The following is a 57671-nucleotide window of genomic DNA, read 5'->3' as shown; positions in this document are numbered from 1 at the left end:
TCCACGCCCATCTGCAGGCTGGCCACGTTCTTGTCCTTCTCGGCTTCAATCACCACCTCGCGTAAACTCGTTACGTCTTCCTCCGTTTCTATATCCAGCTTACCGTCGCCGCGCAATTGCACCAGCCGGTGCGTATTTTTAAAGCCTATTCCCCGGATCTTCACATCGTGCCGGCCCACGGGCAGCGTTAGGGTATAGGAGCCAAACTGGTCGGTGCTGGTGCCAATGTTCGGCGACTCGATATACACGGTTGCCCCTACCACGGGCTCCCCGGTTTTTGCCTCCCGGATACGGCCGCTCAGGGTAGCTTTGCCCGTTGCCGAGCCCGTTCCAATGTCGTACAGCTTACTGGCCGCCGCGCTTACCGAGCGGATGCGGGTGCTGCCGGGTTCCTGGTCGTTGGGGTCGGCTTGGGTGATGAGGGCATTATTCTGCTCCGGCTGAAAAAAGCTTTCTGCCAGTTCCGGCGTAATTGTCACTCCCCGGGTCACGAATACCCGGTTCTGCGCATCGAGGGCGAAGCGCAGGGGCGTGTTCTGCAAAGCCTGTTGCAGCACTTCTCGCACGGGCTTCTGCTGAGCCTGTACCGTTATAGCCACACTATCGACGGCGGCGGGGTTGAAATAAAATCGGAGGCGCGTCTGGGCTTCAACTGCCTTGGCAAACTCCTCGAAGGGGACCTGCTGTAAGCTTAGGCTGATGGGTTGCTGCGCGGACTCCTGGGCCTGAGCCGTGTTGCCCGCACTGAATAGCATGAGCAGCAGAAATACAGTAAAGACGTGTTTCATAGATTAATTCTGCTGCTTATTTGCTGGCGTTGGCCTGTGGTGCCGCCGGTAAGCTGGTGTAATAATCGGCCAAGCGAATGATATCCTGTTCCCGCGTTTCTTTGGTGAATGCCAGTCGGTTATCATGGGCATACCGCTGCAATTCCTTGCGCCGCTCCGGAAACAGAGAAATAACTGAACCTTTGCTTTTCACGGAGTGAAGCGCGTTGTTGACCTGAATCAAGTATTGGGTGAAAGCATAAAACTCAGCCTTCGTTACATTCTGGCTGGGTTGCGTCTGCATTTGCTTGGTCCGCCGGGCAAATACTTTCACCTGTTTGTCCAGCAACAAGTCATAAAACCCGGAGCGGATTCCCTGGGCATTGGCGCTGTCGGCCTCCAGGCGCACAAACTGGTGCCCGTGCACCGAGAACCGCTTCACTCGCTCCGGCACCAGCTGCACATAAAAGGAGCTGGTGGGCTGCTTCACAATTACCTGGTCCGTGCGTAAGTCGTAGCGCAGCGGGATATTGCCATACAAGCGTCCATCGTACTCTATTTCTCCCACGGCCTCATCCGGCGACACGAAGAACTGGTTGCCCACGCTGGCCTGGTAGTAGCGGGCGTAATTCACATATTCAGTACCATTGTACAGCCTGGACTGGTCCTGAATAGCCTGGGTGTACCGCTGCTCAGTTAGCGTACGGGCTGCCGTTAGGCGCGAGGAATCAGGGGCAATTGTCTGGGCATTGACAGTATGCGCAAGCAATAGGCTCAGTACTGCTGAGCAGGGAATAGGGTGGTACCAAGACATAATGGAAAGGATAGAGCGGGGCAACAAACTGACAGCCATTCCGAATGAAAAGCTGCATGCATTCAAAAATAAGCGGATAAGCCAAGCTGGCTACTATTGCAATTACACTACAACCGGCTCAGGAACAAAGCAAAATCACGTTAAAACCGGAAATATTACATGCCTATTCTCCGGAACCCGGCTGTAACCGGCGCGTAGAGCCACTTCTATGCGCTATATCTCCCTCGACCTCGAAACCTCCGGCAGCAACCCCCAGCGCCACCAGATCCTGGAACTAGCCGCCGTGGTGGAGGATACCCGGCATCTGCTGCCGCTACCGGAGTTGCCCGCATTCCGGCGCGTTGTGCGGCACCCGGAGCTGGTAGGTACGGCCGGAGCTCTGGCCCTGAATGCCGGACTGTTGCGCGAACTGGCCCGCAAAGAGCCCAACCCAGAGCTATGTACTCCCGAAGAGTTGCTACCGCAGCTGCGGGAGTTTCTGCTGGCGCACGGCTTCAAACCTGATAAAAAGGACTGTGTACCCGTAACCATGGCCGGCAAGAACATTGCCGTCTTCGACCTGGGCTTTCTGCGTGAGCTCCCCGGCTATGGCTCATTAATACGGGCTGAACCCGCCATGCTGGATCCGGCAGCCTTCTACCTGAACTGGCGCAAGGATACCCGCCTGCCCACCATGCAGATCTGCAAGGCCCGCGCTGGCTTCGAAGATGATACCGTAGCTCACCAGGCCCTGGCCGATGCCCTGGACGTGGTGCAGCTGCTGCGCCCGTTCTATGAGCTGCCTGTCTATAAAGTAGTAAATGAGTAGTAACCTTATCCAAAGAGTAGCTGAGCAATAGAGCTATAAAGGAATAGCTGAGTAGTATTCTGGTGCCTATCAGGCAGGTACCAGAATACTACTCAGCTATTCAACTGCTTACTTACGCTCTACCAGTCGCCGGAGGCACCGCCGCCGCCGGAGCTGCCGCCGCCAAAACCGCCGAAGCCGCCACCGCCTCCTCCGCCGCCCCAGCTTCCGCCGCCCCCGAAGGTGCCACGGCCGCCGCTGAAGTCGCCGAAGATGATGGGTGGTATCATGCTGCCACCGAAGCCCCGGTTACGCCGGCCACCGCCGCCACCCCGGTTGCGGAGCAGAATAAACAGAATCAGCACGGCAATAATCACCCAGAAGCTGATGCCCGAGCCGCTGGAATCTTCGCGGCTGCGCTGCGCTTTGGGCTGGGTAGCCGGGTCGGCCTTATACTCGCCCTTGGCCAGGGCAATCAGCTGGTCGGTGGCACGGTCCAGGCCTTCATAGTACTTTTCTTCCTTAAAGGCCGGTACAATGGTGCTGGAGATGATACGCTTCGCCAGCACATCGGGAACCGCTCCTTCCAGCCCGTAGCCGGTATGAATGCGGGCCTTGTGCTCCTGCTGCGCCACCAGAATCAGAATGCCGTTGCTCTGGTCCTTCTGCCCGATACCCCAGTTGCGGTACAACTGCTGGGCATAGTCGAAAATGTCGTAGTCGCCCAGCGTGGGCACTATCACTACGGCAATCTGCGAGGAGGTGGAGTCGTTGTAGGCTACCAGCTTGCGTTCCAGCTGCTCCGCCTGTTGCGGCTGGAGCATGCCGGCCAGGTCGTTGACGAGGCGGGGCGGGTTGGGGCGCGGCGGTATGTTCTGGGCCTGCGCAGCTAGCTGCAGCAGCACCAGCCACAGCGCCAGCCACCACCCGCGTCGCAGCTGCCCGAAAGAAAGGAGCTGCCTCATGAGCGAAGCGGCGTGTCGCCAAAGGAGATGGAGTCGTCCAGCTCATTCTGGTCGGTGGCTGCATCGTAGGGGAAATACCGGCGCAGCTGTTCCCCTACCAGCCGGATGCCCTGCTCCAGCCCGTTCACGTATTTCTCGGCCCGAAAATGCTGCAGTACGTTCTCCTTGGCCGTTTCCCAGAAGTCGTCCGGCACCACGGAGTTAATGCCGGCGTCGCCGATAACGGCGAACTGCCGACTCTGCCAGGCTAGGTAAAAAAGTACGCCGTTGCGCTGGGCAGTGCGATGCATACCCAGTTCCGCAAACACCTGAGCGGCGCGGTCCAGCGGCTCGGGAGTAGGACAGGTATCTTCCAGGTGCACCCGGATTTCTCCGGAGGTGCGCAGCTCCGCCTGCCGAATGGCCGCCACCAGGGCCGCTTCCTGCTCAGGGGTAAGAGGGTTGGTCATAGCTAGTTGTCAGTAAGCAGTTGTCAGTTGTTGGTTGACAAGCCAGAAAATGCTCTGACAACCAACAACTGACAACTGACAACTAAAAGTTAGAACTGTACATCCGGAGCTTTCTGCGAAGCCGGATCGGCCTCAAAGTATGGCTTCTCCTTGAAACCGAACATGCCGGCAAACAGGTTATTGGGGAAGCTCTTAATGTAGCCGTTGTAGTCGTTGGTAGCGGCGTTAAAGTCGTTGCGGGCTACGTTGATGCGGTTTTCAGTGCCTTCAATCTGGGCTTGGAAGTCGCGGAAAGCGTTGGTGGATTTCAGCTCCGGGTAGTTTTCCTGCACGGCCAGCAGGCGGCCGATGCCTGATGAAATCTGGCTCTGGGACTCCTGAAACTTCTTCAGGTTTTCGGGCGTCAGCTGATCAGCCGAAAGGGTTACACTGGTAGCTGCCGCACGGGCCTGCACAACTTCCTTCAGCGTTGTCTGCTCGAATTTTGTGCTGCCTTTGATGGTATTTACCACGTTGTTGAACAGGTCGGTACGGCGCTGATAGGCACTCTGCACACTGGCCCATTTGTTCTTCACGTTCTGGTCTTTGGAGACCATGGAGTTGTAGCCGCACGAGGACTGGGTAAGCAGCAGCACCAAGCCGGCGAAGTAGAGCAAAAAGCGTTTCATAGGGTAGGGAGAATGAAAAATGGAAGAGAGTAGATGCTGATACGGTGGAAAGCAGGGCAGGGGTGAGAAGTCGGTGGTGGTGCCCGATATCCTGCATCCTTTGCGGCATGCGGCAGAAAAACCGCCGCGCTGCAAAGTACGAATTCGGAACAGAGCGGTTGTCTGTACGGTTGCTCCACCGGCATTGTGTATTTTGCGCTTCGGTGCTTCCCGATTTCCCCCTCGCATGAAAGCAGTTATTCCTGTAGCCGGTATCGGCTCCCGCCTACGCCCTCACACCCACACCCAGCCCAAAACGCTGGTGCCCGTGGCCGGTAATACTATTCTGGGCCATATCATCGACCGGCTGGTGGATGCCGGGGTGCAGGAATTCGTATTTATCATTGGCTACCTGGGTGAGAAGGTAGAAAGCTACGTGCGCAAGCAGTATCCGCAGCTCCAAAGCTCATTTGTGGTGCAGGAGCCGCGCGAAGGTATTGCCCATGCCCTCTGGCTGGCGCGGGAGCAGTTCCGCCATGAGCAGGATGGCATCCTGATTCTACTCGGCGACACCATTGTGGATATTGACCTGCCTGCCATGATGGCCACGCCCGGCAACGTGCTGGCCGTGAAGGAAGTGAAAACGCCTTCGTTGTTCGGGTTGGTGGAAACCGGAGCCGGCGGACGTGTAACCAAAGTGGTAGAGAAGCCTCGTATTCCGAAGTCGAACTACGCGCTGGTGGGGCTCTACAAAATTGCCAACCCCGACTGGCTGGCCTCGGCTCTGGAGCGCATCGTGGAGCAGGACCAGCGCACCCACGGCGAGTTTCAGCTCACGGATGCGCTCATGCTCATGATTCAGGACGGGGCCGAAATGGTGACGACAGCCGTGGATAACTGGTTTGACTGTGGCCGCAAGGAAAGCCTGCTGGAAGCTAATGCCCGCCTGCTCAACCGCCCAGAGTTCCTGAAGCGCCGCGAGTACCCCGAATTTCCGGATACCATCATCATCCCGCCCGTCAGCATCGGCCACGACTGCCAGATTTCGGGCTCCATCATCGGCCCCAATGTGGCCATCGGCGACCGGACCATCGTCAAGAACACCATCCTGAGCGAATCCATCATCGGCTCCTACAGTGAGTTACGCTCTGCCGTGATGCACGACTGCATCGTGGGTTCCGACGCCCTGTTCAAAGGCACCCGCCACAGCCTCAACATCGGCGACAATACGGAAATCGACTACAGCTAAGTGGTGAAATGGTGAGATAGTTAAATAGTGGGTTTGATGTTCTGGCGGCATTAGCTGCGCAAATGGAACGTCAGACTCACTATTTCACTATTTCGCCATTTCACCGTGCATGTATCCGCCGAGGGCAGATTGTCGTTACTTTAGCCCGATGCGCTACCTGACCTCCTTCCCCCGCCTGCTGCCCGCCTTGGGCCTGACGCTGCTCCTGTTGCCCGGCTGCTATTCCCGCTCCGATATGAAAGGAGAAGAGGCCGCCGCGGATACCAAAACGGAAACCCCGGCTGCTACGCCCACCCCCGATGCTCCCGCCGAAGCTGCTGAGGCAGCCAGCGGTGCCGCTGCCCAGCCGCTGCAGGCTGTGAATGTGTTCCTGGAAGTATCGGGCTCCATGGAAGGCTTCATGCCCAAAACCGGGGCCAGCGGCGAGAACACCAAGTTTCAGCAGCACGTGGCGCAACTGCTTTCGGAAATCAACCGGACGCCGGCCGCGCGGAAAAAGGCGTTTTTCCGCATCAAAGAGAAGCCCTACGCCGATACCTACCAGGGCATTTCCGGCACGGTACGCAGCGGCATTCAGCAGCCTGCCAAAAGCACCGAGCTGCCCGCCGTGCTCGATACGCTGATGACGCGCTATTACCAGCCCGGCACCGTAAGCGTGCTGATTTCGGACTTCATCTACTCCCCGAAAAACGCCGGGGCCATTCCCTACATCAAAACCGACATCACCGACGCCCTGCAGCGCAACGGCGCGCAGCCGGATCTGGCCGTGTCGGTGTACGGCTACACCTCCGATTTCCGCGGCACCTATTACCCGGCTTTGAAGGCGGCCGGTAAGAAAACAGCCTGCTGCGACACCGAAATACCCTACTACATCTGGGTGCTGGGCCCCGCCGATGCTGTACGCCGCTTCGATGCTGCCCTGCTGGAGCAGCAGTCCGGCAAGCAGGCCCATTTCGGCGTCACGTATCCGCGTCCGGCCTATTCAGTGCTCGATAAATTCCAGAACAAAGGCGCGTGGTACTACGGCGACGCCGGGGCCAGCAAGCGAGCCGCTGGGAGCTACCGGGTGGTAGCCGTGTCGGAAGCCTCGGCTCAGCAGCCGGTGGAGTTTGTGGTAGGCTTGAACCTGGGCCAATTGCCCGGCCAGTACAAGGACGTGGCGTATCTGAAGCAAAACCTGAAGTTGGAAGGCGTGGACACCGACGCCAGGCTGCTGGACGTAACGGCCGCCACCGACCAGACCAAGGCCAGCAGCGGACCCCAGAGCAAATACACCCATTTTGCCAAGGTGCGCCTGACCCGACAGCCCAAGGCCGCGCGCCCACTGGTTTTGCGCCTTCAGGACCAACGCCCGGTCTGGGTAGCCCAGTGGACCACCCGCAACGATGGTACGCCCGCCCCCAAAACTTTTGCGCTCAGCTCCCTGCTGGACGGGCTGGCTCCCGCCGACGCCGCGCGCCCGATTTTTGAGCTGCCACTCACCTTACAGCCAGCGAAATAGGCCGCCTGTGGCACCTGTTTCCGCCTGCGGCATAGCCTTGGTCAGACGGTTTGGAACGGTTTTCGTTCCTTGGGGTCGTCCGGCCGTACTGGGTTCGGCCTCACAATTTCGTTTCCTTCTCATCGTTCCACGGGTTGCCGGCCCGGAGCCCGGCCTCACCACTTTCCATGAAAGCATTCTTCCGCTTCCTCTACGAACTCATCGGCGCGCCCCAACCACCAGCCGACACCCCCGTGTACCGCGACGTTATCTTCCCCAACCTGGGGTTGCTGAATCTGGGCGTTTCGCTCGGGATGGTGGTAGTGTTCTACCTGCTCATCAACCGAGCCATGGGTGTGGCCACCTTCAACAAGGGCCGGCACTGGGCCATCTTCTTGGGCCTGAATGCGCTGATTGCCTTCGTCGTCACCATCTGGCAGACCAACGCCCAGCAGGTTACCGACCACAGCTACATCTACTGGTTGGCCACCTGGAACGCCATCCTGGGCATGTTCTGGTTTTTCCTGTTCTCCGTGCTGCTCAAGCGCGCCTCCACCAACGCCAGCACGACACCGTTCTAAATCACAGATGTTGCTGATGTAAGGATTACACAGATTGCGGCGGGGCTTGCTTGCGTTGTCGGCTGCCTGGGTAATCAATCAGCGAAATCAATCTTAATCTGCAAAATCTGCGATTCATGGCTAAACTCTTTTTATTCGGTATTGGCGGCACGGGTTCCCGTGTGATTCGCTCCCTGACCATGCTGCTGGCGGCGGGCGTGGAACTGCCCAACTGCGACCGGGTGGTGCCCATCATCATCGACCCCGACGCGCACAACGGCGACATGAACCGCACGGTGCAGCTGCTGCAGAGCTACCAGCAGATCTACAAGCGCCTCGGCCCCCGCGAAGAAGGCTTCTTCAAAACCGATATCAGCACGCTGAGCGGCATTTCGCAGGATGTGAACGGCTCGGTGAAGGATACCTTCATCTTCGACTTTGGCGGCATCAACCAGAGCTTCCGGCAGTACCTGAGCTACGACGGATTGAGTGTGGACTCGAAGGGATTGGTGGATCTGCTGTTTACGCAGGACAACCTGGAAAGCCCGCTGACGATTGGCTTCCGCGGCTCACCCAACGTGGGCAGCATTGTGCTGAACAAGCTGGTGGAAAGCCCCGAAATGCGGTTTTTCGCTGACAACTTCCAGGACGGCGACCGGGTGTTCTTCGTGTCGAGCATCTTCGGCGGTACGGGCGCGGCGGGCTTCCCGCTGATGCTCAAGAACCTGAAGGACTCGAACACCCGCCTCAGCAACGCCCGCTACCTGCGCGACGCGCCCACCGGGGCCGTGACGGTAATGCCCTACTTCGCCCTCCAGAGCGAGGATAACGCCGTCATCGACTCCAACAACTTCCTCACCAAAACCAAGGCGGCGCTCAGCTACTACGAGCATAACCTCCAGGGCCTCGACGCGCTGTACTACCTCGCCGACACGCCCGACACGCCCTACGAAAACCAGCCCGGCGGCACCCAGCAGAAGAACAAGGCCCACGTGATTGAGCTGCTGGCGGCCCTGAGTATCGTGGATTTCATGCGCTACTCGCCCGCCGAGCTGCGCACTGGCGGCCCGCACTTCCACGAGTACGGCCTGGGCACCGACGCCCCCGAAATCCAGTTCAGCCACCTGCCCGATGAGACGCGGGAAATCATGGCCAAGCAGCTCACGCAGTTCCTGTACTTCACGCGCTACCACAAGCAGCACCTGCCCACCGACAAAGCGCCCTACGCCGACAACCTGAAGCTGGACTACGCCATGCGCAACGAGCCCATCTTCCGGGAGCTGAACACCTTCCTGCACAGCCAAGACATGGGCGTGGATCAGTGGCTGCAAGAGATGGCCCAGAACCGCCGCGCCTTCCGCCCCTTCGACCTCCAAACCGACGACTTTAACGCCATGATCCTGGGCAAGCCGGTGGAAAAGAAGTGGAACGACTTCTTCAACAAGGGCCTCAGCCACAACTACCTGCTCGACAACCTCAACAAAACCGAGAAGTCCATCCAGGAACCCGACAACTTCCGCAAGCTGCTGGAGCTGTTCTATGATGTGACGGATAAGGCGTTTGAGGAGAAAGTGAAAGTGGTGTAGAACGAAAACCCCCCTCCTTGGAAAGGAGGGGACGCCGTGCCGAAGGCGCGGCTGGGGTGGTTTGCCCGCGCGCTGATGTTGTTTACCTGAACGACTCAATCGGCACCGTTCAACGCATCAACCACCCCTAGCCCCTCCTTTCCAAGGAGGGGAACTAGCTTTCTAGTAGTAGTCTCTAGCAGTAAAAAATCACCCCAAGCAACCTTCGTCAGGCTCCCCCTCTCCCGTAGGATTCTGCGGTTCGAGCAGAGTGGGGCCGGGGGGGGGGTCCCGATATGGCCAAAGTCCTTCGCTTACACAACAACGGCTCCCAGCAGGTGCAGGGCTGGCAGAAAACCGCCCCCGTTACCAGCACCGAAATCAACACCGTGACCGACCCCGCGGGGGGTAAGTCGCGCAACCTGGCCGTGAGCATCCCGACGCCGTTTGCGCGGATGCACCTGTTTGAAACGGCTTTTGATTTTCTGGCCCGGGAGGGGCAGCGCAACCCCGGCTCGGTGTACCACGAGCTGACCACGCACTTCTGGGATTTGCTGGAGCTGCTCTATAACTACCACCTCTACACCCAGGCCGGCCGCAAAATCACGCTGCGCCGCTGGAATGCCGAGGCCGAAATCCGCCGGATGCGGCAGGATGAGGGCACGCGCCTGCTGGGCGAAACCCTGCAGCTGTACATGCAGGACGAGCGGTTCCGCGACTTCTCCGACATGTACCTGGTGTACTATGAGTCGCCGGAACTGGCGGGCGGCACGCGCCTGCTGGGCGGCACCTCGCCGCTGACCATCCTGTTCACCGGCCCCGCCGTGACGCCCCTGGACCTGGAGCGGCCCCAGGCCCGCGGCCACTACTTCGACCAGCAGACCGTGCTGCTCGAAGACCGGGACCCGCAGTTCCGGGAGTTCGTGTACGAGCTGTTTCTGGCCTATCCGCAGCTGCAGCGCCGCGAATTTGCCGGCAGCGTGTATGCGGGCCTCGACCGCTCGAAAATCAACCAGCTCCAGATGCAGGGCGACCGGAGCGCCCAGCAGTTTGCCGCCCGCTACCCGGCCCTGGCCGACGTGCAAGGGAACCTGGTGAGCGTGAAAGGCGTGCCCCTGCCCAGCCGCGCCGACCAGTCGGCCGTGACCAGTTCCGACCTGTTCATCCAGCCCACCCGCGAATCGACGACGGGCCGGCCGCGCCCTTTGGTGCTGCGCCCGAACCTGACGATGCCCGGCGCCAACTACCTCAACGGCCAGCCCTGGGACGACCGCACGCCGGTTCCCTACTACGACGAGGTGGCGCTGGAAAGCCGCGTGCTGCCCGGCAAAGGCTTCAAGTACCCCTATCTCACGGTGGGCGACCTGCTGGAAGACTCGTTGGTGGAGCTGCCCTACGAACTGAACACCCAGCGTTTCCATACCGGCAAAGTCACGTTCCAGTACGGGGCCGACGGCCAGGGCCGGGCGCGGTTCCCTTATCTGCTGCCGCTGAAACAGGCGTTTTTCGAGTATTTCACCGAGAACGAGCTGGCCGAGCTGCTCACCTTCACCATCGACCTGAGCCACGTGCGCGTACAGCTGCGGGTGCCGGTGCAGGCGGGCCGCTTCATCACTTTCGAGCGCAGCTACTACCACAATCCGCAGAACCCCAAGGATGCTCAGGGCCGCGAGATTCTGGAGAAGGGCCGCATTGTGAAAGCCGCCGTGGGCGTGGGCGTGTTCCCGTTCTATAAGGTGCGCTACCAGCCCGAGTACAACGACCTCTACAAGGTGATGCTGGTGGATGCCGACAACGCGCCCACCATGCTCAACCGCCGCTACGACCTCACGTTCTTCGTGAACGGGGAGCGAATCACGGAGCAGGGAGCCGCCCGCCGCGCCACCCGCTACGAGCGCACCCAGAAAAGCATGGCCACCGCCGGCAGCACCTACTACGAAGTCACCGGCACCCACTTCGATCTGGCCGAGCTGACCTGCCCGCCCGCCACTATTGGCGCGGAACCGGCTCGGGGCCTGCTGGTGCCGCGCTGGCGCGAGCTGGACCGCGGCACCCGCCGCTTCACGTTTGCCGTCGACTTCGGCACCACCAACACCCACATTGCCTACGCCGATTCGCCGAGCGCCCACCCGCGCCCCCTCACTATCGGCGAGGCCGATGTGCAGGTGGAGTGGCTGCATGCGCCGGTAGCTGACCAAGGCCTTTCGGCCGCCCAGCGCTACCGCACTGGCGCCGGCCAGATCTGGGACAACATTGCCACGCTGCAGAACCGGGAGTTCGTGCCCTCGTTCGTGGGCGAAGGTGGCTCGGTGTATGAGTTTCCGATTCGGACGGCGGTGTGCGAAACCACGTCGTTTGCCAACGAGCCGGCCAAGGTGCTCAGCAACATCAACATCGGCTTTAGCATCAACACCGAAAATACAGCCGAGCTGCCCCAGAACCGGTTCGTGACCAACCTGAAATGGTCGGCCGAGCTGGACCCGCAGGGTGTGGCCCGCATAGAGGCGTTTTTCCGGGAAATTCTGCTGCTGCTGCGCCACAAGGCGGCGTTGCACGGCGGTATTCTGGAGGATACCCGCGTGGTATGGTTTGCGCCGCTTAGCTTCGACGGGTTCCTGCGCAACCAGTTCCAGCAGGTGTGGGATGAGTCGTTCCAGCAGGTGTTCAAGACGCGCCGCGCTACTATCTGCCTCACCGAGTCGGTGGCCCCGTACTACTACCTCACCGCCACCAATCAAGTGGTGCCCAACCGCGACGAAAATGTGGTGAACATCGACATCGGCGGCGGCACCACCGATTTGCTGCTGTTCGCTGACCAGAAACCGGCCTACAGTACCTCGTTCCGCTTCGCCGGCGACGACCTGTGGGGCGATGGTTACGCCCGCGTGCAGGGCGCGCCCAAGCAGAACGGTCTGCTGCGCCTCGGCGTGGGCCACGTGGAAAGCCTGCCCGACTCCGAGCAAAACCAGGAGTACAAAGGCTACCTGCGCGCCGCCCTCAGCAACACCGATTTCGGCTCCGCCGACGTGACCAGCCTGCTGTTCAAGTACGATGATGCCCTGCGCTTCACCCAGGCCCTGGGCCTCGGCAAGGGCCGGCAGCTGCGGGTGCTGTTCTACCTGCACTACACCAGCATCATCTACCATACGGCGCAGCTCACCAAGCACCTCGGCCTGAAAACGCCGCGCTACCTGTGCTTCTCTGGCAAAGGCAGCCTGTACCTGCGCCTGCTGGCCGGGGGCAGCTCCCTGGTGGCCATTGAGAAGATTACGAAGGCCATCTTCCAGGCCGTGACGGGCGTGGAGCCGCCCCACAACTTCCGCGTCATCCTGGCCGACAACCCCAAGGAAGCCACCACTAACGGCGGCGTGCTGTTCGAGGAAAAAACCACCACCGACTACGACAACATCAAGCCCGTGAAGTACAGCGGCGCCGTAGAAGGCACCGAGCTCAACCAGCAGCGCCTGAAACTAAACCAGGTAGATGCCGAGCTGAAAAACACGGTGCTCGACAACGTGCGCAACTACCTCACCCTGGTGCTGGAAGGCGACGACGTAGCCCCCTACCTGCGCGAAGTAGGCGTGGACGTGGACCGTCAGCGCGTAAAAGATATCCTGCTCCGCGAAATCGAGGACAGCCTGAGCCTGGGTCTGCACCAGTTCCAGCGCCAGCTCTCCTCCGACGAAACCCTGCCCGAAACTCTGTTTTTCCTGCCGCTAAAACAGGCGCTGTACAACCTGAGCCGCGAGTTGCAGGCGTAGTATGAAAGAAACTAGAGCTAAAAACTAAAAACTAGTTCCCCTCCTTGGAAAGGAGGGGCTAGGGGTGGTTGACAATCGTTGAACGGCCCGTTAGCTTTTAGCTCTAGTACTCGTTCAACGAGTCAACCACCCCCAACCCCTCCTTTCCAAGGAGGGGAGATAGTTTCTAACCTTGGTCACAATGGCTGAGCACGCAGAACGTCGGCACAACCTTGCTCCGCAAAAGCAGCAGCGCCGGGAACTGCGCAACAACCTGACTTCGGCGGAGGCTTCGTTATGGACGTACTTGCAGCGCAGTCAGCTGGCCGGGCGTAAGTTTCGGCGACAGCACAGTGTCGGGCCATACATCGTGGATTTCTATTGTCCCGCTGAGAAGCTGGTAGTAGAGCTGGATGGGGCCGGGCATTATGACGTGGTGGGCAATGCGCGGGACATACACCGCACGCAGTACCTGGAGGCCCAAGGCTTACGCGTGCTGCGGTTTGAGAACAAGGATTTCTGGAGCCATCCGGAAAGCATACTGGCTGCTATTGAAGCGGCTTTTGTCAAGAAGTAATGATGCACAACACTCCTAAAAACTAAAAGCTAGTTCCCCTCCTTGGAAAGGAGGGGCTAGGGGTGGTTGATCTTGCGTTTGAACATCGGCTATCTCTAGTTCTAAAATCGTTCTGTCATCATCAACCACCCCTAACCCCTCCTTTCCAAGGAGGGGAACTAGCTTTTAGTTTTTAGCTCTAGTTTCGTCTGGCTCAACCTGCTACCCCAAACACCCTATGACCCTTTCCCGCCGCGTTGCTTCTTTGCTTACCGGCCTGCTGCTGCTTGCGGCGGGCGGCCATGCCCAAACGCCCCTCGGCCAGCCCACGTTGGAGGAGCGCAAAGTGCAGATCTGGTGCGCTACGGCCAAGTTCGTGTACGAAGACACGGGCCACCCCGAGCTGAAAAGCCAACTGAAATGTGGGGGTCCGCTGAAGGACTTTGCCGGTAGCATCAAGGCTGATGAGCAGCGGGTGTACTCGGCGCTGTACCAGCCGCTGGAGGTGCAGGGCGTGATGTACAAGGGTCTGGGCTCCGACAACTCCCGCCTGCAGACGCTGGTGCGTGAAATTATCAACCGGCTGCGCACCTCGCCCGCCCGCAAGGGCAATGCCGCCCGGCTGGCCGGCGTGACGAAGCTGGAAGCGGCCCTGAAAAACTACCTCGACCAGGGCACGCCCATCGGCGACCTGCCCGCGGCCGAAGCCGCCGCCGAAACCGTTGATACCACCGCCACCACCGACGAGGCCACGGCCGCCGCCCCCGGCGACGCTGGTTTGGACGAGGCGGGCGTGGCTACCCCTACACCAGCCGCGGCATCTGGGGCCGGGGAAAGCCTGATGAACAAGTTTTTTGGCCCTCTGGGGCTGATTCTGGCCCTGTTGAGCCTGGTGCTGTACGCGCTGATGCGCAAGAGCCTCGGGGAGTTTCAGAAGGAGCTGAGCGCCCGCATCGACAAGCGCCGGGACGAAATTCTGGCTCTGCAAACAACGCCCGACAGCAGCGGCAAACCGGCCGAGCGGTTCTCGCCGGCCCAGCTGCGCGAGCTGGAACAATTGATCCAGCAGCGCGTGGAGCAGGAGCTGCAGAAGCGCCCGGCCGCGCCGAAAGCTAACGTAGCTCCCGCCTCTCCGGCCCCGGCTCCGCAACCCGTAGCCCCTGCGCCGCAGCCCGTAGCGCCTGCGCCGGCCCCGGTAGCACCACCCGTGCCGGTGGCAGCGCCCGCGCCGGCTCCGGTACCGCCCACGGCTGCTCCGGCCGCCCCGGTAACCAGCCCCGCCGCCTCGCAGGAGGAGTTCGACAACCTGGTACCGCCCGTGCAGCTGCCAACTGCGCCCGCCGCTACCCCGGTCGTATCCGCCGCCGATCTGCCCCGCACGCGCTACGTGAAGGTGCCCGTAAACGGCGTGTTCAACGAGTACGACTTCTCCGACGAGCCCCAGCACGACAGCATCTACGAGATTCACCTGGACCCGCAGTGGCCCGAGCTGGCTACATTCAGCGTGACGCAGAACCCCGCCGTGCACGCTTACGCCATTCAGAGCGCGCAATATTCCCTGCGCGAAGCCTGCAAGTACCAGCAGCCCGCCGGCCCAGTCACGCGCATCGTGACGGAGGAAGAAGGTGTGCTGCGCAAAGCCGCCGGCGCCTGGCAGATTGAGCAGAAAGCTGCCATCCGGTTTGAGTAACTAAACAGCTAAAAGCTAGTTCCCCTCCTTGGAAAGGAGGGGTTGGGGGTGGTTGATACTCGTTGAACGGTACTAGAGTTAGCTCTAAATACCGTTCTGACGTAAAGTCAACCACCCCTAACCCCTCCTTTCCAAGGAGGGGAACTAGTTTCTAGCGCGTAGCTTCGTAGCCTTATGCTTGAAATCATCCTCGAAGTTCTGGTGGTGACCGTGGTGGTGGGGCTGCAGATTCGCACGTTTCTGCGGACGCGGGCCAATGCCCGGCGACTGGCCGTGCTGTATCCGCCCAAGGAAAGCCTGCGCGTGGAGCACCGCATTGTGCTGCCCGACGGCCGCGACCTGCCCGAATACGCCGCCGACGCCCCGCCCGAATCCTTCGCCTCCAACCTGCTCAAGGCCGAAAACGCCTCGCCCGAGTTCCAGGAAATCCTGCTCGATACCAACGACTACCTGCGCCACAACAAGGGTGCGGCGGCCGATTTTGGCATTCTGAAGGACATTTCGGAGCGGCAGAGCGAGGTGCTGGACAATGCAGTGCAGGCCGAGGTGGCTACGCCGTTGTACCTGGGGTTGCTGGGTACGTTTCTGGGCGTGATTCTGGGCCTCGTGGGCATTGCCCGCAACGGGGTGTCGGATGAAAACGCGCTGACGCCCTTCCTCACCGGCGTGCTTATTGCCATGACGGGCTCCTTCGTGGGGCTGCTGCTCACGCTGCTCGGCAACGGCGTGCTGCGCCAGGCCCGCCACCAGCTCGACCGGCTCCAGAACCAGTATTACACCTTCCTGCAGGCCCGCCTGCTGCCGGTGCTGCACGCCGATATGGCCAGCTCGCTCACCAACCTCAAGTCGGTGCTCGATGCGTTCAACCAGCAGTTTGTGGGCCAAGTGGAGCTGTTCAACCCGCTCATGGAGAAGGTGACGCAGAACATCCGGGTGCAGAGCGACTTCCTGGAGCGCCTCGATACCATCGGATACGACAAGATGGCGGCGGCCAACATCCTGGTGTTTGAGAAGGTGCGCGAGTCGGCGGAAATGTTCAGCGCCTTCACCGGCTACCAGCAGCGCCTCAACGAGATGCTGCAGAGCGGCTACCACTCGGCCGAGGCCGTGAACAGTATTCTGGACCGGCTGCGGGGCTTCGAAAAGGGCATTAACGACCTGGGCCAGTACATCGGCGGCAATAACAACTCGGTGCAGCTGATGCTGGATTTCTTCCAGAAGCACCAACTGGAGCTGCGCAACCTCAAGGACCGCGCCGAGCAGCACATCGACCAGGCCGGCGTGGGCCTCGCCGACGTGATGAACAAGCGCCTGGCCTACAACGAGCGGCAGGCCCAACTGGCCTACGAGAAGTGGCAGCAGTATTTCGAAAAGCTCAACGCCGACAACGTCTTCGAGAAGCTGCTGAAACAGCTGGAGCCCTTCCAGAACCTCAACGTCCAGCAAGCCGACCTCAGCCGCGACGTGACGGCCACCCAGCGCGAGCTCCTGCGCAAAGTGGAAGTCGATTCCCAGATTCAGGCCAAGCTGCTGGCGGAGCTGTCTAACTTAAACACGGTACTGGTGAAAGCCACATCCAAGAACCGTTTCCAGCGGTTTATGGATAAGCTGTTTGGCGGGGTAAAGCCGCAGTAAATCCTCGGCTTACGTTAACGCCACCGTACTGTATGCCTATCTCGACTATTGTGCTTTTTGTTGTAGTCGGGGTTCTTTACCTCGCTATCATAGCGGCCGCTTTTCGTTTTCTATTCCTTCGTTCGCCAAGTAGACACTGGATTAAAATGCTCTCGCGGATCGTAGCATTTATTTTTTTGGTTGTGCTCTGGCCTACTCTGATAGTATGGATTTTGGTTCTTGTGGGAGAAGGTCCATGATTGTGACAGATGATATGAGCTAGGGCTAGAAGCTAGTTCCCCTCCTTGGAAAGGAGGGATTAGGGGTGGTTGATCCGTTGAACGACTCGCTAGCTTTAGTAATCGTCCTGACACACAATCAACCACCCCTAACCCCTCCTTTCCAAGGAGGGGAACTAGCTTCTAGCCCTAATTAATTTCCTTTCCATGAATAACACCACCTCCAACAAACGCCAAAGCAACGACTTCTTCTGGCCCAGTTACGTGGACCTGATGACGTCCTTGTTTGTGGTGATGCTGGTGCTGTTCGTGTACAGCTTCAAGCTGTTCAAGGACCGGGAAGGGGAGCTAAAGCAGGCCAACGGCGAGCTGAAAGCCAAGGCCATCGAGCTGGAGCAGATTACCCGCATCCGGGAGTCGCTGCGGCGACTGGAGGGGCGCTACTTCCGCTACGACCCCCAGAACGAGCGGTACGAGCTGAAGCTGAATGTGCAGTTCAAAGCCGGCCGCGACGAAATTCAGGACAGCTACAAACCGGCGCTGCTGCAGGCCGGCCAGCTGCTGCGGGAGCGGCTGCGCAGCCTCAGCGCCACCAACCAGGGCCAGAACGTGCGCTACCTAGTGATTGTGGAAGGCATGGCCGCCCGCTACCCTCAGGGCGACCCGCGCAACCAGCGCGAGGAGCAGGCTACCTACCAGCTCAGCTACCGCCGGGCCCTCAACCTGCTCAACCTCTGGAAGCAGAATAACCTCAACTTCAGCCAGGACCGCAGCATCGAGCTCATCATCGGCGGCAGCGGCTTCTACGGCACCGGCCGTTACACCGGCCGCCGAGAAGGCGACAACAAACGCTTCCTGATTCAGGTGATTCCGAAGGTGGGGCGGATGTAGAGAGCTGCATAAAAAGGACAAAAGACCGTCATGCTTCGACAAGCTCAGCATGACGGCCTGATGTATACCTGAAAAGTCCAGCTGAATCAGAACTACACCGCCTGCAGCCGCGGCTTCTTCTTCTTGGTTTTGTTTCGGCGGCCCCACCAGATGATGGTGCCGGTGACGGGTAGGCTGGCGCAGATCAGGCTCACCAGAAAGGCCACGAGCTTGCCGCCGAAGCCTAGGATCTGGCCCACGTGCAGGTCGTAGTTCATATCGGAGAGCTTGGTGCCGGCGCTTTTGCTGTTGTGGAAGCGGGTTTCCAGCAGCTGGCCTGATACCGGGTGGAAGGCGTACTCGTCGCGGTGATAGTAGTGCAGGGCTTTCTGGTAGGTCCAGCAGAAGGCGGGGTCTTTGCCCATGCCGGTGGGACCCAGCAGAATCATCTCGTGGGTGGGGGAGAGGCGGCGCGCCGTGCGGTACACGATATCGGGCAGGGGCTGGACGGTGGCGGTAGCGGACTGCAGCGTATCGAGCTTGGTTTTCATGATTTCCTGCGGAGCCGGCCGGCCGCCATCCACCGCCAGCACCAGCGGCTCCAACAGCCACGGATACAGCATAAACAGCCCCGATAGCGCCAGCACCAGCCCGATGCTGGCCGCGTAGAAGCCCAGCACGTTGTGCAAATCATAGTTCACGCGCCGCCAGCGGGCTCCCCACTTGATGGTGAAGCGCTGTTTTCGTTCCTGCTTGCGCTTGGGCCACCACAGCACCAGGCCCGTGAGCAGCATCACCACAAACACGCTCACGCCGCCGCCTACCACCCACTTCGCCACCGCCTCGGGCAGCAGCAGGTGCATGTGAATTTCCTGCACGATGGTGAAGAAGTGTGTGCGCAAATCCAACTCGTGCAGCACCCGGCCGGTGTAGGGGTTCAGGTACACCTGCGTGGGCGCGCCGCTTTTATCGGTGAAAAACACCGTGGCCGAGCGCTCCGGCCCGAAATACGTGACCCAGGTGGAAGCGGCATCCACGCCCGGGTGCCGGGCAAGCGCTGCGGCCTGCAGCTGCGAAGGCAGTACCGGCGCGGTGGCTTGGGCTTCTACCTTGCGCCACGGTTCCGTCAGGTCCCGGATATCGTCCTGAAATACGAACAGGGCCCCCGTTAGACTCACGATGAACACAATCAGCCCCGAGGCCAGCCCCAGCCACAGGTGCAGCTTCCCGACGGTTTTCTTGAACGTGCTCATGGGTGCAAAGCAAGAACGCCTGTCATTCCGAGCGAAGCGAGGAATCTGAGGTGATTATCAGAAGACAAACCCAGATTCTTCGCTTCGCTCGGAATGACAGTTGTAAGATTTAGAACTTGTACGAAACGCTGCCGATGATACTGCGCAGCTTCTGTGGGTTCATAGTGGTGTAGCCGGTCCAGTACTGCTTGTCGGTGAGGTTGTCCACCTTGGCCGAAATGCGGTATTTGGGCTGGTCGTAGAACACGGAGGCGTTCAGAACGGTGTAGCTGGGCAGCGTAAATACGTTCAGAGTGGTGTTTTGAATACGGTTTTCGCTGGCGTAGTTGCCCCCGAATCCCGCGCCCAGGCCCTTCAGCACGCCTTCGGGCTGGCGGTAGCTCACCCAGGCGTTGGCCAGGTACGGCGAGGAGGCCGTGTTGGGGCGGCGGCCGTTTTCTATTTCGCTGGCATTCTTCCACTCTGAGTGGTTGTAGGCGAATCCAGCCACCATATTCAGGCCCGCTACGGGGTTGGCCGTCAGGTTCAGCTCCACACCCCGGCTCAGCTGGGTGCCGTTCTGGGTTTGCGCGTTCGGAATACCGTCGTTGGCCCCCGGGGCGCTGTCCGGCACAGGCGTGGAGCGCAGCAAATCCTGCACCTGAATATCGTAGTAGCTGACCGTGGCGCTAACCCGGCCCCCGGCCGCGTCCAGCTTCACGCCGCCTTCCCACTGGTTAGCCTGTTCTACTTTAGCGGTCCGTGTCTGGCTGTTTACATCAAGGTAGGCACCGTCGGTGGGGTTCTTGAAGCTGTTCTGATAGTTGGCAAATACTGCCACCCGGTCTTTCACCGGCTGGTACACCACCCCAAATTTCGGGGATAGTGCCGTTTGCGAGTACGCCTGGTTGGCGCCGTAATAGATGCCGCCTTTGTTGTCGAAGTGGTCGAGGCGCAGGGCGGCCAGCAGGCTCAGCTTGTCGGTCAGGTTCAGCACATCCGAGAAGAAGGCGCTGTACGTGTTCGACTTAGTGGTAACCAAGTAGTGAGCCGGCGGCGTTTTGGCGTACAGCGCGGCCAGGCTGGTGCCGTTGAACGTGCGGTAGTTGTAGCCCGGCACATTTACCACCGGCACGGCATCGAAGCCTCCGCCCAGGAAGTTCACGTCGGCATCAATGCGCAGGAAATCCAGGCCGAATACCACCCGGTTGCGCAGATTGCCGATGTTGAAATCCCCGTTGAACAACTGCTGGACCTCCCAAATCTGCCGCTGGCTGTTTTGGGTTGATTGGTCGGCGCGCGACAGGGTAACCGCTTTGGTAATGGTATCGGCCGGGTTCAGGTAGAAGTACGGGCCCGCACCGTTGGAAAAGCTGTGGCTGCTGGTGAGGTAGGTGGTGGAAGTGAAGCCGGGCGAAATGCGGTACTGTACCTGCCCAAACAGGTTAGTGCTGCGCGAGTCCTGCACCAGCCCTTCCCCAATGTACGACTGCCGGTAATCCAGCGGAGCCTTATCGGCACGGTCAAAGCCGAGTTGGGCAGAAGGGAAGTAGAAGAAGATAATCTGCTTGCCCACGCCCCGGCCTTTATAGATTTCGGCGTCCAGGTTCACCGTCAGCCGGTCGGAGGGGCGCCACTGCAGGCTAGGCGCCACCGCCAGGTTCTTGTTGAAGCCGGTATAGCCCTTGTTCTGGAAGTTGTCCTCGTAGGTGTGGGCCGTGTTCAGGCGGAACGCCAGCGTTTTGGGCTGATCGGTGGGCGTGTTCTGGTCCACCAGGTTCACGTCGGCCGATACGCGGTGGAAGCCGTAGCTGCCGGCCGCTACCGTGGCCTCGCCCCCAAACGTATCCTGGGGTTTCTTCGTCACGCGGTTGAGCAGGCCGCCGTACGAAGTCAGAGCCGAGCCGAACAGCGTAGCGGAGGGACCTTTGATAACCTCCAGCTTTTCCAGGTTGGCCGCGTCAATGTCGCCGGTTACGTTGCCCGCCACGCCGTTACGCAGCTGGCTCGATACCACAAAGCCCCGTGAGGCGTAAAAAGCCCCCCCGTCGCCGCCCCGGCCGGTAGCGTCCCACATTTTCTGCAGGCCAGGCACGTTGCGGGTGGCATCGTCCACGGTGAATACCAGCTGCTCCGTCAGCAACTCCTTACCCACGGTGGCGTACACCTGCGGGTTTTCCAGGTTGCTGAGTGGCATCTTGTTCACGTCTACGCTATTCGGGCGGTTGAACTTATTGGTGCGGTTGCCGCTGATAACTACTTCCTTGAGTTGCTGGGCGTTTTCAGTCAGCGCGAAATCCACCGTAGCACTCTGGCCAGGTTCCACCGTCACGGCCTTCTCCTCGCTTTTGAGGCCCACCGCCGAAATCACCAGCGTGTACTGCCCGGGCCGGACCCGCTCAATCACATACTCACCTTTGTTGTTTGTAATGGCTCCCTGGCTGCGCCCCTTCAACCCTACGGTTACGGCTTCGGCCGGGCTGCCATCGGAAGTAGTAACGCGGCCCCGGATGGCAGCGTTTTGTTGCGCCTGCACCGAAAGGGCGCACGCCAGCACGGTAGAAGTCAGGCCCAGGAAGCGAAGATTCAACATGGTGTGTATTTGTTTAGAATCGGTCTAAAGTGATGCAAAGGAACACCAGGAATTTTATTTAGAAAAGTTCTTAATTAAATTTAATGTGGCTACATCAACGCGTGACCAGCGAGGAAGGAGAGTGAAAGAGTCGGGCAGAAAGGCTAATCTGCGGTGAGTGTCAACTATCTTCGGCCCTTCCCCGCTATTCCCACCCCATGCAAAAACTTGCGTTTCCCGTAGTAGCCCTGGTGGCGCTGGCTTCGTGCCGCTCCACTCAGTCGCAGGCCCCGGCCGCGGCCCCTACTGCCGTTTCTACTTCCACCTCCGCTTCCGTGCAATACCCGCAAACCAAAAAAACCGATCAGAAGGACGATTATTTCGGCACTGTGGTGGCCGACCCGTACCGTTGGCTTGAAGACCTGGACTCGCCCGATACCAAAGCCTGGGTAACGGCCGAGAATAAAGTCACCTTCGGCTACCTGGAGCAGATTCCGTTCCGCGACAAAATCCGGGAGCGACTCACCAAAATGTGGAACTACGAGCGGTTTGGTATCCCGCAGCAGGAAGGCAATCAGCTGTATTTCAGCAAGAACGATGGCCTGCAGAACCAGGCAGTGCTCTACACTCAGCAGGATGGGCAGGAAGGTCAGCCGGATCTGCTGCTCGACCCCAACAAGTTCTCGGCCGATGGTACCACCGCCCTGATGGGCACCTACTTCTCCAACGACCACCGCCACATGGCCTATGCCACCAGCGGCGGCGGCTCCGACTGGCAGCAGCTGAAAGTGCTGGACCTGAAAACCCGCCAGCCCCTCACGGATGAGCTGCAGTGGGTGAAGGTATCGGGGGCGGCCTGGTACAAGGACGGCTTCTTCTACAGCCGCTACGATGCGCCCAAGGCCGGCCAGAACCAGCTTTCCGGCAAAAATGAGTACCACAAGGTGTACTACCACCAACTCGGCAATCCCCAGAGCCAGGATAAGTTGGTGTACGAAGACCACAAGATGGCGCTGGGCTTCCGCACCGTGGGCACCACCGAGGACGAGCGGTTTCTGGTGCTCTACCTCACCGACGGCAAAGCCGATGGCAACCGCCTGCTGGTGCGCGACCTGACCGACCCCAAGCAGGCTAACAGCTTCACGCCCATCATCAACAGCTACGAGGACAACAACTCGGTAATCGGCAACGTGGGCGGCAGCCTGCTGGTGCAAACCAACTACAAAGCGCCCAACTACCGCGTGGTGCTCATCGACCCGAAAAAGCCCCAGGAGGCCAACTGGAAAGAGGTGCTGCCCGAAACCGAGCAGAAGCTGGAAGGCGTGGACCACGTGGGCGGCTACCTGGTGGCCTCGTACTTGAAGGACGCCAGCAGCCTGATTAAAGTATACACCGAGAAAGGCGAGTTCAAGCACGATGTAGCGCTGCCGGCCATCGGTACGGCCTCGGGCTTCGGGGGCAAGCGGGATTCCAAGGAGCTGTACTATGCCTTCACCTCGTTTACCTACCCGACCACCATTTACAAGTACAACCTGGCCACCAATACCAGCACCGTGTTCCGGGCCCCGAGCGTGGATGTGAAGCCGGCGGATTACGTAACCACCCAGGTGTTTTACAAGAGCAAGGACGGTACGAAGGTGCCCATGTTCATCGTCCACAAGAAAGGCGTGAAGCTGGACGGACAGAACCCTACGTATCTGTATGCCTACGGCGGCTTTAACATCTCGCTTACGCCGGGCTTCTCGGTGGCCCGCATGCTGTGGTTGGAAAACGGCGGCGTGCTGGCTATTCCGAACCTACGGGGCGGCGGTGAGTATGGCGAAAAGTGGCACCAGGCCGGTATGACGCCCAACAAGCAGAACGTGTTCGACGACTTTATTGCCGCCGCTGAATATCTGAAAGTGCAGGGCTACACCAGCACCGAGAAGCTGGCCATGGCCGGCGGCTCCAACGGCGGCCTGCTGGTAGGCGCCACCATGACCCAGCGCCCCGACCTGTGCGGCGTGGCCTTCCCCGCCGTGGGTGTGATGGACATGCTGCGCTACCAGAAATTCACCATCGGCTGGAACTGGGCCCCCGAGTATGGCACCAGTGACAACTACGCGCAGTTTCAGAACCTGTACAAGTTCTCGCCCCTGCACAACCTGAAGCCGGCTGCCTACCCCGCCACCATGATTACCACCGCCGACCACGACGACCGGGTAGTGCCGGCGCACTCCTTCAAGTTTGCCGCCGCTCTGCAGGAAGCCAACAACGGTTCCAAGCCCCAACTCATCCGGGTGGATGTGAATGCCGGCCACGGCGCGGGCAAAAGCACCAAGCTCCAGATTGAGGAGTGGGCCGACGTCTGGTCCTTCGCCTTCTATAACATGGGCGTGAATCCGTACGGCAAATAAGTTGCTGGTTTCTGATTGCTAGTTGCTAGTTGTTAGAGTGGACCAACAACTAGCAACCAGAAACTAGAAACCAGCAACTCTTTTGCCGTATCTTCGCGGCCGCAACTCCCGTAATTGCCTCTGGCTATTTGCTTTCAGATATGAAAAAAACGCTCCTTTTCGGCCTTTTGGCAGCTTCCATGCTGTCCGTTGCTTCGTGCAAAAACCCCGACGTACGCTCGGATGAGGATGTAGCCTCCAAGCCGCTTGAGTACCCTGCCCCCGTAGATACTACCGGTGGTAAAAAAGCGCCCGAAAACGCGGCTACCCGCGAAGTCAACGCTGCAAATGCTACCGAAGACATCAAAAAAATGCAGCCGGTAATGTAATTGCCATAAGCATTGAACATGAGTATGGAACAGTGAAAAATGAGCAACGGCCCCGGGCAGTTGCTCATTTTTCTTTCCAGTAGCGCGTAGCAGGCCTCACTCGCCTCCCGTACATTCACTACTCACTACTCACTACTCACTACTCACTACTCACTACTCACTACTCACTACCATGACTATCCGCCGGGGCCGGGAGGCCGATTTGCCGCAGGTGCTGGCCCTGATTCAGGAGTTGGCCGAATACGAGAAAGCGCCGCAGGAAGTAACCAACACTCTGGCCGACATGCAGCGCGACGGGTTCGGGCCCAACCCGATTTTCGGCTTTTTCGTGGCCGAGCAGCCCAATGGGACCATCGTGGGAATTTCCCTGTTCTACACGGCCTACTCTACCTGGAAAGGGCGGATGTTATACCTGGAGGACTTGGTGGTGACGGAAAGCCTGCGCGGTACGGGATTGGGTAAAAAGCTGTTTGATGCGGTAGTAGCTGAAGCCCGGCGCACCGGGGCCCAGCGCCTGAAGTGGCAGGTACTGGAATGGAACGAGCCGGCCATCGGGTTTTACAAGCGCGTGGGTGCCAACCTTGACCCCGAGTGGCACAACGGCAACCTCTCCGCCGAGCAGCTCACCGCCTACCCCTGCGACGCCGCCATTGAAGCCGCCGTGCAGGCGTAAACTGCCCAGGAAAGCCTATAAATGTACAATACAGTCATTCCTATTTGCCAAGTAATGACTGTCTTTCTAGCTGTTAAGGCAATAAAAAAGGCCGCCCATACAGGCGGCCTTTTTTATCAATCGAGTGGTATTATTCCACCACCTCCAGCATGGTGCGGAAGGAGGCATAGCGGCCGGCAAAGTGCTTTTCTACTTCATTGCGCAGAGCGGGGGCCGCTACCTGCTGGTATTCCTCCAGCTGGTCGAGACTCACGCAGTAATACTGCGCAGCGTACGTAATACCGTTGTTTTCCTCGTTAAGCAGGCGGCAGAGCTGACTTTTCACGAAAAAGCCGGTAGCCATTACCTCCGGAATGTGGGTTTCCTGCATAAAGCTGACCCACTGGTCTTCAATTTCGGGGTCGAGGCTGGTGGTGACGTTGTATAGAATCATAGTTGTTGGGGGCTGGGATGATAGTCTGCCAACGGCAGGGTGCGAATTGAACCAACACAAAAATCGGCCAAAAAATCCACGACCCCGAACTTTGCCTGCACTGTTAAGGTCTCAGAATCGAATTCGGGCTAGTACCTCACACCCGCAGGTGGTCGAATTGAAACTCTTGAATCCGAGCCTGAATATCCTTGGATGAAAGTTTTTCGCGGATGGCCACCTGCACCAGACCCGGCAGCTCGGCGTCGCCGGCAAAGCGCAAACCCAGGATCTGGCTCATACTGAGCTGGGCTTCCAATGGTCGCAGGCTCTGGCCGGTAATTTCAAAGTACCGCTGGCGTACTTCCAGCCGAATCAGCCGATCCTGCAGCTGCAACGCGTAGTGCTGCCGCATCATAACCAGCACGCCCAGGCCTACCACGGCCAGCAGCATCACAGTAAACCACAGCCGTGAAATTTCATCGTCGGAGCCGGCTACCGCCAGGTAGCGCCGGATACCATAGCCGGCCAGAATAAGAGCAGCCGGTAGCAGCACAAAGTGGTGCCACGGGTAATACATCGGCTTGTTTTGGGTGGGCTGATCAGCCATTGGAGGAAGAGTATAAAAGTGAATACAGGTAGAAGCAATACGCAAAAACTCCGACCAGGGGCCGGAGTTTTTGAGAACGAAACAGTACGTTAGAAGGCCAACATCCGGGTTACATTTTAGAGGCCTTCTTGGCTTCGCGGGCTTTGCGCTTCTCGTCACGCGCGGCTTGCTTGGCGGCCGACTCCTGACGGCTGGCTTCCTTGGCCACGTCGCGCTGGCGTTTGAGCTCGATTTTTTGCTCTTTCATCTGGCGCTTCTGCTCACGCATAGCGTTTTCCTGGTCGCGGAGCTGGGCTTTGGTCTGGTCGACGCTGCTGCGGCTGGCGGCCGTTTCCTGCTTGCGGGCTTCGAGGGCGGCTTTGGCTTCGGCGGCGCGCTGCTGCTGCATCTGCAGACGGGCCTGCGTGGAATCAACTACCTGGGCCTGGGCGTGGCGGCCACTCAGGGCGAGGGCGGCTACGGCTACTACAACAAGAATCTTTTTCATGGATAAGGGCGGATTTCGATGGGAAATCCGCCCCTAGTACGAAGCTCGGCGGTAAGGGTTGGCAGCTGCGTCCGTTTATTCTTCCACGTAGTCCAGGTCTTTACCGAAACTCTCGGGCAGGGTGCTCACCGCCCAGAAGGCAATCAGCAGCGACACGCCCCCCACCACGGCCCCGGACCCGATGCGGTTGGGAGTGCCGGGCTGGCCCAGGGCGGCGGCCAGGTACTGGAAGATGGGCACCAGCAGCACCACCGAGCCCCGGGCAAAGTTGGGGGCCGTAGTAGCCACCGTGGCCCGCAGGTTGGTGCCGAACTGCTCGGCCGCCACCGTCACGAACAAGGCCCAGAAGCCCACCGCAATGCCCAGCACGAAGCACACCGCGTAGAAGGCCGTGGGCGAGGCCCCGCGCAGCCCAAACAGGTACACGCCCACCATCACGGCGCAGAACACCAGAAACACCTGCAGCGCCCGGTTGCGGCTGCGCAGCAGCTGGCTGAGCGTGCCGCTGGCAAAGTCGCCAAACACCAGCCCGAAATAGCACCAGAACACGCCCAGGCCCGCCGTTACCGGCCCGGTAATACCCAGGGCTTTGCCGAACTCGGGGGTGAGCGTAATCAGAATGCCTACCACAAACCACAACGGTACCCCAATGAGCAGGCATTTGAGGTAGCGGGTCAGGCGTGGGCCGTTGGTAAACAGGGCAAAGAAGTTGCCCCGCTCCACCTCGCTCTTTTTAGCCTGCTCAAACATGCCCGACTCGTACACGCCCACGCGCAAAGCCAGCAATGCCAGCCCCAGCCCGCCGCCCACGAAGTAGGCGTTGCGCCAGCCAAACTTGTCGCCCACCCAGTAAGCCAGCATAGCGCCCGATACGCCCACGGTGGCCACAATCATGGTGCCGTAGCCGCGCTTTTCCTTGGGCAGGGTTTCCGATACCAGCGTGATACCCGCCCCTAGCTCGCCGGCCAGCCCGATGCCGGCAATCAGCCGCAGCCAGGCATACTGCTCAATGGTTTGCACGAAGCCGTTGGCAATGTTGGCCAGCGAGTAAATCAGGATAGAGCCGAACAGCACCGACAGCCGGCCTTTCTTGTCGCCGAGCACCCCCCACAAAATACCACCAAGCAGCATGCCGGTCATCTGCATGTTGATAAGGTAGAGGCCTTGGTTGGTAATTTGATCAGGATCTGTAATTCCCAGATCCTTCAGGCTAGCCACGCGCACAATGCTGAACAGAATCAGGTCGTAGATGTCCACGAAGTAGCCTAGGGCGGCTACCACCACAATGGCGCTCAGCAGGCCGGTGGTTTTGGGAGGGAGAGTAGGAGAAGTAGCGGGTTTCATGCGGGAAGGGAATTTGGGACCCGCAGATTACGAAGATTTACTTGCTCTTCAACTCCAGATACTGCCTGCTGCACTGTTTGATGATTCTTTCCGCTTCATCAAACTCCATCCAGCCTGCATCGTAGGTTCCTGTCGTTGTACCAGTGACCTGAAACCCGAAGGCATCTGCTTGCAGCATGGCTGATATATCCACGGCGCTAACGTCGGTTGTTTCGGAAACGGAAAAGCTCCATTCATGCCAGCGGGCGTGGAAATAGAAGGGCTGGGAAGCAACGGTACCTTCTGCCTGAATTGGACAATAGCCTTCTAACGTCCCCATAAGCTGGATGCTTTCGTCGGTCAGAATGCGTCTGTATTCTCGCTCCATGGCCTTTATTGCACTTGCTCATCACAGCAGCCGTGGGCACCCATGGCCGGGAACTCGTCTTCCAGTTGCACGGTGCAGTGGCGGATGTTGAACTCGTGCTGCAGGTCGTGCTGGAGGTTACGCAGGAACTGGTTGCCGTTGTCGCCGTTGGGGCGCACCAGGTGTACCGTCAGGGCGGTGTCCTGGGTGCTGAGGGGCCAGATGTGCAGGTCGTGGAGGCCGGTGACGCCGGGGCGGGCCAGCAGCCAGCGGCGTACGGCCGCTACCTCAATGCCGGCCGGAGCCGCCTGCAGGCCCAGCCGCACGGTTTCGCGCAGCAGCCCCCAGGAACTGTAGCCCACCACGGCCAGAATGATGAAGCTGATGGCCGGGTCGAGCCAGAGCCAGCCGGTGAAGTACACCAGCGCTCCGCCCACCACCACGCCCACCGATACCAGCATATCCGTCAGCATGTGCAGGTACGCGCCGCGCACGTTCACGTCGCCTTTCTGCCCGCTCCGAAACAGCCAGGCTGTGAAGCCGTTGATGAGAATGCCCAGCCCGGCCAAGCCCATCACCACCGGCCCGTTTACCGGGGCCGGGTGACGCAGGTGGTCGATGGTATCCCACAGAATAAAACCCAACGCCAGGTACAGCAGGGCCGCGTTCAGCAGCGCCGCCTGAATGGTAGCGCCCCGATAGCCGTAGGTGTACTGCTCGGAGGCGCGGCGCTTGGCCAGCAGGGTAGCACCCCAGGCCAGGGCGAGGCTCAGCACATCACTCAGGTTGTGGCCCGCATCGGAGAGCAGGGCCGAGGAGTTGGCCCACAGGCCCCCGGCCGCTTCGCCGGCTACAAACAGCAAGTTCAGGGCAATGCCCCACCCGAAAGCCTTGCTGAAATTACCGTCGGCGGGCGGGCCATGATGGTGGTGGGCGTGGTCGGAGTCGGAGTGTGCGTGTGCCATTGCCGGGAGTGTACGCACGAAAGGCGGGCTTCGATGTCCGCATACTACGCAGATACATCGAAGCCCGCCTTTCACGGAAATGCGGTGCGCAGCTACTTCAGCTACCGGAAGCTCAGAGGGACAATCAGCTTCACACTCACCGTGCGGCCCATGTTGAACACGCCGGCCCGGCCCGTTACCTCATTCACCGCCGTGTATTTCAACCGGCTTAGGTGGTTCTGATACGCCACGTCGAACAGGTTATTGGCGGCCAGATATATAGAGAACAGCGTCCGGTCTTTGGCCGAAACCACGTCCGTCCCCAGTCCGGCATTCACGAGCGTATAACCGGAAGTAGGCGTTTCAGTATCAAACGCCGAGAAAACGCGGCCCTGATAGAAGTTGTGCTCCACGGCCCCGCGCGCGTACAGGTTGCGCAGCCGCGAGGTGCCCACCTTCCGGAAATTCACGCGCAGCTCCGACTGCAGCCGGTCGGCGGGGATAAAGGGCAGGTTACGCTGACCGTCCGGCTGGTTGAGCTGCACGGCCCGCACCATGGAAAAGGAGTTTTCGAAATGCAGCCAATCCAGCGGGTGCGGATGAATATCCAGACTTACCTCACCACCCGCCAAGCGCGCATCGCCCTGGCCGTAGCGGAACACCCGGTCCCCCTCCGCCGATACGGAATCCTGACCGCCGGGGGTAGCCAGGGCCTGCGGGAAAATGTAGTTGTTGATACGGTTGCGGAACACATCGGCCGAGAGACTGATATGGTCGGAGGTGAAGCTCACGCCGCCATCCAGCTGAAAGCTGGTTTCCGCCTTCAGGCCCGGCTCCCCGATTTCGTAGCGCACGGTGCCCTCGTGTTTGCCGTTGGAGCCCAGCTCCGCAATGTTGGGGGCCCGAAACCCACGGGCTGCATTGGCCTTGATCAGCCATTTCTCGCTGAGGCTGTACGCCCCGCCCACGCTGCCGCTCACGTTGCGGAAGTTGCTCCGGAAGCCCCCGAATTTCTCCTCGCCCAGGCCCGCTGGTACCGGCTGCTCCTCATCGTTCAGGTAGAGTGCATCGGCGGTAATGTGGCGTAAATCGTAGCGCAGGCCGCCGCTCAGGTCCAGCTTGCCAAAGCTTTTGCGGGTAACGGCAAACAGGCCGCCGTCCCAGAGCCGGTACGCCGGAATCAGGAACTCCACGCCCTTGTTCTGGTTTTCCTGCCACATGCCGCTGGTACCGATGGTCGAATTCCAGCCCTTCATTTCCGGCAGAAACCACCGCAGGGCGTAATCCACGGTGCGCAGCTGAAAAAACAACGACTTCTCGTAGTAATCCTCGGGGTTGCCGAACTCCCGCCGCAGGTTCTGCTGCCAGCCCACATTCAGCGTGAGGCGGTGCTGCCCCAGGATGAAGTTGTTATCGGTGCCGATGCGCAGGTGGTTGATCTGCTGGCGGGGCACATCAAGGCCGTAGCCCGAGAAGCCATTACCCGTTACTATCTGCGTTTCGCCCAGGCCGTTCACCCGCGTGAAGCGGCCCGAGGTAGAGTCCCGTTCCCCTTCAATCAAGCCCAGAATCTGGTTGAAGGAGCTGAAGGTAAGGTGCGAGAACCCCCAGCTTTTGTTGAGGCCCACGTAGCCGCTGCCATTCAACTCCCGGAAACCGGAGTTGTACACCCGGCCGTCGTACTGGTTGCGGTAGTCGGCGGCCACTTTGCCGGAGCCGCGCACCTGCCAGTTAAAGCCGTTCAGGTTGCCCGCATTCCACAGCGAGTAGCCCTGCTGATAGTTATTAGTCTGGTAGTTGGCCGTTACGGAGCCCAGCACGCGGCCATCCTCCACCGGGTCGGGGGCCAGAAAGTTGATGACGCCGGCCAGCCCGTCGGAACCATAAAGCAGGGAGCCGGGACCTTTAATGACTTCGGCCCGGTCAATGCTGTACTCGTCAATTTCGATGCCGTGCTCGTCGCCCCACTGCTGACCTTCCTGCTTGCTGCCGTTGTTGAGCGTAATCACGCGGTTGGCACCCAGCCCCCGGATAACGGGCTTGCTGATGGCCGCGCCGGTGGTAATCTGGTTGAGGCCGGGGGTGTGGGCCAGGGCATCCACCGCGTTGGTGGCGGCCGTCTGGCGCAGGCGCGTCTGGTCCACCACGGAAGTGGGAATAGGGGAGCGGCGCATTTCCGTACTGGCCGATACGCCCGTTACCACTACCTGCCCGATTTCTGTTTCGGTGGGCGTGAGGCTGGCCTCCAGCGCCGTGCCGCTGCCGGTATCCACGGTGCGCACCAGCGTGGTGTAGCCCACAAACCGCACCTGCATCAAAAACCGGCCTTTCGGCAGGTTGGCAAACCGGAAATTACCCTCGGCATCGGTGGCCGTGGCTTGCTTCAGGTCCGGAAATACAATGGTGGCACCCGGCAGGGCTTCGCCGGTGGCCGCATCGGTTACGCGGCCGGTAACGGGAGCTACGGCCACCCGGGCCGGTCGCACCGGTGCGGCCGGAGTAGTAGGAACCGTTTGCGCCAATACGCTGCCGGACCAAAGCAGCAGGCCGGTAGTAAGAGAAAAACGAGGCATAAAAAGCAAAGTAGAGGCTGGGCCGTGCTACGAATAAACGCTGCAAACCAGCCGCCTGAAGTTGAAAAATGAAAGGAAAACACCGGCCAGTAGCCGGTGTCTTCCCGGCGTTTCTCCACAACCAAAACAGGGAGAAGGGTGGGGAAGAAGCCAGTTGCAGCCAACTCCTTCCAATATTGGTAGGCCACGAGTCCGGCAAATGCCCACAAGAGCCTACAGGCAATGCAGCTGCTGGAAATGGCCTAAAAAAGATGAAACGAGCACTTTGCTGGCCATAGGGCCGGACGGCGTGGGGCAGTAGCTACAGCCCGTATTGCTCAAAAGCCGTAAAATGGTGTGTTCACAGACTGGGTCTGTGCGGGAGGCACTGCCAGAAAGATGATGTTGCGGCCAGAGGCGTCATTGCGCCGGAGTACGCCTCAGCTGATGCCCTGTCCGGGAAGCGCCCTACGCACCCGAAACGGCGGAGTGGCCATTGGCCGGCCGGTTATGCCCGGCTGGGCGGGCCGCGTAAGTCAGCCGTTGGGCACAGGTACTGGTGCCAGGCAATGGGTAACTCAACAGTAGCAAGCGTGGCAAAAGCAGGCGTGGCGGGCTCAGTAACTGGCAGAGCTGCCGCCGGCTCAAACGCCGATTTGAAGAACTGGTCCGCGTCGCAGTGCTGATGCTTGGCCGAAACCAGGGCTTTGCCTTTGGGCCAGCCTGTTGCCTGCGTGGGTTCCTCGGTGGTATGCTCGTGAGTGTGCAGCGCCAGTATCCACGTATCCGGCAGCAGCACCCGTGCAAAGCACAGGAGCAGTACAAGCGCCAGCCGGGAACGAAGGGTCTGCATTTGCAACAATGTGTCGAACACGGGCAAAGGTAATCGGAAAAGCGAAAGGTGGATTTTAGAGGCCGAAAAAAATTCGGGCATCACAAAAGCATAACTCCCCCACAACGCTCAGGCAACAGCCCCTTCCGAATTTTGTATCGTGCCCTTTTCACTATACGCGCATGAAGAATCTGACAATCAAAGTGCTGCGCCAAGTGGCTTTGTTTCTCCGCCCGACTACTCACCGCCGCTTGCCAGAGCATTCGGAGCAGCTGTTTGTATGACCGGTAGTGCCAGGCCCCCCTTTGGCTACCGCCCGGGGCGTTTTGCGTACCGCCAGCGCCGCGGGGCCACCGTCCGGACGGTGGCCATGATACAGCCGCCGGCCACGGAGCAGATTCCGGCGGTAAAAGCCGCCTGAAACCGGTCCGGAAAAAAAACGGGTTGGGCGAGGATATCGTCCGGACGAGCGAAATGCTCCGACAGAGCCTATAGGGCGCTGGTAGTTTTGTAGCCTGATCAGCTGCTTCTGGCGGGTCATGGCTACTCATGGTGCGCGTGTTCAACTCCCTCTTAACTCAACTGGAGCCTTCCCTGCAGATTCTGCGCTGGGACTGGCATGGCTCCATGACTACCAGCAGCTTCCAGGCCGCTTTTGAGAAGTTGCTGCAGTATTCCCGGCAGCAGCACGTAAAACGCTGGCTGGCCGATGTCTCGCACCTGCCGTTGGTAGGCACCGATGAGCAGGCGTGGCTGAGCGAGAACTGGCTGCCACGCTTCGCAGCATTACAGATCAGGGAAATAGCGCTGGTGCTGCCTGTCAATCTGCACAACCAGTTGGTGGTGGAAAGCGTGCTGGCCGACGGCCGCCGCCACATTCGGGCCGAAATTCAGTTTTTCTCGGATGTGCCCGCCGCGTTGGATTGGCTCACCGCTGGCAACGATGACATGGTGGAGCAGATGGAGCAGGAGTGGCAACACCGCTTGCAGACCTTCCAGCTCAACAAGGCCGGCTAACCGGACGGCGCGACCCAGGCGCTGTCAAACTGACAGCCAGGCAGGGGTTGGAACGGGGTTTGAAAACGTCGAAACGCACGATGCGCTGGCCCACGGGCTGGCAAATCGTCCGATGTCGTTTCATTCACTTCCTTCTTACTTCGTTATGCAAGAGAAAGGTAGCATCTCAATTCACACTGAGAATATCTTCCCCATCATCAAGAAATTCCTGTATTCTGACCACGAGATTTTCCTGCGGGAACTGGTCAGCAATGCCGTGGATGCCACCCAAAAGCTGAAAAGCCTGGGGCAGCTGGGTGAGTTTAAAGGCGAGCTGGGCGAGCTGAAGGTGAAAGTGAGCGTGGACAAAGAGGCCCGCACCATCACCATCTCGGACCGCGGCCTAGGCATGACGGCCGAGGAAATTAAGAAGTACATCAACCAGATTGCCTTCTCCGGCGCCACCGAGTTTGTGGAGAAGTACAAGGAGAAGGATGCTGCCGCCAAAGACCAGATTATTGGTCAGTTCGGCTTGGGCTTCTACTCGGCGTTTATGGTCGCCAAAGAGGTTGAAATTTTCTCTAAGAGCTATAAGGAAGGTACCGAAGGTGCCCACTGGGTGTGCGACGGCAGCACCGAGTTCAGCCTGGAAAACGTGGAAAAGGCCGACCGGGGCACCGACGTGGTGCTGCACGTAGCCGAAGATTCCGACGAGTTCCTGGAGCCGGCCCGCCTAAAAGGCATCCTCACCAAATACTGCAAGTTCCTGCCCATCGAAATTGAGTTCGAGGGCGAGGTTATCAACCAGACGCAGCCTATTTGGACCAAGCAGCCCTCGGAGCTGACCGACGAGGATTACACCAAGTTCTATCAGGAGCTGTACCCCTTCTCGGAGCCCCCGCTGTTCTGGATTCACCTGAATGTAGACTATCCGTTCAACCTGACGGGTATTCTGTATTTCCCGAAGGTGAAGGATGAGTTGCAGTTCCAGCGCAACAAAATTCAGCTGTACTCGCGCCAAGTGTTCATTACCGATGAGGTGAAGGACGTGGTGCCCGAGTTTCTGATGCTGCTGCATGGCGTGATTGACTCACCCGACATTCCGCTGAACGTGTCGCGCAGCTTCCTGCAGGCCGATGCGGCGGTGCGCAAAATCAACCAGTACATCACCAAAAAGGTGGCCGATAAGCTGGCCGAGCTGTTCCGGAAGGACCGCGCCGGCTACGAGCAGAAATGGTCGGATATCGGCCTGTTTGTGAAGTACGGCATGCTGTCGGACGAGAAGTTCTACGACAAGGCCAAAGATTTTGCCCTGGTGCAGAACGTAGCCGGCAAGCTGTTCACGCTGCCCGAGTACCAGGAGTTCGTGCAGGCCAACCAGAAGGACAAGAACGAGCAGACCGTGGTGCTGTACACCACCGACGCCGAAGCCCAGCACGGTTTTGTGCAGGCGGCCCAGGACCGGGGCTACGACGTGCTGGAACTCACCGGCCCGCTCGATTCGCACTTCATTGGGCAGCTAGAGCAGAAGCTGGAAAAAACCACCTTCAAGCGCGTGGACGCCGATACGGTAGGCAAGCTTATCGAGAAAGAGGACACTACCGAAAGCGTACTGAGCGACGACGACAAAACCAAGCTGGCCGATGTATTCAAGCAGGCTATCAGCAATGAGCACATGCACGTGCAGGTGGAAGCTCTGTCGCCGCAGGATGCGCCGGTTATCATTACGCTACCCGAGTTCATGCGCCGCATGAAGGACATGCAGCGCGCCGGTGGCGGCGGGGGTATGCAGATGTTTGGCTCCCTGCCCGACAGCTACACGGTAAGCGTAAATGCCAATCACCCCATAGCCCAGCGGGTGCTGAAGTCCGAGGGCGAGGCTGGTAACAAGCTGGCTCGTCAGGCGTTTGATCTGGCCTTGCTTGCCCAGGGTATGCTGAAAGGCGAAGCCTTAACGGCCTTCGTGAAGCGCAGTGCCGATTTGCTGGCAGCTGAGTAGTCTTAGAAAGTCTGTAAAGTATTAAGTAGTACAAAACCCCGGTGGCTCAGGCTGCCGGGGTTTTGTCTTGCATGGGCAGACTTGGCTAGCCCTATTCTGCTGACGTTGGGCACCAAATCCCTTTATATTTACGTTCGATGCTCCGAATCCTGCCTGTTACTTTGATGCGTCCGTTGCGTTTGTTTCTGCTGCTGCCTGGGGCCCTGCTGGCCGTGGCATGCTCGCACAAAACCGTTTCCTTCAACAGCCGCCCCAACGAGGCCGCCGGGCTGGCCGCCGATACGCTTGCTACTGCTGCTGATACTACCAAAGCCCCCTCTTTGGTAGCCAAGCGCGTGAACATGACCAAGGAACAGGAGAGAGCAGCCAAAGAGAAGGAAAAAGCTGCGCAACGCAAGCCCAAAAAGAAGAAGAACATCTTTCTGGGGGAGCGGATCAAGAAAGGCTATGTGAAATCGGGGCCCAAGGGAAAAAACCAGAAGATTGAAATCTTCTATTACCTGCGCACCTTTCAGCAGCCTAATCCATTTGCGCCGGCCCGCTACTATTTCAATCCTCGCAAACGCAAAATCTTCAAAGCCAACACCGAGCTGAACCCAAGCACCGACAAGGTGCTCCACGGGCCCTACAAAATGATGCAGGGCGGTAAGGTGATTGAAACGGGCTATTACGCCTTGGGAACCCGCCATTTGCGCTGGGAGAAATTTACCCGTGACAACATCCTGGTTTCTAAAGTCCACTACGAAATGGGCTTCCCACGTGATGCGAACATCACGTATTATGACGCCGGTCAGAAGCAGGTGAAAGAAGTAGTTCCCTACCTCAACGGCAAGCTGGAGGGCGACTATGTGCGTTACACCGAAAACGGCCAGCTGGAATGGTCGGGGCAGTTTGAGAACGGCAAGCGCGTAGGTACCTGGGACCGGTACTGGGGCTTCCGTAACACCCGCAACCGGCTGCGGTACGAGTATGAGTATGGCGAATCCGGCTTCGATCCGGAAGTAACGGAACCGGTGCTGGTGAAGGAGTACAACCGTAACGGGGTGCTCATTTATGAGAAGGATAAGCTCGACAACCGGGACAAGCCGGATACTGCACGTCCGGGCAGCCGTCGGTAAAGCAGCTGCTACCAGCAAGGCCTTCCGATGAGGAAGGTCTTTTGCTTTTGTGAGCTTTTATCCGCTACCAGAAGGCATCCTCGAAATGCTCCAGTTGCAGGCCGTTGGATACGGGTGCCAAAGCAATTACATCAAACCGGATATCACCGGTCCACTGAAGCTCTTCCTGCAGCTGTTCGGCTGCCAGGCGCAGAAGCTGGCGCTTTCGCTCCGTGACAAACTCTTCAGGGTAACCATACCGGGCCGAGGAGCGTGCTTTCACCTCCACCAGTACCAGCAGCTCTTGGCCGCGGCGTACTACCAAGTCCACTTCGGCGCGCCGGTGTCGGTAGTTGCGGTGCACCAGTTCATACCCGTTGGCCAGCAGATACCGAAGGGCGGCATCCTCTCCGGCATGGCCAAGTTCGTGGGCTGGAAGGGACATTTTGGGAAGAAATAAAGCAGGAAAGGCGTATGCTGAACTCTGCGCAGGCGGATAAGATTGGCGCTAAATCTAGTACCTTTGTACGCTTTTGCACAGCTGATATCAGGCTTTTCGGTGGTAATCGGGTTGCCAGATCTGTTAAGGCAGTTGCAGTCTTCCTTTTTAGGAAACTATAGCTCCCGGTTTCTTCCGTAGCCAAACCCGCAGAGTAGCCTGGAGTACTAGTAAAGCTTCTTCGACATACAACCTATGGACCTATATTCAGCCTGTGTCAGTCCGGTGCCGGAAACTGCACCTTCGGTGCCAGTTGCCCCTGCTACGCCTGTGCAAAATCGGGCAGTACTGGTACGCCCGCTGGGGTTGGTAGCATACCAGCCCACCTGGGACTTGCAGGAGCAGCTGCTGGCCGATACGCTGGCCATCAAAACCCGTAACCGGTTGGCCCAGGAAACCGGTCAGCCTCTGGAGTCAACGTCCAACTACCTGCTGCTGTGTGAGCATCCGCACGTGTACACGCTGGGCAAGAGTGGCAAGCCCGAGCACCTGCTGTTGGATGAGGCCGGTCTGGAAGCGCATCAGGCTACTTTCCACCGCATCAATCGGGGCGGTGATATTACTTACCATGGCCCCGGCCAACTGGTAGGCTACCCCATTTTCGACCTGGACAACTTCTTCACCGACATCCACCGCTACCTGCGGCTGCTGGAGGAAGCAGTTATCCTGACCTTAGCCAACTATGGCGTGGCGGCCGGCCGTATTGCGGGCCTCACTGGCGTCTGGATTGACTTTGAGGAAGGCGCAGCCAACCCCCGGAAGATTTGTGCTATGGGCGTAAAGTGCAGCCGTTGGGTAACCATGCACGGCTTTGCCCTCAATGTGAACACCGACCTCACGTACTTTAGCCATATCGTGCCGTGTGGCATCACCGATAAGGCCGTTACCAGCCTGGAGCAGGAACTGGGGCATCCGGTGCCGCTAGCCGAAGTACAGGCGCTGCTGGTACCACATCTAGCCCGGCTGTTCGGGGCCGAAGTTATTTCTGAACCTACTGCATGAAAAAAGACATTGCATTCGATCCGGTAGAGGGCGTTTCCATTGCGGTAGTGCCCGATGATAGCGCCGCAACCCTGGAAGGCCAGCCGGGCTGGCAGGTGTACCTGCTCAACCACAACGACCACGAGTTGGAAAACGTCATTGTCAGCTCCAACGGCTACGGTACTGCTGCTGATGGTCAGCCGGTGCGCACCTCCACGCTGCGTCACTCTCTGCTGACGGTGCCGGAACAGGCCGCCGTGGCAGTAGAGCCCATTGACCCCGCCTTGTTTCACCTCAACAATCAGTACTGGGTGAGCTACTATGTAGGTGGTCAGATATTTGATAAGAAGTTCATCTTCGTGCCTGATTCCATCACGCCCGATAACCTGACGCACATTGCTTTGCTTGAGCGCGCCGGTGTACTGCATAGCTAGTCGTATCTTTGCACTTCATTTGCTTCTGTTTAGCGGAAGCGTATTCTCAAAAACAGCCGAACCGCAATGAATGCACTCGGAATTCAGTTGGGTTTGTCCTCCCTATGGGCGTTTCTGGTGGCCTTATTCGCCGTCCCGTCCATTATTTACATTGCCCATCTGAAGAACATGCTCGATACGCCTAATGTGCGTACCGTGCACGAGTCGCTGACGCCGCGTCTGGGAGGAGTAGCCGTGTTTGCGGGCTTTATGTCGGCCCTCACCATCTTCGCGCCGCTCAACAACGGGGTGCAGCAGTTGCTGGCCGGTTGCATCGTACTGTTTTTTGTAGGCCTGAAGGATGACCTAGTCAGTATTTCAGTGGCTAAGAAATTCGTGGGGCAATTGCTGGCAACTGGGGTAGTCATGATAATGGCCGATGTGCGCATTACCAGCTTCCAAGGCATTTTGGGTATTCAGGAGCTACCTATTGGCATCAGCTACGCCTTCACTTTCTTTGCCATTGTAGGCATCACCAATGCCATCAACCTCATTGATGGTTTGGATGGTCTGGCGGGCTCAATCGTGCTGATTATCGTCAGTACGTTCGGTTATTATTTCTACCGTTACGGTGGCGACGCCTTCCAGAACTACGTGTTTGTTTCTGTGTGCGTGGTAGGCGGGATGCTGGGCTTCCTGCGGTATAACTTTCACAAGGCCAGTATCTTCATGGGCGACACGGGCTCATTGGTGTGTGGCTTTATCGTATCGATTCTTACCATTCAGTTCATTGAGATGGGCCTGAAGGTAGGCCAGCCATTCGGCTCGTCGGCCCCTTCAGTGGCCGTGGGTATCCTGTTTGTGCCTCTTTTTGATACACTGCGCGTATTTATTGTGCGCATGATGGCCGGCCGCTCCCCATTCTCGCCCGATAAAAACCACGTGCATCACCGCATTCTGGCTATGGGCTTTCAGCAAATTGGCACGGTGATTCTGCTGGGGCTGCTCAACATTGTCGTCATCCTGTTTGTCATCAACTTCGCCTACCTCGGCAACACGCTCCTGATTGCAATGCTGGTAGCATTTTCCCTGCTGCTGAGCGTGTTTCTGGGAGTATACCACAGCCGGGCCGAGCGGCAGCGGGTTGCTTCGTAGTCTTTCTATCCGGCAATAGTGCGTAGCAGCTGGCGCTTTTGGGGTTGGGTACTGGGACTTCTGTTCCTGAGTTTGCGGCCGGCCGCTTACGCGGCCGAGTATCGCCCCCTGCCACCCGCGCCCCGCGCCGGCCTCACTCCCGACTGGCTGATTTTCGATAAGTCCCGAAACCGGCTCGTTCTCTATCTACCTGATTACCACCCCCCGGCCCACGCCTACTATCAGTGGTTATCAATCCGGCCGAACAAGCCTTTACGCATCAGCTTCACGGCCCGGGAAAAGCTCAGTCTGTTTCTGGATAACCGGCTCGTGTTCAGTGCCCGTACGCCGGCGTCGTATACTGTTGATTTGGCGGCCCTGTTGCCGACCGGGTCGCAGGCCGGTTCACATTTACTCTGCGTCTGGCAACCGGAGGCCATACCCAACCTGACCTCCTTCGCCAATGCCGTGCCGTTGGTCAAGGCCAAATCGGGGGTAGCGGTTGCCCCGATACTTACTGCTCAGCCCAGGCCGCGCGGCCATCAGGGTCAGAATGTATTCGTTGGGTTTTTGCTATTGCTGGGACTGTGCTATGGGGGTCTGCGGGCAACCTACCAGCCCGGCTTTGCCCGAATTTATCAGCTGGAAGGGTTGTGGGGTAAAGGGGCCGCTGAACAGGATTTTCTGGTTAAACCTACTCTCACGTGGCTGAATCTGGTACTGGTACTCCTGTTCTCTCTGTCATTCGCCCTGTTGCTGGTTGCCATTCATACCAACATTCAGAGCATTGTAATTCTGCGTCGCCTGTTCGATGTGGCCGAATCGGCTATTGTCGTGCGGGTACTGCTATATACCGCCTTGGTTGCGGGTTTCGTGCTGGGCAAGTACCTGTTCCTGGAGTTGATGGGTTACATTTTCGACGTTACTGAACTGGTAACAATTCAGTACCGGGAATTTATTCGGACCAGCCTGTTCATGGGCCTGTTCTTACCAGTCGTGATGCTGCTGTATCTGGGCCTCAACCAGCGCCTCCCCGAAACAGTGCTCTGGGTATCCAACGGAGTGGTTTCCTTGCTGTTGATAGGAACTGTATTACGAGTGGGCCGCACTCTGAACCGTAAGGCATCCCTGCTGAATCTGCATTTGTTTTCGTACCTTTGCGCCACAGAAGTGATTCCCCTGATCATTCTGCTCAAGCTGATTGTTTTTACCTACTGACACACCACTACCGGGTTGCCCCGGAAGTAGCCGCAACGCCCCCTTATTGCCTTAGACTTACCCTTTTTCTACCCTATGGCCGAGAGCAAAGACCAACCGGGGACGGGCCGTCACGCCAAGCGTATCTCCAGCATCCTGGTCACCCAGCCTAAACCCGCCAACGACGTCTCGCCGTATTTTTCTATTGCAGATAAATACGGTATCAAAGTGGATTTCCGGGAATTCATTGAGGTTCAACCGGTATCCTACAAGGATTTTCGGAAAGAGAAAGTCAACATCCAGGAGCACACGGCCGTCATCTTTACGAGCCGGAATGCCGTGGACCACTTCTTCCGGATTTGTCAGGAGGCAAAGATTGAGATGCCCGCTGAAATGAAATACTTCTGTATTTCGGAGCAGACAGCCAATTATTTGCAGAAGTACATTGTGCTGCGCAAGCGTAAGCTGTTCGTTGGGCAACGCACCGCCGCCGACCTGTTTGATGTTATCAAGAAGCATAAAGGTGAGAAGTTCCTCTACCCATGCTCTGATATTCGCAAGGACGATATTCCGGAATTCATGCGGGCCAACGGCTTCAAGTTTACCGAAGCCGTCATCTATCGTACTGTCGCCAGTGACCTGTCGGATCTGTCGGATGTGAAGTACGACTGTATTGCGTTTTTCAGCCCTTCCGGTATCAGTTCCCTCTTTATTAACTTCCCCGATTTCGAGCAGAACGGTACCCGTATTGCCGCCTTCGGGCCGACCACTGCCAAAGCGGTGATTGATGCTGGGTTAGAGCTTGATATTGAGGCACCTCAGCCAAATGCCCCTTCCATGACGGGGGCCATCGAGGCATACATCCGCCAGCACCACGGTGCTGAGCTGCTGAAAGAGAAGAAAAGTAGTAAGTAATAGCTTCATAAGTTGAGCGCGAGGGAGTAGTCTGGCTATTCCCTCGTGTTTTTTTTGCGGGATTTGTTGTAGAGGGTTTTTTGCATACATTTGGAAACGACATGCCTTCCTTTTTCCAATCGTAACTTGCCCTAAATCAGTCCTTTTATGAAGAGAACTTTACTAGTTATACTCTTCTCCTCCGTTGCTTTTGGCACCGCGCTGGCGCAGCAGCAGCCCCAGTTTAGCCACTACGGCTTTAATGGGATGTTCCTGAACCCCGCGTATGCTGGTATCAAGGGGCAAGGGGAAATAACCGCCTTAGGTCGTGCGCAATACTTCGGCTACGATGCTACGTTCGACTCAGGGGGCTCTCCTCAGACCTATATGCTCACGGCTTCATTGCCCGTAGCAGCCATTGGCGGTGGATTGGGTATTGGTATTTACCGTGACAGAATCGCGCAGCTCACTACCACTAACGTACAGCTTTCCTACTCCAAGCATCTAAAAGTAGGAGAGGGGCGCCTCGGTATTGGGGTGCAGGGCGTTCTAAACAATATATATCAGGGAACCTATCGGCCCATTGATAAGGACGATGTAAAAGTGCCCCAGGAGGGTGCCGACCGCAAAATTGATGCTGGTATTGGGGTGTGGTACGAGTCTGAGAAACTATATGCTGGTTTGAGTGTCAATAACCTGCTGCGTTCTGAGTACCAGTTTAACAGCCAGGTCGCCGGCGGCAAAACCGCTGAGTACATCAACGAAAATCACGCGTATCTGACGGCCGGATATAATATTGAGGCCTCCTCATCCGTTGTAGTAACTCCTACGGTGCTGATGAAGATGGTGCTGCCAGGGAAATTTGGCGACAGCAACAAGTTCACATTCAAAAACAATTCGTATGAGGCTGGCGTACGCGCTACTTTCAACGACCGTTTCTGGGGCGGAATCGGCTACCGGTATGATGAATCCTTTACCGCACTGGGAGGACTAAGCTTTTCAAAAGACAATGCCATGCGTGTGGGATTGGCTTACGACTTGATTGCATTTAATCAAGATGCTCGGGCGCTTAGCTCCTTTGAAATTATGCTCTCCTATCGTCTGCCGAAACCTGGTTTGGCAGTCCGTCCCGCAATCCGCACACCGCGTTACAGCTTCTAAAAAGAGGCCTCCGTCGTAGGAAACCATTCTTACTTCTTTATTGTCCTGGCACAACTGACAAGCTCGTATTAACTCACTGCTAGCCATTGTTTAACCGGCTGAAAGGCTTGTTCGCAGACAAATGGTATGCATTGAGCGATAGGCTTGCGTACGAACGTATGATTCGTTAGATTTGCCAGCTCGAAAATTGTAATCTTTGGATATCGCCGCCTCGACCGTCTTTTTCTTTCTCACATGAACAAGTATTTCGTATTGCCTCTCGTCGCTATTTCGACGCTTATCCTGGGAGGCTGTGGTTTCGGTAAAGGACCGCAAGGCGACCTGGTTGGGGCGGAGGATCGTCCGGAGTTTAATCCTCAGGAAGTACCCTACGGTATGGTGCCCTGCCCCGGTGGAACTTTCCACATGGGCCAGACGGACCAGGATATATCGGCTTCTATGGTGAACATGAACAAGCAGGTAACTATTGCCGGCTTCTACATGGATGAGACCGAAATTACCAACAACGAATACCGTCAATTCATGAATGCCATCCGGCAGGATTCTATTGATGTACTGGGCGAAGAGTACGTGATGACGGAACTATACCCCGATACCACGGTGTGGGTGCGCGACTTCACTTACCACATGGGTGACCCGCTGATGGAATATTACTATACGCATCCGGCTTTCGACGACTACCCAGTGGTAGGAGTTGACTGGTTTGCGGCTAAATACTTCTGCAACTGGCGCACCAAAAACAAGAATGCCGCCAACGCGGAAGCTGGCCTTGCTCCAACGCCGAACTTCCGTCTGCCCTCAGAGGCTGAGTGGGAGTACGCCGCTCGTGGTGGCCGCGACTTGGCTACGTACCCTTGGGGTGGCCCGTACCTGCGTAACTCGAAGGGCTGCATGTTGGCCAACTTCAAGCCCGGCCGTGGCGACTACGCTTCGGACGGCTACGCTTACACTTCGCCTGTTGGAGCTTTCTTCCCCAACGACTTCGGCCTGTACGATATGTCGGGCAACGTAGCTGAGTGGTGCGATGATGCCTACATGGAAGCCTCGGTGCCGGTAGTATGGGATATGAACCCCACCAACCCCGATGACAACGAGCCCCGCAAAGTAGTACGTGGTGGTTCCTGGAAGGACATTGCTTACTTCCTCGAAACCGGTACCCGTAACTTCGAATACCAGGATTCAGCCCGTTCTTACATTGGTTTCCGCACGGCCATGATTCAGATTGGCATGGGCACGAACCAAAGCCTGAACTAAGTAGCCGCCTTGGCTGACTTACCAGAAAACCCCATACACAATTCTCCCGCGTTTCTTTTAAAACTCATTACCAACAACTTCTTTTTTCCAACACCACAATCACATGGCAGCTAAAGGCGGTAGTTTTCTGTACGATGTGTTGATGCCCAAAGTATACGGTATCGGCGCAGCAGTAGTAATTGTAGGGGCATTGTTCAAAATCCAGCACTGGGAAGGTGCCAGCGAAATGCTGATTGTAGGTCTGGGCACTGAGGCACTGATCTTCCTTCTGAGTGCTTTCCAGCCTAACGCCAAAGAAGTTGATTGGTCGTTGGTGTACCCTGAGCTGAGCGAAGGCTACGACCCCTCCACCAACAGCAACAAATTTGTTGAGCAGAGCACCGGCACGGGCCTGACCCGCAAGCTGGACGATATGCTGAAAGATGCCAACGTAACTCCCGAGGCTATTGCTTCGCTGGGCCAGGGCCTGAACCGTCTGAGCACCACCACGCAGCAGCTCTCGACCCTCGGCGACGCAACCAGCGCCACCGACGAGTATACCGCTAAAGTTCGTAGCGCTGCCTCCTCCTTGGAGCGTATCAACGAATCGTATTCGGCCACTGCTCAGGCTATGACGGCTATGGCTGACGCTACCAACGATGCCCGTGAGTACCACGTGCAGGTGCAGAACGTAACCAAGAACCTGGGTGCGCTGAACGCCGTGTACGAAATGGAACTGCAGGATGCTAATACGCACCTGAAGTCGATGAACAAATTCTACGGCACCCTGGCCCAGGCCATGGAGAACCTGACCGAAGCTGGGAAAGAAACCGACCAGTTCAAGCAGGAAGTGACCAGCCTGACCACCAACCTCAGCTCGCTGAATCGTGTGTATGGTAACATGCTGAACGCTATGCGCGCTACCAACTAAGGTAGCCGCACGGCATAACGTTTCAGATATTAGTTCCACTAGTACTAGAATAGGTAGACACGATGGCGGGAGGTAAAGAGACTCCGCGGCAGAAGATGATCGGTATGATGTACTTGGTACTCACCGCTCTTCTGGCCCTACAAGTAAACTCAGCAATTCTGCTCAAGTTCAAATTCCTTGATGACAGCTTGTCGGCTATCAACGGCAAAGTGTCGAAGGCAAACGAAGGTGCGGTAAAAGGTATCAAAGCTCAGGTTGAGAAAAACCGTAACCAAGCCAAAGACCTGGCAGTGCTCAAGCGTAGCGAGGAAGTACGCCAGGAAACTCAGAAAGTAATTGCCTATCTGTCTGATGTGCGCCAAAAGCTGCTCGAGAAGACAGAAAACAAAGGCAAGAACGAGTTCAAAAACATGAGCGCCGAAGATAAAGTAGCGGAACTCATGTTAGGTGCCTCTCAGAATGGAGAAGGCTACAAAATGAAAGGTGAACTGAATAAGTTCTCCACCTATATCAAACAGTTTGTGCCTAACGCTGGCTCTTTGGCGCTCGATGCTAAAGAAGACCCGATGGTAACGGAGAAGGAGCAGAAGAACAAAAACTTCGCTCAACTCAACTTCGAAAATACGCCGGTGGTTGCCGCTTTGGCTGTATTGTCTCAGAAAGAAGCCGAAGTGCTGAAATATGAGTCGGACGCTTTGAATGCTCTGTCGCAGCAGGTAGGTGGTACAGTAATCGTTTTCGATAAGATTGGCGCCTTCGCCAGTGCTGAGTCGAACACGGTTGCGGCTGGTACCAAATACAAAGCTGAACTGTTCCTGACGGCTTCGGCTTCGGGCCTGAACCCCAGCATGACGCTGAATGGTTCGCCTTTGAAAGTAGACCCGAACGGTCACGGAAAAATCGAATTCACGGCTCGTCCGGGCTCTTTCGATCAGGCCGGTAACGCCAAGGCTTCCTGGAAAGGCACTATCCGCTTCAAGCAGAACGGTCGTGACACGACCTTCAACGTGACGGTTCCTTATACCATCACCAAGCCGGTAATGCAGATTCAGTCGGCTTCGGTGCAGGCGCTGTACTTCAAGTGCGGCAACAAGCTTAGCGTGCAGGTACCTGCTCTGGGTGCCCAGTACGACCCCAGCTTCTCGGCTTCCGGTGCTTCTACCATCAAAGGCTCGGCGAAGGGTGAAGTAACCCTGATTCCGAACTCGAAAGAAGTAACCTTGAGCGTAAGCAGCGGTGGCAACCCCATCGGTTCGCAGACCTTCCAGGTTCGTCCGATTCCTAAGCCTGAAATTCAGTGCTGGGTTGGTGGTCGTCCGGCTAACGAAAAGCAGGGCACTCCGATTACGGCTGTGCGCAACATGAACCTGAAGGCCGTAGCTGATGCCGGCTTTGCTACCTTCCTGCCCGATGACGCCCGTTTCCGGGTATCGCGCTATGAGGTAACGCTGGTTCGTGGTAAGCGTCCGGCCATGCAAACCATCACCGTAAACGGCCCGACCGTTGACCTGAGCAGCGTGGTAAACACGGCTCGTGAAGGTGACCGTCTGTACATCGAAGTAAAAGGTGTGCAGCGTCAGAACTTCCAGGGCAATGTGGAAGACGTAAATGTGTCGAAGCAGTTCAATATTCCGCTGCTGTAAGCGTTACTGGTTCTGAACTATCCGCCGCGCTTTTTTGATTACCCAGGTATGAACAAATTCCTCTCCTTCGCCGCTCTGACGGCCGGCCTGACGCTGTCGGTGGCAGCTTCGGCTCAGGAACAAGCTACCACCGCGAGCAGCAATGGCTCGTACCGCCCGATTCCGAATTCGGACATCATGTTCCGGAAGACCATCTGGCGCGCGATTGACCTGCGCGAGAAGCAGAACAAGCCCATGTTCGCGGAACAGAAGGAAATCAGCCGCGTAATCATTGACGCTGTAAAACGGGGTGAACTGCAGGCCTACCGCAGCGACTCACTGACCACTACTCTTTCTTCGAAGGAGTTCTTGGGCAACATGTCGTATGCTGAAGCCAGCGCTGGCCTGAGCGATGAAGAAAAAGCAGCTGGCTTTACCGAGGATACTGGTGATGACTGGGGTACTCCTGCTCCACGTGGTCGTAATGGCCGGGCTGCTGCTGCTGCTCCGAAAAAGCCTGCCGCTCCGCCGAGCTACGAGTATCGGCCCAAGGATATCTATCAGTTGGAGATGAAAGAGGATATGATTTTCGACAAGAAACGGTCGAGAATGTATCACGACATTAAATCCATTGGTCTGCTGGTGCCTTCGACGCTGGGTTCGAATACTTCGGGCATTGAAAAGCCGATTGGTTATTTCAAGTACAGCGACTTGGTGCGCATGTTCCGGGCTAACCCGGACAAGGCTATCTGGTTTAACCCCCAGAACGACGCCCAGCATAAGAACCTGGCTGATGCGTTTGAGCTGTGGTTGTTCAACTCTTACATCGTGAAGGTTTCTAACCCCAACGATTCGCGTCTGGACGAAATCTACGGTGGTCAGCAGCAGGGTATTCTGGCTTCGCAGCAAGCTGCCGCCGACCTGATTGAGTATGAGTACAATCTGTGGTCCTTCTAAGCTATTGATTTAACAGATTTTGCAGCTGATTCATCCGTGAATCTTTTGCAAGCAAAAGCCCCAACCGGTTACGGTTGGGGCTTTTTGTTGTTCAAAAAGGAGTTGATACTTAGCTGGCAGGAGCGTCTTCCTGCTGGCTGAAGTAGCTGAGCAGGATGCGGGCTTTGGCCTTGCCTACCTCATCGGTGAGTTCCTGCTCGGACAGCTCCTTGATTTTTTTGACGGATTTGAATTTGGCCAGGAGCTTATCGGCGGTAATGGGGCCGAGGCCTTTGACTTCGGTTAGCTCGGTTTTGAGGGTGGCCGCGTCGCGGCGGGAGCGGTGAAAGGTGATGCCGAAGCGGTGCACCTCGTCGCGCATGCGCTGGAACAGGCGGAGTGACTCGCTCTTCTTATCAATGTAGAGTGGTAGCGGGTCGTTGGGAACGTAGATTTCCTCCAGACGCTTGGCAATGCCAATGACGGCCATCTGGCCCCAGAGGTTAAGGTCTTTCAGGGCCTTCACAGCCATACTAAGCTGACCTTTGCCACCATCCACGATAACCAGCTGCGGCAGGCTGGCCCCTTCATCCACCAGGCGGCGATAACGCCGCGTCACCACTTCATACATCGAGTCGAAGTCGTTGGGGCCGATGACGGTTTTAATGTGGTAGTGGCGGTAGTCTTTCTTGCTGGGTTTGGCGTTGCGGAAACACACCATAGCAGCCACCGGATTGTCGCCCTGGAAGTTGGAGTTGTCAAAGCATTCGATGTGCTTAGGAAGCTCCGTCAGGCGTAAATCCTTGCGGATGGTTTCCATGATGCGTACTTCGTTCAGGTCTTTGCTCCGGTCATTCATGCTTTCCTTTTCCTTACGCAGGTAGAGCACGTTTTTCAGGCCCAGCTCGATGAGCTTGCGCTTGTCGCCAATCTGGGGCTGGGCAATGCTGACGCCGGGCAGCGGCAGGCTGGGTACGGGAACGTTCGTCAGAATCTCTTTCGATTCGCTTTCGAACTCCTGCCGCATCTGCATGATCAGCGGAGCCAGAATCTCCTCGTCAGGCTCATCGAGCTTCTTCTGTACCTCTACTGATTGGGTAAGCACAATGCTGCCGTTCATCACCTTCAGGTAGCTGATAAAAGCCGATTTCTCATTCGATACGATGCTGAACACATCAATATTGGAGAGAGAGGCATTCACGATGGTGCTCTTGCTCTGGAACTCATCCAGCTTATCGAGCTTGAGCTTGTATTGATGGGCCAGCTCGTACTGCTGTTCCTGAGCCGCCTGAGTCATCCGTTCCCGGAAATACTGCTTGGGCAGGCGCAGGTCGCCATTCAGAATCTGACGAATCTGCTGGATGTATTGATTGTATGTTTCCTCGTCCTGGTGACCCTCGCAAGGGCCTTTGCAGTTGCCCAGGTGGTACTCAAGGCACACTTTGAACTTGCCGGCCTCGATGTTCTGGGACGAGAGGTTATAGGTGCAGGTACGCAACGGATACAGGGCCCGAATCAGCTCCAGCAGCAAGTTCATACCCGTCACGTTGGCATACGGGCCGTAGTAGCGGCCCTGGCCGGGAATCTTGTTGCGGGTGGGAATAAGACGTGGGAACCGTTCGTTGGTGAGTAGCAGGTACGGGTAAGTCTTGCCGTCCTTGAGCAGGATGTTATACTTGGGCTGGTGCTGCTTGATGAGGTTGTTTTCTAGCAGGAAGGCGTCAGACTCCGAGTCAACGATGGTAAACTCAATGCGGCGGATGTTCTTGACCAGCTGCTGGGTCTTCTTATTATGGTCCTGCTTGGTGAAGTAGCTGCTTACGCGCTTGCGCAGGTCAATGGCCTTGCCCACGTAAATAATAACATCTTCTTCACCAAAGTATTTATACACACCGGGGCGGTGCGGTAGTTGGCGGATTTGGTCTTGCAGTTCGGGACGGGCAGCCATAGTAGCACGGGTTTGCAGTTGCAGATTGAGCAGCTTTCACACATGCCAGGCAAATGTGAAGCGCATAATCCGGCGGTATGAGCGGAGGTACGCAGCTAAGTGGTGTTGAGGTTAGGGCAGCTGACGCAGCGCTGGCTCTACAACAAAAAAGGTGGCCGGGACGTCCCGGCCACCTTCCGTAAAAGTCGGCGAAATCGGCAAAAAAATCTATACCATCTGCGGGTTAGATGTCCTCTTCGTTCAGATCATCCAGATCCACCTGGTTGAGCTTCTGGTCGTAGGGAATGGTGTCGCGCGTGCCGGCGCCGCCATAGTAGCGGGAGCAGTCCGTTTCAATACTGAGCGGCTGGGTAGGTTTCGGGAAAGAACCTGTGTTGATATCGATGCTTTTATCCTTGTATACCTTCTTCATGAAGATGCCGTAGAGCGGCAACGCCAGGCGGGAGCCCTGCCCGTAGGCACCGGTGCGGAAGTGGATGCTGCGGTCTTCGCCACCTACCCACATACCGCACACCAGATCGGGCGTGAGGCCCATAAACCAGCCGTCGGAGTAGTTGGAGGTAGTGCCGGTTTTGGCGCCCATCTCATACGGGAACTTGAAGCCGCCTTTCAGAATGATGCTGGTACCGCCCTGCTCTTCGGTGGCCCCGCGCAGCATATAGGTCATCAGGTAGGCGGTTTCCTCGCTTAGGGCCTCGCGGGTCTGGGGCACGAACTCGCGCAGTACGTTACCGTTCTTGTCCTCAATGCGCGTGACCATCATCGGGGCCGTCCAGATGCCTTTGTTGACGAAAGTGCTGTACGCGCCGGCCAACTCATAAATGCTGACATCGGATGAGCCAAACCCCACAGCCGGCACGGCCTCGATAGGGGAGGTGATGCCTAAGCGTTTGGCGTAGCTTACCACCGTTTCGGGGCCGAGCTTTTGCACCAGCCACGCGGTAATAGAGTTCATGGACCGGGCCAGTGCTTGGCGCAGGGTGAAGGTGCGGCCGGAGTAGCTGCCCTCAAAGTTCTTGGGCGTGTAGGCCGGCCGGCCAGCCTCCGCCGGGAAGGTCGTCGGCACATCGGGGCGCTGGTAGCAGGGAGAGTAGCCCTGGTCGATGGCCGCTACATACACAAACGGTTTAAACGTGGAGCCCGGCTGGCGCTTGCCCTGCTTCACGTGGTCGTACTTGATGTACTTGAAGTTGATGCCGCCCACCCAGGCCTTCACCTGCCCGTTTAGAGGGTTCATGGCCATAAAGCCGGAATGCAGCAGCCGCTTATAATAGGCCAGGGAGTCCATCGGCGACATGAATACCTCTTTCTCGCCACCATTCCAGGTGAATACCTTCATCTTGTACTTCTTATTGAGATAGTACTTGATGGAGTCTTTACGGCCTTCAAACCGGTTGCTGAGGGAGCGGTACCGCTCAGTACGCTGAATAGAAGTGCTGAGGAAGTTGGGAATTACGCGGCCATTCTCGTCGCGCCAGGGCTGCTGGCCCTTCCACTGCTGGTCGAACCACTTCTGCTGGAGCTTCATGTGTTCCGCCACGGCTGCCTCGGCGTACTTCTGCATGCGCGAGTCGATGGTGGTATAGATTTTCAGGCCGTCGGCATACAGGTCGTGGTCGGTTTCCTTGGCCCACTGTTTGAGCATCTTGCTTACCTCTACCCGGAAATAAGGCGCAATGCCTTCGTTCTGGTTTTCCACGTTGTAGCGCAGCGCAATGGGCTGTAGCGTATCGGCCCGCAACTGCTGCGCATCAATGTAACCGTACTTGTTCATCTGGCGCAGCACCCAGTTACGGCGCACCCTGGAACGCTGCGGGTTGAACTTGGGGCTGAAGCGAGTAGGCGCATTCAGCACCCCCACCAGCGTGGCCGCTTCGGGCCGGGTAAGCTCGCGAGGCTTCTTGCCGAAGAAAGTTTTGGCAGCCGTATTGATACCAAAGGCATTGGATCCAAAGTCATTGGTGTTCAAATACATGCGCAAAATCTCGCGCTTCGTGTAGCTACGCTCCAAACGGGTAGCCAGAATCCACTCCTTGGTTTTGGTAACCAGCATGCGTACGCCCGGCACATCATTGAGAATACCGTCATTGAGGTCTTCACGGGTACGAAACAGCACTTTGGCCAACTGCTGAGTAAGCGTTGAGCCGCCGCCGCCGCTACCGCCGGTAAGCAGCCCTGCCGCTACCCGGCCGGTGGCTTTGGGGTCGATGCCGGAGTGCTCCTCAAACCGGGCATCCTCGGTAGCAATCAGCGCATCTACCAAGTGCTGGGGCAGGTCTTCGTATTCGGCAGGCGTGCGGTTTTCGCGGAAATATTTTCCCATCAGCACGTTGTCGGCGGAGTAGATTTCCGAGGCCAGCTCGCTGCGCGGGTTTTCCAGGGTTTTCAGGTTGGGCATTCGCCCGAACAGATTCAGAAAATTGATGCTAACGGCCAGCACATACAGCACCACTCCCACCAGCCCAATTCCGAACAATGCCCAGATACTGCGGGCCCAACCCGTGAAACGACCGGGGGAAGTGGCTTTGCGGGAAGATGCTTTGCTTTTGGCAGGGTAAGCCATTGAGAATATGAAAGGTGAAAAGTCAAAAGTACAAGAGCAGGATATTGCTTCCCTCACCCAAATGCCGGGGTATTGTACAGAAGTTCGCCAGGCTTCTGGCTATCTGCTCCATCCAGTGCCTCCGGGGTTAACGGTAAGTCTGCTGATAGAAGCGCTGGTATTCCTCCAGATTCAGCGTCTGAAGAAGCACCGGCAGATTATCAATACTGATTACCACGGTTTGGTAACCCGCGCCCCGCAGTTTGCTCAGCGGCGACTGAGGACCGCGGAGCTTCAGGGCGTAGCTCTGGGCCAGCTTTGCGCCGGGCAGCGCCTCCACCACAATCATTTCCTGCGTGGTGCCTAAGGGTTGCTGCCGCACAAGCAGGCTGCTGGATTTGAAGTAGCGGGTGTTGTACACGCCAAGTTGAGCCGGTAAGTCCTTCAGCGCCGGGGCATCTTTGGCAAATATCAGCACAATAGCATGGGTAGCTGTTAAGTCAGCCTTGAAGGGCGACGAAGCCGTCGTTACCGGGGCGCTTGTGCTGCCTGGAGGAGTGGGCTGGTTGACCGGAGCAGATGTTGTGGGTGTCGTAACCGGCGCACTGGTAGAAGGTGTCGGGGGCACCGACGTGGGTGATGCAGGAGCCGGGTTGGTAACCGGGGGCGTTTTTACCGGTGCCGGTGCCTTTTTGCCCCGCGCCCGGGCCTGGGCAGCGGCCTGCCGGGCGGCTTTGGCTGCCTCTTCGGGTGTTGGCTCCGGAGCGGGAGCGGGGGGAGTAATGGTGGTTACGGGCGGTTCAGTGCCAGTCGCCGCTGCGGATGCGGCCGGGGTGGGGGATAGAGTACCCGCCTGGGTAGCTGGAGGAGTAGTGGCCGGAGAGGTGGTGGGTACGGCTGCGGAGGCAGGGGGCACAGCGGTTGTCTTCTGCGCCATAGGCACTACCGGCGACTCATTTTCCTGGTAATAGATCCGCATGCGGTTTTCCACCTCACCGGGCTTGAAAACCGAAACCGGAGGTTTATCCGTGGAAACTAGTGCACCGGTGATCTGGCCGGCATCGTATTTCTTGTAGGTGGTAAGAATCGCAACGGCCTGATTAGCCAACGGGCTTTCCGGGTAGTCTTTGTAAAACTTCTCCACGGTGGCCTTGGCCGTAAGCGGTGGCTGCGTACGGATAGTGAGCAGGGTGCTCAGGAAGTCAACCTTATCGTTGAGGTCGTTCTGCGGATGCTGCTTGCGGGCACGGGCCAGTACTGCTGCCGCTTTTTTGAATTCCTGCTTTTTATAGAAGGTAAACGCTGAGTCAACCAGTACGGCCACCTGGGCATTGGCCACGGAGGTGCGGCGCAGGTACTCGGGGTCGGCTACCAGGCGGGCGTAGGAGGAGTTCGGATACGTATCGCGCAAACGGGCCGCGTAGCTTTCCGCCTTACCGGTGTCGTTCTGGTTTTTGTACTGCAGATACAGGATATACAGTGTTTCCGGTGTATGCGGGCCCTTCGGGTAGCGCGTGAGCAGCTTCTCGTACGTTTCGGTAGCGCGCACCGGCTCCTTCAACTGCTGGCTATAGATGCCGCCCAGCGCATACAGAGCCTCCTCCGTCTGGGCGTCGGATTGCTGCAGCTGCGCGGCCGTGAGCGGTAGATCCTGCCGGTAGCGGGTTACCAGGTCGCGGAGCTGCATGGCAGGGTCAGATGCGGCGGCAGGCTGAGCCATGCCATTTACCACCGAATTGCCATTGCCCGCTATGCTAACCGGTACATTACCACCGCGCGTAGTAACCGGCGAGTTGCTTGCCTGATTTACCGTCCGCCAGTTGTCCTGCAGCGGCCGGTCACCCCATTTCCGGATAAAGTCGTTGCGGGCCGTGCTTAGGGCTGTGGGGTTGTCGAAGTACCATTTAGCCCCGGTGTTACCCGCCAGGAAATCATTGGCACTCACGTTAGGCTGCAGGTCGCGGGAAGTGCTCAGGCCGGTAGCCGTTTGCTGGTTACGCTGCTCGTCGCGGGCCTGCCTGACGGCCAGGGCCTCGGCCTCCTTACGCTGCCGGTCCAGCTCGGCCTGGGCATACGTCGTCAGGCGGGTACGTAGCGTGGCCGTGTCCAGGCGGGCCAATGCCTGCAGGCTGTCCTGGATTTCAATGACGGTGAGCTGCCGCGCGAAGTCTTTCAGAATGCCTGCCCGCTCCGCCGTGGTCTCGTAGTCGGGGGCTTCGCGGGGCAGATTCTGTACGGTGCTGTCGTAGTAAGCAGCAGCTAAGCGGTATTTCTGCAGATTCTCGTAGTAAATGCGCCCTCCCAGCAGGTAGGTGTAGGACTTCTGCGCCCGGTTGGTAGTAGGCGTGCGTGCCGACTTCTGCAACAGCGCCAAAGCCTCGGGGTAGCGCTGCTGCCGATACTCCAGCCGCGCCATCTCGTAGTAAATCTTGTCCCGGTACTCCTTGTTTTTGGTGTCTTTCAGCAGCTTGGCAAAGTACTTATCTAGTCGGGCCCGGTCGGTCTGGTTCAGGTCCGATACCTGGCCCAGCATCAGCTTGCTATAGAAGTCCAGCTCGTAAGGTGGGTTCTTCTTCAGAATCTGATTAAGCTGCGCGTATGCCTTCTTGTCCTCGCCCTGGTTCTGGTAGAGCTGCGCCAGAATATAGCGGGTACGCGACTGTTCGTTTTTCGGCTCGATGTATGGAATGGCCTTTTCCAGATTCTCGATGGCCTTGGCCGGCTCATTGATCTGCAGAAAATACTCGGCCCGCGTCAGGAACAGCTCCCGGGCATTCCGCTCCGTGCCTTGCTCCTTATCCAGGATGTCCGAAACGGCGGCGGCATTGTCAAGCTCCTTAAGGGTCAGAAACGTGCGCATCAGCCAGATCAGCGCCTCGTGGCGGGCATTGGGGTCTTTGCTGGTGGTGTTTACATACTTAAATGTCTTGGCCGCATCTTCCAGCTCCCGTTTGTAGTAGCGGGCTTTTCCAATCAGCAGGTAGCTGTCATCGGTCCAGTCGGAGCCGGGGCGGTGCTGTACCGGCAAGGACGCCTTCTTGATAATGTCGTCCATGTCGGCCGTTACCCGAGCCACGGTGGCATCATCCAGCGTCGGGAAAACGGGCAGCACCCGGTTGTAGTCGTTGACACGGGCCGCGTTGAGGGTGTTTTCCACGGCCCGCATCTTCTCATTCGCCAGAAAGTAGGCATTGTCGCGGGCCACCACGTTATCGTACGCGTGCCCCAGCATAGATGGGCGCTCAGAGGCACAGCCCACGATTCCTGCCACCAACAATGCGGCAGCGGAAGAGGCAGAAAGCACACGCAAAAGCAGAGAGTTTGTCGTCGTCAAAGCGGCAAAGAAGCTCAGGGCAGGAAAGGATGTTGAACCGAAAACGTGGTACTGCGCCGAAATCGTTCGGCGTTTCCCATTTCCACAACGAAGCGAAGCAGGTAAAAGTACAGGTTTCCCCGGTACCCGTTTGTTGAAGTTAGGGCGTAAGGCCGGGTGCTAACGCGCTACCGTGTAATTTTGCCTTTCCCACCGCTTTAGCTCCTGTTCATGGCCGCCCCTGTCCCGCAACCGCCCCGCCCGCCCGATTCTGAGAATACCTCTGACCGGATGCGGGCCGTAGCCCGCTACTCCGGCATCGGCGCCCAGATGCTGGCTACCATAGGGCTTAGCACCTGGGCCGGCTACTGGCTCGATGGGCACTTCCAGAACAAAACACCGTGGTTCACACTCAGCCTGATGCTGCTGGGCCTGTTTGCCGCCTTATATAATGTTATTCGCTCCGTAACCAAGGAGCAGTAACTGTTTTACTCTTTACCCGCTTTGCTGTTGAAAGCCTTCCTGCGCCCTTACCTGCTTTTCTCCCTGCTGCTGGCCTTCGTGCTGTATGCACTCTATAGTCAGTTCGGGCCGCGCATCGTGCACCCGTTCACGGTGTACACGTTTGGGTTCTTCTTTTTGCTCACGCTGCTGACCTATTGGATAACCGCCAAGCTGGTGCGGGCTAATGTCGAAAACTTTATGGTCGCCTATTTCGGGAGCATGGTTGCACGGCTGCTTTTGTCGCTTACGCTGGTGCTGGTGTACCTTTTTACGGGTGGCGGGCACGAAGGCAACGGCCGCTGGGCCTTTCTGGGGAGCTTCTTTCTCCTGTATTTTCTCTTTGCCGGGTTTGAAGTGTGGAGCGTTCTGAGTAACTTGCGCCCGTTTTCAAAACCGGGTGAAAACCCCTAGATGAAGGTTTTGTGAACCCCACCCCAATCCCCTCTGAATGAAGCGCTTACTGTTAGTCCTCCTTTGCTTCCTTTCGTTTTCCGTGTACGCCAACGAGCCGACGGCCACAACCGAAGAAGCCACCGATAAGGAGGCCTTCAGCCCCGGGGAGATGATTCTGCACCACATCGGCGACTCGCACGAGTGGCACTGGTTCTCCACCGACAATGATCATTTCACTACGTATCTGCCGGTAATTGCATTCCGTCCGGGTCAGGGTGTATCGGTTTTCTCCTCGCGCAACCTGGCCGAAGGCAAGGTGTATGAAGGCCTGAAGCTGGAGCACGAGCACTTGGTGTCGGAAGACGGCAGCAAAGTATACGATTTCTCCATCACCAAGAACGTAGCCTCGCTGATGATCAGTGCCGTGTTGCTGCTAGCCGTGTTTACGGCCGTAGCCCGCGGCTATGCCAAGCGCGGTAGCGGGGCTCCCAAAGGCATTCAGTCGTTCTTCGAGCCCATCATCGTGTTCATCCGCGACGAGGTAGCTAAGAAATCCATCGGTCCGAAGTACGAGCGGTATATGCCATATCTGCTGACGGTGTTCTTCTTTATCTGGTTCAACAACCTGATGGGCCTGATGCCCGGCGGTGCCAACCTCACCGGTAACATTGCCGTTACGCTGACCCTGGCTGTGCTGACGCTGCTCATCACCCTGTTCAGCTCCAACAAAAATTACTGGCATCACATCTTCGCTACCCCCGGCGTACCGAAGCCCCTGCTGCCCATCATGATTCCCGTGGAACTCATCGGCATCGTGGTAAAGCCTTTCTCCCTGATGGTGCGTTTGTTCGCCAACATCACGGCCGGTCACATTGTAACCCTGAGCTTCATCTCGCTCATCTTCATCTTCCGCAGCCTCACCGTTTCGCCCGTAACGTTGGCTTTCGGTTTGTTCATCAACTGCCTGGAACTGCTGGTTGCTATCCTGCAGGCCTACATCTTCACGCTGCTGACGGCCATGTACATTGGTGGCGCAGTAGAAGAGCACCACGACGCTGACTACCAGATGGGCGGTGGCGACGGTGCCGAGCCGGCACACGCGCACTAAGCCTTCACCACCC

At 57.8% G+C, this 57671-nt stretch carries 49 protein-coding genes (1 of these 49 only partly in view); 30 read left to right on the top strand and 19 right to left on the bottom strand.

Annotated elements, in window-relative coordinates; all coding sequences use genetic code 11:
• A protein-coding gene (locus EI291_RS08270; protein WP_125419333.1) for a TonB-dependent receptor crosses the window boundary here: on the bottom strand, positions 1-788 show its beginning. 1981 nt of this gene lie to the left of the window's left edge; 788 of the gene's 2769 nt are visible here — the first part of the coding sequence; the start codon lies at positions 786-788; the stop codon falls past the left edge of the window.
• 16 nt (positions 789-804) lie between these two features.
• On the bottom strand, positions 805-1581 hold the full coding sequence (locus EI291_RS08265; protein WP_125419332.1) for a hypothetical protein: 777 nt from the start codon (positions 1579-1581) through the stop codon (positions 805-807).
• 208 nt (positions 1582-1789) lie between these two features.
• On the opposite strand from EI291_RS08265, the gene EI291_RS08260 reads away from it, so the two are divergent.
• Positions 1790-2389 (top strand): 3'-5' exonuclease, encoded by a 600-nt coding sequence (locus EI291_RS08260; protein WP_125419331.1) that lies wholly within the window; start codon positions 1790-1792, stop codon positions 2387-2389.
• Positions 2390-2508: 119 nt separating this feature from the next.
• On the opposite strand, the gene EI291_RS08255 is transcribed toward EI291_RS08260, so the two are convergent.
• From EI291_RS08255 to EI291_RS08245, 3 genes are all read right to left on the bottom strand, one after another.
• Positions 2509-3333, bottom strand: coding sequence for a TPM domain-containing protein (locus tag EI291_RS08255; RefSeq protein ID WP_125419330.1), 825 nt, complete (start codon positions 3331-3333; stop codon positions 2509-2511).
• A complete protein-coding gene (locus EI291_RS08250) occupies positions 3330-3782 on the bottom strand; it encodes a TPM domain-containing protein (RefSeq protein WP_125419329.1) in 453 nt (150 codons plus the stop codon). The genes EI291_RS08255 and EI291_RS08250 overlap by 4 nt, the downstream gene beginning before the upstream one ends.
• Positions 3783-3871: 89 nt before the next feature.
• Entirely contained in the window at positions 3872-4450 is a 579-nt protein-coding gene (locus EI291_RS08245) for a LemA family protein (protein WP_125419328.1), read from the bottom strand.
• Positions 4451-4676: 226 nt separating this feature from the next.
• Here EI291_RS08245 and EI291_RS08240 point away from each other — a divergent pair, with 226 nt between their 5' ends.
• The 9 genes from EI291_RS08240 (at position 4677) to EI291_RS08200 (ending at position 18013) form a co-directional block, all read left to right on the top strand.
• Positions 4677-5678: a sugar phosphate nucleotidyltransferase gene (locus EI291_RS08240; protein WP_125419327.1), complete on the top strand. Its 1002-nt coding sequence runs from the start codon at positions 4677-4679 to the stop codon at positions 5676-5678.
• 148 nt (positions 5679-5826) lie between these two features.
• A complete protein-coding gene (locus EI291_RS08235) occupies positions 5827-7179 on the top strand; it encodes a hypothetical protein (protein ID WP_125419326.1) in 1353 nt (450 codons plus the stop codon).
• Positions 7180-7346: 167 nt separating this feature from the next.
• Positions 7347-7739: a hypothetical protein gene (locus EI291_RS08230; protein ID WP_125419325.1), complete on the top strand. Its 393-nt coding sequence runs from the start codon at positions 7347-7349 to the stop codon at positions 7737-7739.
• 116 nt (positions 7740-7855) lie between these two features.
• Positions 7856-9304, top strand: a complete 1449-nt coding sequence (locus tag EI291_RS08225; RefSeq protein ID WP_125419324.1) for a hypothetical protein — start codon at positions 7856-7858, stop codon at positions 9302-9304.
• A 275-nt stretch (positions 9305-9579) separates the two neighbouring features.
• Positions 9580-13044 (top strand): acetate and sugar kinases/Hsc70/actin family protein, encoded by a 3465-nt coding sequence (locus EI291_RS08220; RefSeq protein WP_125419323.1) that lies wholly within the window; start codon positions 9580-9582, stop codon positions 13042-13044.
• Positions 13045-13225: 181 nt separating this feature from the next.
• Complete coding sequence (locus EI291_RS08215) at positions 13226-13600, top strand: endonuclease domain-containing protein (protein ID WP_125419322.1); 375 nt, start codon at positions 13226-13228, stop codon at positions 13598-13600.
• Between the two features lie 217 nt (positions 13601-13817).
• On the top strand, positions 13818-15269 hold the full coding sequence (locus tag EI291_RS08210) for a hypothetical protein (RefSeq protein ID WP_125419321.1): 1452 nt from the start codon (positions 13818-13820) through the stop codon (positions 15267-15269).
• Positions 15270-15443: 174 nt separating this feature from the next.
• A complete protein-coding gene (locus tag EI291_RS08205) occupies positions 15444-16904 on the top strand; it encodes a BAR domain-containing protein (RefSeq protein ID WP_125419320.1) in 1461 nt (486 codons plus the stop codon).
• 425 nt (positions 16905-17329) lie between these two features.
• Positions 17330-18013 (top strand): hypothetical protein, encoded by a 684-nt coding sequence (locus EI291_RS08200; RefSeq protein WP_125419319.1) that lies wholly within the window; start codon positions 17330-17332, stop codon positions 18011-18013.
• A 92-nt stretch (positions 18014-18105) separates the two neighbouring features.
• Here the strand turns inward: EI291_RS08200 and EI291_RS08195 are convergent, their stop codons facing one another.
• Both EI291_RS08195 and EI291_RS08190 read right to left on the bottom strand, forming a co-directional pair.
• The gene (locus EI291_RS08195; RefSeq protein WP_125419318.1) at positions 18106-19245 is read right to left on the bottom strand and encodes a PepSY-associated TM helix domain-containing protein; all 1140 of its coding nucleotides are present in this window, start codon (positions 19243-19245) and stop codon (positions 18106-18108) included.
• A 109-nt stretch (positions 19246-19354) separates the two neighbouring features.
• Positions 19355-21817, bottom strand: a complete 2463-nt coding sequence (locus tag EI291_RS08190; protein ID WP_125419317.1) for a TonB-dependent receptor — start codon at positions 21815-21817, stop codon at positions 19355-19357.
• A 197-nt stretch (positions 21818-22014) separates the two neighbouring features.
• On the opposite strand from EI291_RS08190, the gene EI291_RS08185 reads away from it, so the two are divergent.
• The 3 genes from EI291_RS08185 to EI291_RS08175 all read left to right on the top strand — a co-directional run bounded on the left by EI291_RS08185 (position 22015) and on the right by EI291_RS08175 (position 25233).
• Entirely contained in the window at positions 22015-24192 is a 2178-nt protein-coding gene (locus EI291_RS08185; protein WP_125419316.1) for a prolyl oligopeptidase family serine peptidase, read from the top strand.
• Between the two features lie 140 nt (positions 24193-24332).
• On the top strand, positions 24333-24560 hold the full coding sequence (locus EI291_RS08180; RefSeq protein ID WP_125419315.1) for a hypothetical protein: 228 nt from the start codon (positions 24333-24335) through the stop codon (positions 24558-24560).
• Between the two features lie 172 nt (positions 24561-24732).
• A complete protein-coding gene (locus EI291_RS08175; protein ID WP_125419314.1) occupies positions 24733-25233 on the top strand; it encodes a GNAT family N-acetyltransferase in 501 nt (166 codons plus the stop codon).
• 130 nt (positions 25234-25363) lie between these two features.
• Here EI291_RS08175 and EI291_RS08170 read toward each other — a convergent pair whose 3' ends face one another.
• From EI291_RS08170 to EI291_RS08135, 8 genes are all read right to left on the bottom strand, one after another.
• Positions 25364-25666: a DUF4286 family protein gene (locus tag EI291_RS08170; RefSeq protein WP_125419313.1), complete on the bottom strand. Its 303-nt coding sequence runs from the start codon at positions 25664-25666 to the stop codon at positions 25364-25366.
• A 136-nt stretch (positions 25667-25802) separates the two neighbouring features.
• On the bottom strand, positions 25803-26252 hold the full coding sequence (locus EI291_RS08165; protein WP_125419312.1) for a DUF6526 family protein: 450 nt from the start codon (positions 26250-26252) through the stop codon (positions 25803-25805).
• Between the two features lie 109 nt (positions 26253-26361).
• Positions 26362-26739: a hypothetical protein gene (locus tag EI291_RS08160; RefSeq protein WP_125419311.1), complete on the bottom strand. Its 378-nt coding sequence runs from the start codon at positions 26737-26739 to the stop codon at positions 26362-26364.
• A gap of 75 nt (positions 26740-26814) precedes the next feature.
• Entirely contained in the window at positions 26815-28083 is a 1269-nt protein-coding gene (locus tag EI291_RS08155) for an MFS transporter (RefSeq protein ID WP_125419310.1), read from the bottom strand.
• 37 nt (positions 28084-28120) lie between these two features.
• The gene (locus EI291_RS08150; RefSeq protein ID WP_125419309.1) at positions 28121-28450 is read right to left on the bottom strand and encodes a hypothetical protein; all 330 of its coding nucleotides are present in this window, start codon (positions 28448-28450) and stop codon (positions 28121-28123) included.
• 5 nt (positions 28451-28455) lie between these two features.
• On the bottom strand, positions 28456-29394 hold the full coding sequence (locus tag EI291_RS08145; RefSeq protein ID WP_125419308.1) for a cation diffusion facilitator family transporter: 939 nt from the start codon (positions 29392-29394) through the stop codon (positions 28456-28458).
• 101 nt (positions 29395-29495) lie between these two features.
• Entirely contained in the window at positions 29496-31946 is a 2451-nt protein-coding gene (locus EI291_RS08140; protein WP_125419307.1) for a TonB-dependent receptor, read from the bottom strand.
• A 487-nt stretch (positions 31947-32433) separates the two neighbouring features.
• Positions 32434-32778, bottom strand: coding sequence for a hypothetical protein (locus tag EI291_RS08135; RefSeq protein WP_125419306.1), 345 nt, complete (start codon positions 32776-32778; stop codon positions 32434-32436).
• A gap of 259 nt (positions 32779-33037) precedes the next feature.
• Between EI291_RS08135 and EI291_RS22820 the strand changes: the two genes are divergently transcribed.
• The 4 genes from EI291_RS22820 (at position 33038) to EI291_RS08120 (ending at position 36870) form a co-directional block, all read left to right on the top strand.
• On the top strand, positions 33038-33178 hold the full coding sequence (locus EI291_RS22820; RefSeq protein ID WP_170172564.1) for a hypothetical protein: 141 nt from the start codon (positions 33038-33040) through the stop codon (positions 33176-33178).
• A gap of 137 nt (positions 33179-33315) precedes the next feature.
• Complete coding sequence (locus EI291_RS08130; RefSeq protein WP_125419305.1) at positions 33316-33774, top strand: STAS/SEC14 domain-containing protein; 459 nt, start codon at positions 33316-33318, stop codon at positions 33772-33774.
• Positions 33775-33919: 145 nt separating this feature from the next.
• Positions 33920-35752: a molecular chaperone HtpG gene (gene htpG, locus EI291_RS08125; protein ID WP_125419304.1), complete on the top strand. Its 1833-nt coding sequence runs from the start codon at positions 33920-33922 to the stop codon at positions 35750-35752.
• 137 nt (positions 35753-35889) lie between these two features.
• Positions 35890-36870 (top strand): toxin-antitoxin system YwqK family antitoxin, encoded by a 981-nt coding sequence (locus EI291_RS08120; protein WP_125419303.1) that lies wholly within the window; start codon positions 35890-35892, stop codon positions 36868-36870.
• A gap of 64 nt (positions 36871-36934) precedes the next feature.
• Here EI291_RS08120 and EI291_RS08115 read toward each other — a convergent pair whose 3' ends face one another.
• On the bottom strand, positions 36935-37294 hold the full coding sequence (locus EI291_RS08115) for a YraN family protein (RefSeq protein WP_125419302.1): 360 nt from the start codon (positions 37292-37294) through the stop codon (positions 36935-36937).
• Between the two features lie 324 nt (positions 37295-37618).
• Here EI291_RS08115 and lipB point away from each other — a divergent pair, with 324 nt between their 5' ends.
• The 10 genes from lipB (at position 37619) to porN (ending at position 47871) form a co-directional block, all read left to right on the top strand.
• Positions 37619-38350, top strand: coding sequence for a lipoyl(octanoyl) transferase LipB (lipB, locus tag EI291_RS08110; protein WP_240635435.1), 732 nt, complete (start codon positions 37619-37621; stop codon positions 38348-38350).
• The gene (locus tag EI291_RS08105) at positions 38347-38763 is read left to right on the top strand and encodes a hypothetical protein (RefSeq protein ID WP_125419300.1); all 417 of its coding nucleotides are present in this window, start codon (positions 38347-38349) and stop codon (positions 38761-38763) included. Before lipB ends, EI291_RS08105 begins: the two co-directional genes overlap by 4 nt.
• 66 nt (positions 38764-38829) lie before the next feature.
• Positions 38830-39897, top strand: coding sequence for an MraY family glycosyltransferase (locus EI291_RS08100; RefSeq protein ID WP_125419299.1), 1068 nt, complete (start codon positions 38830-38832; stop codon positions 39895-39897).
• An 18-nt stretch (positions 39898-39915) separates the two neighbouring features.
• Positions 39916-41094 (top strand): DUF4271 domain-containing protein, encoded by a 1179-nt coding sequence (locus EI291_RS08095; protein ID WP_170172563.1) that lies wholly within the window; start codon positions 39916-39918, stop codon positions 41092-41094.
• A gap of 75 nt (positions 41095-41169) precedes the next feature.
• Complete coding sequence (locus EI291_RS08090; protein ID WP_125419297.1) at positions 41170-41988, top strand: uroporphyrinogen-III synthase; 819 nt, start codon at positions 41170-41172, stop codon at positions 41986-41988.
• Between the two features lie 147 nt (positions 41989-42135).
• Positions 42136-43128, top strand: a complete 993-nt coding sequence (locus tag EI291_RS08085) for a PorP/SprF family type IX secretion system membrane protein (protein WP_125419296.1) — start codon at positions 42136-42138, stop codon at positions 43126-43128.
• 234 nt (positions 43129-43362) lie between these two features.
• Entirely contained in the window at positions 43363-44382 is a 1020-nt protein-coding gene (porK, locus tag EI291_RS08080) for a T9SS ring complex lipoprotein PorK/GldK (RefSeq protein ID WP_125419295.1), read from the top strand.
• A gap of 103 nt (positions 44383-44485) precedes the next feature.
• A complete protein-coding gene (gene porL, locus EI291_RS08075; protein WP_125419294.1) occupies positions 44486-45292 on the top strand; it encodes a type IX secretion system motor protein PorL/GldL in 807 nt (268 codons plus the stop codon).
• A gap of 62 nt (positions 45293-45354) precedes the next feature.
• The gene (porM, locus tag EI291_RS08070; RefSeq protein ID WP_125419293.1) at positions 45355-46935 is read left to right on the top strand and encodes a type IX secretion system motor protein PorM/GldM; all 1581 of its coding nucleotides are present in this window, start codon (positions 45355-45357) and stop codon (positions 46933-46935) included.
• A 48-nt stretch (positions 46936-46983) separates the two neighbouring features.
• Positions 46984-47871, top strand: coding sequence for a type IX secretion system ring subunit PorN/GldN (gene porN / locus EI291_RS08065; protein ID WP_125419292.1), 888 nt, complete (start codon positions 46984-46986; stop codon positions 47869-47871).
• 109 nt (positions 47872-47980) lie between these two features.
• Here the strand turns inward: porN and uvrC are convergent, their stop codons facing one another.
• The 3 genes from uvrC to porW all read right to left on the bottom strand — a co-directional run bounded on the left by uvrC (position 47981) and on the right by porW (position 55599).
• Positions 47981-49798, bottom strand: a complete 1818-nt coding sequence (gene uvrC / locus EI291_RS08060) for an excinuclease ABC subunit UvrC (RefSeq protein WP_125419291.1) — start codon at positions 49796-49798, stop codon at positions 47981-47983.
• 223 nt (positions 49799-50021) lie between these two features.
• Positions 50022-52361: a penicillin-binding protein 1A gene (locus tag EI291_RS08055; RefSeq protein WP_125419290.1), complete on the bottom strand. Its 2340-nt coding sequence runs from the start codon at positions 52359-52361 to the stop codon at positions 50022-50024.
• 127 nt (positions 52362-52488) lie between these two features.
• A complete protein-coding gene (gene porW, locus EI291_RS08050) occupies positions 52489-55599 on the bottom strand; it encodes a type IX secretion system periplasmic lipoprotein PorW/SprE (protein WP_449546882.1) in 3111 nt (1036 codons plus the stop codon).
• Between the two features lie 285 nt (positions 55600-55884).
• Here porW and EI291_RS08045 point away from each other — a divergent pair, with 285 nt between their 5' ends.
• Genes EI291_RS08045 through atpB form a run of 3 tightly spaced genes read left to right on the top strand, consistent with a single transcriptional unit; the run spans position 55885 to position 57658 of the window.
• On the top strand, positions 55885-56136 hold the full coding sequence (locus EI291_RS08045) for an AtpZ/AtpI family protein (RefSeq protein ID WP_240635433.1): 252 nt from the start codon (positions 55885-55887) through the stop codon (positions 56134-56136).
• A 27-nt stretch (positions 56137-56163) separates the two neighbouring features.
• A complete protein-coding gene (locus tag EI291_RS08040) occupies positions 56164-56568 on the top strand; it encodes a hypothetical protein (RefSeq protein ID WP_125419288.1) in 405 nt (134 codons plus the stop codon).
• A 37-nt stretch (positions 56569-56605) separates the two neighbouring features.
• The gene (gene atpB / locus EI291_RS08035; RefSeq protein ID WP_125419287.1) at positions 56606-57658 is read left to right on the top strand and encodes a F0F1 ATP synthase subunit A; all 1053 of its coding nucleotides are present in this window, start codon (positions 56606-56608) and stop codon (positions 57656-57658) included.
• The last annotated feature ends 13 nt before the right edge of the window (positions 57659-57671 follow it).

Source organism: Hymenobacter rigui (genome assembly GCF_003944715.1).
Classification (GTDB): domain Bacteria; phylum Bacteroidota; class Bacteroidia; order Cytophagales; family Hymenobacteraceae; genus Hymenobacter; species Hymenobacter rigui.
The sequence above is the reverse complement of the archived record's forward strand: the minus strand, read 5'-3'. Positions and strand labels throughout refer to the sequence as shown.

Bases quoted from the DNA above. Each gene is read 5' to 3' on its own strand.
- EI291_RS08265 (WP_125419332.1), bottom strand. From the start codon at position 1,581: ATGTCTTGGTACCACCCTATTCCCTGCTCAGCAGTACTGAGCCTATTG.
- EI291_RS08260 (WP_125419331.1), top strand. From the start codon at position 1,790: ATGCGCTATATCTCCCTCGACCTCGAAACCTCCGGCAGCAACCCCCAG.
- EI291_RS08255 (WP_125419330.1), bottom strand. From the start codon at position 3,333: ATGAGGCAGCTCCTTTCTTTCGGGCAGCTGCGACGCGGGTGGTGGCTG.
- EI291_RS08250 (WP_125419329.1), bottom strand. From the start codon at position 3,782: ATGACCAACCCTCTTACCCCTGAGCAGGAAGCGGCCCTGGTGGCGGCC.
- EI291_RS08245 (WP_125419328.1), bottom strand. From the start codon at position 4,450: ATGAAACGCTTTTTGCTCTACTTCGCCGGCTTGGTGCTGCTGCTTACC.
- EI291_RS08240 (WP_125419327.1), top strand. From the start codon at position 4,677: ATGAAAGCAGTTATTCCTGTAGCCGGTATCGGCTCCCGCCTACGCCCT.
- EI291_RS08235 (WP_125419326.1), top strand. From the start codon at position 5,827: ATGCGCTACCTGACCTCCTTCCCCCGCCTGCTGCCCGCCTTGGGCCTG.
- EI291_RS08230 (WP_125419325.1), top strand. From the start codon at position 7,347: ATGAAAGCATTCTTCCGCTTCCTCTACGAACTCATCGGCGCGCCCCAA.
- EI291_RS08225 (WP_125419324.1), top strand. From the start codon at position 7,856: ATGGCTAAACTCTTTTTATTCGGTATTGGCGGCACGGGTTCCCGTGTG.
- EI291_RS08220 (WP_125419323.1), top strand. From the start codon at position 9,580: ATGGCCAAAGTCCTTCGCTTACACAACAACGGCTCCCAGCAGGTGCAG.
- EI291_RS08215 (WP_125419322.1), top strand. From the start codon at position 13,226: ATGGCTGAGCACGCAGAACGTCGGCACAACCTTGCTCCGCAAAAGCAG.
- EI291_RS08210 (WP_125419321.1), top strand. From the start codon at position 13,818: ATGACCCTTTCCCGCCGCGTTGCTTCTTTGCTTACCGGCCTGCTGCTG.
- EI291_RS08205 (WP_125419320.1), top strand. From the start codon at position 15,444: ATGCTTGAAATCATCCTCGAAGTTCTGGTGGTGACCGTGGTGGTGGGG.
- EI291_RS08200 (WP_125419319.1), top strand. From the start codon at position 17,330: ATGAATAACACCACCTCCAACAAACGCCAAAGCAACGACTTCTTCTGG.
- EI291_RS08195 (WP_125419318.1), bottom strand. From the start codon at position 19,245: ATGAGCACGTTCAAGAAAACCGTCGGGAAGCTGCACCTGTGGCTGGGG.
- EI291_RS08190 (WP_125419317.1), bottom strand. From the start codon at position 21,817: ATGTTGAATCTTCGCTTCCTGGGCCTGACTTCTACCGTGCTGGCGTGC.
- EI291_RS08185 (WP_125419316.1), top strand. From the start codon at position 22,015: ATGCAAAAACTTGCGTTTCCCGTAGTAGCCCTGGTGGCGCTGGCTTCG.
- EI291_RS08180 (WP_125419315.1), top strand. From the start codon at position 24,333: ATGAAAAAAACGCTCCTTTTCGGCCTTTTGGCAGCTTCCATGCTGTCC.
- EI291_RS08175 (WP_125419314.1), top strand. From the start codon at position 24,733: ATGACTATCCGCCGGGGCCGGGAGGCCGATTTGCCGCAGGTGCTGGCC.
- EI291_RS08170 (WP_125419313.1), bottom strand. From the start codon at position 25,666: ATGATTCTATACAACGTCACCACCAGCCTCGACCCCGAAATTGAAGAC.
- EI291_RS08165 (WP_125419312.1), bottom strand. From the start codon at position 26,252: ATGGCTGATCAGCCCACCCAAAACAAGCCGATGTATTACCCGTGGCAC.
- EI291_RS08160 (WP_125419311.1), bottom strand. From the start codon at position 26,739: ATGAAAAAGATTCTTGTTGTAGTAGCCGTAGCCGCCCTCGCCCTGAGT.
- EI291_RS08155 (WP_125419310.1), bottom strand. From the start codon at position 28,083: ATGAAACCCGCTACTTCTCCTACTCTCCCTCCCAAAACCACCGGCCTG.
- EI291_RS08150 (WP_125419309.1), bottom strand. From the start codon at position 28,450: ATGGAGCGAGAATACAGACGCATTCTGACCGACGAAAGCATCCAGCTT.
- EI291_RS08145 (WP_125419308.1), bottom strand. From the start codon at position 29,394: ATGGCACACGCACACTCCGACTCCGACCACGCCCACCACCATCATGGC.
- EI291_RS08140 (WP_125419307.1), bottom strand. From the start codon at position 31,946: ATGCCTCGTTTTTCTCTTACTACCGGCCTGCTGCTTTGGTCCGGCAGC.
- EI291_RS08135 (WP_125419306.1), bottom strand. From the start codon at position 32,778: ATGCAGACCCTTCGTTCCCGGCTGGCGCTTGTACTGCTCCTGTGCTTT.
- EI291_RS22820 (WP_170172564.1), top strand. From the start codon at position 33,038: ATGACCGGTAGTGCCAGGCCCCCCTTTGGCTACCGCCCGGGGCGTTTT.
- htpG (WP_125419304.1), top strand. From the start codon at position 33,920: ATGCAAGAGAAAGGTAGCATCTCAATTCACACTGAGAATATCTTCCCC.
- EI291_RS08120 (WP_125419303.1), top strand. From the start codon at position 35,890: ATGCTCCGAATCCTGCCTGTTACTTTGATGCGTCCGTTGCGTTTGTTT.
- EI291_RS08115 (WP_125419302.1), bottom strand. From the start codon at position 37,294: ATGTCCCTTCCAGCCCACGAACTTGGCCATGCCGGAGAGGATGCCGCC.
- EI291_RS08105 (WP_125419300.1), top strand. From the start codon at position 38,347: ATGAAAAAAGACATTGCATTCGATCCGGTAGAGGGCGTTTCCATTGCG.
- EI291_RS08100 (WP_125419299.1), top strand. From the start codon at position 38,830: ATGAATGCACTCGGAATTCAGTTGGGTTTGTCCTCCCTATGGGCGTTT.
- EI291_RS08090 (WP_125419297.1), top strand. From the start codon at position 41,170: ATGGCCGAGAGCAAAGACCAACCGGGGACGGGCCGTCACGCCAAGCGT.
- EI291_RS08085 (WP_125419296.1), top strand. From the start codon at position 42,136: ATGAAGAGAACTTTACTAGTTATACTCTTCTCCTCCGTTGCTTTTGGC.
- porK (WP_125419295.1), top strand. From the start codon at position 43,363: ATGAACAAGTATTTCGTATTGCCTCTCGTCGCTATTTCGACGCTTATC.
- porL (WP_125419294.1), top strand. From the start codon at position 44,486: ATGGCAGCTAAAGGCGGTAGTTTTCTGTACGATGTGTTGATGCCCAAA.
- porM (WP_125419293.1), top strand. From the start codon at position 45,355: ATGGCGGGAGGTAAAGAGACTCCGCGGCAGAAGATGATCGGTATGATG.
- porN (WP_125419292.1), top strand. From the start codon at position 46,984: ATGAACAAATTCCTCTCCTTCGCCGCTCTGACGGCCGGCCTGACGCTG.
- uvrC (WP_125419291.1), bottom strand. From the start codon at position 49,798: ATGGCTGCCCGTCCCGAACTGCAAGACCAAATCCGCCAACTACCGCAC.
- EI291_RS08055 (WP_125419290.1), bottom strand. From the start codon at position 52,361: ATGGCTTACCCTGCCAAAAGCAAAGCATCTTCCCGCAAAGCCACTTCC.
- EI291_RS08045 (WP_240635433.1), top strand. From the start codon at position 55,885: ATGGCCGCCCCTGTCCCGCAACCGCCCCGCCCGCCCGATTCTGAGAAT.
- atpB (WP_125419287.1), top strand. From the start codon at position 56,606: ATGAAGCGCTTACTGTTAGTCCTCCTTTGCTTCCTTTCGTTTTCCGTG.